The organism is candidate division WOR-3 bacterium (assembly GCA_039803925.1).
In the GTDB taxonomy this organism is placed as follows: Bacteria; Hydrothermota; Hydrothermia; order Hydrothermales; family JAJRUZ01; genus JBCNVI01.
This window is the reverse complement of record JBDRZL010000001.1, coordinates 115,344-173,014: the sequence shown is the minus strand read 5'-3', so window position 1 is coordinate 173,014 and position 57,671 is coordinate 115,344. Positions and strand designations below refer to the sequence as shown.

Genomic DNA, 57,671 nt, shown 5'->3' with positions numbered 1-57,671 from the left:
AGAATAAGAAGGGAAAAGAAAGAGAGAATTAAAAAATAACTTAAAAAGAGTTTATAAAAAATCTTTTTCATTCTTCAAATTTATAACCCATTCCTTTTATATTCTTTATAAACTTTCCTGCTTCACCAAGCTTTTTTCTCAAATTCCTTATATGAACATCAACAGTTCTTTCATAAACTAGCTTACCTCTTCTTGATATGTGCTCAAGGATTTGCTCCCTTTTTAATAAAACACCCTTTCTTTCAAGAAGAAGTTTTAAAATTTTAAATTCAGCAGGTCTTAAATTAACTTTTTTGTCGTAAACATAAACTTCAAACCTATCAATATCCATCTTTAAAATTTTACCTGCTTCTAAAATATTTTTTTCTTCCTTTTTTTCTCTATATCTTCTCAAAACAGCATTTACCCTTGCAACAAGTTCTCTTGGTGAAAAAGGTTTTGTAACATAATCATCTGCACCTATTTCAAAACCAAGAATCTTATCTTCAAGTTTTGTCCTTGCTGTAAGCATTATAACCGGAATATCCTTATAATTTTTTTCTTTTTTTAATTCCTTACATAATTCAATCCCATCATAATCAGGAAGCATTAGATCCAAAACTATCAAATCAGGTTTCTTTTCTCTTAAATGATGTAAAAAACTTAAAGCATCATAAAATCCCTTAAACTCGTATCCTGCTTTTTCAAGATGATGCTGCAAAAGTTCAATAATATCAGATTCATCATCCACCGCATAGATAAGACCTTTATTTTTCAATTATATTATAGTATATTATAAGAATGAAAAAATTCTCTATTATCACACTTGGGTGTCCGAAAAACCAAGTTGATAGTGAATATCTTGCAGGAAACCTTTTAAAAAATAATTTTGAATTAGTTCCACCCGAAAAATCTGAAGGTATAATAATAATGACCTGCTCCTTCATAAATCCTGCTGTTAAAGAAACAGAAAATACTATAAGAAAATTTATTGAACTAAAAAGAAATAAAAAAATTAAATTCCTTGCAGTGGGAGGATGCTATATACATAGATTCAAAGAAAAAATTAAAGAAAAATTCCCAGAAATTGACCTTTTATTCGGGTTTGATGATATAGAAAATTTTGAGAAAATACTCAAAAAAAATAAAGAAACAAACTATAGTTCAACAAGATTTATCTATTCTGATAAAATTCCAAGACTAATTTCTACAAGGAATTTTGCCTATTTGAAAATTTCAGAAGGTTGTGATGAATTATGTTCTTTCTGTATTATACCAAAAATAAGGGGGAAATTTCGTTCAAAGCCCGTGGAGAAAATAATTGAGGAAGCTAAATTGCTTACAGATTCAGGTTTTTACGAAATAATTTTAATTTCTCAGTCCACCGGTTTATATGGTGTTGATATTTACAAAAAGAAAATGTTAAAGGAACTTCTTAAAAATCTTTTAAAAATTAAAAAATTAAGATTACTCAGAATATTTTATCTTCATCCAGCAGATTTTGATGAAGAAATTATTAAATTAATTGTAGATAACGATAAAATGGCCCCTTATATTGATATTCCAATTCAACATATCTCAGAAAATGTATTAACTACAATGAGAAGAAGAGGAAAAAAGGAAAAGATTTTGAGTGCTTTAGAATTGATTGATAAGTATAAAAATAAGAGAAATTTAACAGTTAGAACTGAAATAATTGTTGGGTTTCCAACTGAGAGAGAGGAAGATTTTGAAGAACTTTATGAATTTTGTAAAAAGGATAATTTAATAAAAAGGTGGGCTCTTTTTAAATATCATAATGAAAAGGAAAGTTTTGCTTACGAGAATTACAAGCCTTTGGCTAATAAAATTATTGAAGAAAGGTATAAAAAAATGTTAGAGGTAATAAGAGAAAAAAATTTAATTTCTGCGAAAGAACTAATTGGAAAAGAACTTATTTTTATTCCAGAATATAAGGAGGATGGAAGAGTTTTTGGTCATACTGAGTATGATGCACCTGAAATTGATATAAAATCTTTTGTGGAAAGTGATGATTATGAAAATTTTGTTTTCAGAAAATTGAAAGTTAAAAGCATTTCTAAAAAGGGGTTTAAACTGGTTAATATTTATCCATAGAGCACACGGAAACCTTCCTTCCTGCTTCTGCTATCGAAGTTGTGTTTTAAATTCCTTAATATTTATTCGTAGAATATAGCAAGGGGTGGTATATTTTTCTTTAAAAATTCTATTGTTTTTTCCTTAACGGTTTTTGAATCAGGCATTTCAAGAGTTTTTCTTGCGAATTCTTTAACTTTTTTATATTCAAGCCACTGGAAAATTCCATATAAAAGGGGTATTGCATCAGGGTGAACAGATAGTTCATCAACTCCTAAACCCATCAAAATAATTGCTCCAAGAGGATCAGATGCCATTTCCCCGCACACAGCAACTTTTTTTCTGTAAGGATGAGCCCCCTTAACTACATGGTTTATAAGGTTCAAAACAGAGGGATGGAATTCGCTGTAAAGAGGAGCAAGAAAAGGATGTGTTCTATCAACTGCAAGTGTATACTGGGTTAAATCGTTAGTTCCAATTGAAAAGAAATCTACCTGAGATGTAAATTCTTTAACCATTAAAGCTGATGCTGGTGTTTCTATCATTATTCCTACAGGAATATAATTATCAAAGGGAACATCTTCTCTTGTAAGTTCCTTTTTTGCCTTTTCAAGAACACTTTTTGCTTCCTCAACTTCTTTTACTGTTGTTACCATTGGAAAAAGAATTCTTATATTTCCAAGATTTGATGCTTTTAAAATTGATCTCATCATCATTTTCATTATTTCCTTTTCAAAAAGGAGAAATCTGATACCCCTTAATCCAAGAAAGGGATTTTTCTCCTCAAATCCTGGTATAGCTGGTTCACCTGCTATGTCTATCAATCTGACTATAAGTGGATCAGGGAAAACCATTTTTGAACTTTTTTCAAAAACCTCTGCAAGTTTATCCTCATTATGCCATATTCCAGGGTCCCACATTAAAAGTTCAGTCCTAAAAAGACCTACTCCAAATCCTTTATTTTTTACAATTTCTTCAACTTCTTCAAGTCCTGCAGCATTTCCCATTACAGATACTCTTTTTCTTTCCTTACCCTTTCCTACCTTTGGTCCTTTTATTATCTTTTGAATTGCTTCTGTGTAAAGTAATGGTTTTCTCTCATATTCTTTTTTTGTTTCTTCATCTGGATTTATTATTACTTTCCCTGACCATCCATCAACAATTACATCATCTCCATCTTTAACCCCTTCAAGTATTCCTTTAACAGCACAGACCATTGGAATTTTTAAACTCTTTGCAACTATAACACTGTGAGAGGTATGTCCTCCGTGTTCTATGACTATTCCAATATCCGAAGTTTTAGAAATTGAAAAAACATCAAGGGGTGAAATATCATCTGATACTACAATTGTTCCTTTTTCAACATCAATAAAACTCGGCTTGCCAAGAAGTATTTCAAGGAATTTTCTAATAAGATGATTTATTTCTCTTGCCCTTTCTTTAAATACAAAACTTTCACTTTCCTCAAGTTTTGATAAAAAATTTTTCATTGATTCAATAAAACTATTCTCAGCTGAAAGTCCTTTTTCTATATTTCTTTTAACACTCTCCTCTATAACAGGGTCGTTAATTATAAGTATTTCACTTTCAATTATTTTTCTATAACTTCCTCTAAAATGTTCAAGAACAAGCTCAAGTTCCCTTGTAATTTCTTTTTTTGCTTTTTCAAATTTTAAAATTTCTTCTCTTCTACTTTTCGCCTCTCTTCGGGGAATTTTTAATAATTTGAGGTCAAATTTTTTTACTTTTCCTATTGCAAGACCTTTTGATGCCGGTATACCTTGAAAAATCTTAGACTTTAATTTAGTCTTCACCAAAACCCTCCTCAACAAGATTTACAAGTTCTTTCAGAGCCTCTTTTTCATCAGGCCCTTTACATCTGATTATAAGCTTACTACCTTTTGTTGCAGTTAAAATCAATAAGCTCATAATACTTTTTCCGTTCACTTCAATACCATCTTTTATAACATAAACCTCACAGTTATATTTTGAAGCAATTTTAACAAACTGTGTTGCCGGTCTTGCATGTATGCCAAGTGTATTTTTTACAATAACTTCTTTCTCAATCAACTTCTTGAAATCTATTCTTTAATTTCTCAAGAACTGATGGTAAAGTGGTATATTCCATTTCTTCAAGTCCAAGTCTCTGTGGCTCAAATGGACCCATTCTTCTTATATAATCAGTTATTTCTTGAGCTCTTTTTCTCGTTAAATCAAAAGCAGGGTCATCAAACATATCCTTTGGACCTATCAGTTTTCCATCTTTTACCTGAAATCCGAGTGCCACAACTCTTGGTGGACCATCAAATCTGGTACAAGAGGCATCCTTCATAGAAACAGGCATAAGAGGTCCCCAGTGAGAGCCCCTCATCCAGCCAGCTACAAGATGGGCAAGGGAAAAAGCTTCAAGAACTTCACCAACAGCAGGAAAACCACTTTGAGTTCTAACAATCATAACAGGGTCATCTTTTCCCACATATTTACCTGCAATAAGAGAAAGTCTCTGAGTTGAAGCAGTTGCAGCAATTACACCATCTTTTCTGTAAACATTTTTAATTGCATAGGTTTCAACTGCTCCAATTAAAGCTAATAGGCTATACATTTCCTCTGGACAAGCAAGTTTTACAACTTTACCCTCTTTCATATGAAGAACTTCAAATATAAACCCATCATGCAACTTTGGGTCAATTACAAGACCTGCTGTATTAAAGGGATCCGCAAAAATTTTAAACAAAGGCAAATTCCATGCACCAGGTGATGTTTTATCAGCCATAAAAACAATAATGGGCTCTGAAACTCTCTCCTCTATCTCCATCTCTGCTACTCCTGGACCCATACCTTTAACATTTCCTGAAAATGCATCAGACAAAATATCCTGCCCTGCTCCATAAAGCCCGAGTTCCTTTGCTTTCTCTGAACCTTTTTTAAAAATTTCCCAAGCAAGTTTATGTATTTCTGAATTATCAACCCCCTTATTATGAGTCATTATAAGTTCAAGGTCATCTCCTGCATGAGCAACAAAATAATCTATTATTACTCCACTCTTTTTCGCCTCCTCAAGCTCGTCCTCAGCCAAAGCCATTAAAGCTGGATGCATCCCAGAATGACCCACATACCCGCCAATATCTGCTTTTATCACACTTATTGTTACCTTCATTAAAAAAATCCTCCTTTTACTATTTACAGGAATTGAACCCTTTGAAATTTAATTAATTTTATTATATAATATTTTATAAATTTTGTCAAGTTTTTTGTTTTTTCCTGTGAGAGAGTAAAATAGGGTTCAACTCCCTTTAAAATTTTTAAATAAAAAGTGAAAAAAAGAGGAATATGTATATGGTTAACAGGTTTACCCTGTTCTGGTAAAAGTACAATAGCAAAAGGTTTATCAGAAAAACTTATTGAAAGGGGAAGGGATGTTGAAATTCTTGATGGAGATATTGTCAGAAATTTTTTGAATAAAGATCTTGGATTTACGAAGGAAGATAGGCTCGAAAATATGAGAAGAGTTTCAGTTCTCGCTGATTTACTCACAAAACATGGTGTAGATGTCATAGTAGCTCTTGTTTCACCTTATAGAGAAGGAAGAGATAAAGCAAGAAAGCTTTTGCCTTTATTTGTAGAGGTTTATGTTAAGGCAAGTCTTGAAACATGTGAAAAAAGAGATGTAAAGGGAATGTATAAATTGGCAAGGGAAGGGAAAATCAAGAATTTTACTGGTGTGGATGACCCATATGAAGAGCCCTTAAATCCTGAAATTATATGTGACACAGAGAAGGAGGAAATAGAAGAAAGTGTGAACAAAATTATTAAATTTCTTGAAGAAAGAAACTTCATAGAGGTAAAGGAATCAGAGGAAACGGGATACACAGAGGAAGAGGAAGAAGAAATTAAAAAGAGGCTTGAGGAATTAGGTTACATTTGATAGGAGAATTTGTTCTAATTTCTATTTTAAAGTTAAAAATTTTTAAAAATATATTAAAATCCTTTTCTTTCTGGAAAAGAATTTCAATACCCTTTGTGCTCGGCACTATTCTTTTTGTTTTAATATATTACATTTTGTTTAGATTCTTTAATTTTATGTCTAAAATTCCTGTTCTTGGAATAATTGTTTCACAAAAATTTCTTGACTTTACTCTTATGGGCACCTTCTTTTTCCTTACCCTTTCTAACATAGTTGGAAGTTTTTCTTTATTTTTTGAAGATGATGAACTTCCCTTTTTATACAAGTTTCCTTTAAAAAAGGAAAGTATATTTTCTTTTAAATTTTTAGAAATAATTATTTACTCTTCCTGGGTTCCTTTAATATTCCTTATTCCTTTAATTCTTTCTTATTTGAATGTATTTAAACTAAAAGGTATTAATTTATTTTTTTTATATTTGAACTTTTTACTTTATATTCTATCATCAGGTTTACTTGGTATTCTTCTTTTTTATTTATTTGTAAAACTCTCACCTTTTTTAAAAAGAGAGTTATTACCCCTTTTTTACGGAGCATTATTTTCCGTCTTCATATTCCTTTATTTTAAATTTTTAAAACCTGAGAGCTTTAAAATTTTTGACGCTAAAAGTATAGATGAAGCAATTCAGATTTTGAAAAAAGCTGGAACGATGTCTCCATATTTTTTGCCTTCTAACTGGTTTTTTTCAAGCTTTATTCTTATTAAAAATAACCTCTTAATTTTTTTACTTTTTTTAATTTTTAACTCCCTTCTATTTATCCTCCTTATTTCTTTACCATTTGATGAGATATATCATAGAAAACTAACCCTAAAAGGGGGGAAAGGTGGAAGAAAATCTAAATTAATTTTCCTTCAGAAGGAATTAAAAAGTTTTTACAGAAATTACACCCAATTATCACAATTTCTTTTTTTAATTTTGTTATTTGTTTTATATGTTATCTCTGTTAGAGGTAAAGGGATAGGTATTGATTATCCTACCTTTCATATTTTAATAATTTTCGCCAACTTTACTTTTATAATATACCTTTTAATTACAATAGCAATTAGATTTATATATCCTGCTCCTTCTCTTGAAGAAAAAGGAATAACTATTTTTTATTATTCAGGACAAAATCTTTTTAAATTTTTTTACTTCCAACTTCTTTTATACTTCTTTTTATTGATTATTTTAGGTTATACTTTATTTTTTTTAACACATTTTTCCTTAAAAGTTAGATTTTTTAAAGATTTAACTTTACTTTTTATTATTATTTTACCCTTATTTGTTTTTATTTTAACCTTTATTTCACTATCAACAGGTTATATTTTACCTCATTTTAATGAAAAAAATCCTACAAAAATTGCCTCAGGACCTGGTGGTTTTTTAACAGCGATAAGTTTAATTCTTTATCTTTTAGTTTCCATTTATATTCTCATACAAAAACCCCTCCATGGATTCTATTATGTTTTAAAAAGTAATTTCTTTTTTGAAATTTTGCTCCTTTTAATTTTATCTTTTTCCCTGTTTATGATTTTTAAAATTATTTTAGATGTAAAAATTAAAAAAATGGAGTTCTAAATTTTGGGAAGAATATTAGGAATTGATTATGGTGAAAGATTTGTGGGTTTTGCAATTTCAGATGAGAGAGAATGCATATCTTCTCCACTTTTTGAAATCGATAAAAGAAAAAAAAGTTTTAAAAAAACTATTAAAGAATTAATAGAGAAATATAAACCTTACTTAATTGTTTTTGGAGAACCCCGTTCCATAAAAGGAGAAGGTTTGAAAATTTCTGAAGAAATAAAAAAGGAAGGTGAAAAAATTGAAAGAAAATATAATATAAAGGTAGTTTACTGGGATGAATGGAATTCCTCTAAGCTTGCAAGTAAGCATAAAAAAAAGGAAATTCACTCAATATCAGCAGCCTATATATTGCAAGATTACCTAAATTTTATGTATAATAAAAAAGACATAAAGAAGGAGGGTTAAATTCCCTAATTAATCTTTAAAAGGAAATTTAAATGAAAATAACAAAACAGGAAGCTCTTGAGTATCATTCAAAAGGAAAAAAGGGAAAATTAGAAATAAAACTTACAAAACCCTGCGAAACTCAGAGGGATCTTTCTCTTGCCTATACTCCTGGTGTTGCAGAACCGTGTCTTGAAATAGAAAAAGACCCTTTACTTGCCTACGAATATACAACAAAAGGTAATCTCGTTGCAGTTATTTCTAATGGAACTGCTGTATTAGGACTCGGGAATATTGGCGCACTTGCTGGAAAACCAGTAATGGAGGGAAAATGTGTTCTTTTTAAAAGATTTGCCGATGTTGATGCAATTGATATTGAAATTGATACCGAAGATGTAGAAGAATTTATAAGAACAGTTAAACTCATTTCCCCAACTTTTGGAGGAATAAATCTTGAAGATGTAAAGGCTCCTGAATGTTTTGAAATTGAGGAAAGATTAAAAGAAGAACTTGATATACCTGTTTTTCATGATGATCAGCATGGAACCGCAATTATTTCTGGTGCTGCTCTTTTAAATGCTCTTGAACTAACTGGTAAAAAAATTGACAAAATAAAGGTTGTATTTAACGGAGCAGGTGCTTCAGCAATTGCAAGTGCCAGATTTTACTTTCTTTTAGGTGTTAAAAAGGAAAATCTAATAATGTGTGACACAAAAGGTGTTATTTACAAAGGTAGAAAAGAGGGTATGAATAAATTTAAGGAGGAATTTGCTCAAGAAACTGATAAAAGAACCCTTGCAGAAGCCCTTGAAGGAGCTGACGTTTTTGTTGGGCTTTCAATCGGGAATGTTGTTACAAAAGAAATGGTTAAAAAAATGGCAGATAAACCAATAATTTTTGCAATGGCAAATCCTATTCCAGAAATAAGTTATGAGGATGCAAGGGCTGCAAGACCTGATGCAATTGTTGCCACTGGAAGAAGTGATTATCCAAATCAGATCAATAATGTTCTTGGTTTTCCTTTTATTTTCAGAGGAGCACTTGATGTGAGAGCAAGAAAAATCAATGATGAAATGAAACTTGCTGCTGCAAAAGCCCTTGCAGAACTTGCTAAAGAAGATGTTCCTGATTCAGTTGCAAAAGCATATGGAGTAAAAAGGATTGAATTTGGAAAAGATTACATAATTCCAAAACCACTTGATCCACGAGTTTTATACTGGGAAGCACCTGCTGTTGCAAAGGCTGCAATTGAAACTGGTGTTGCAAGATTAAAAATTGACATTGAAGAATACAGGGAAAAATTAAAGGAAAAAGTAATGAAAGGTGGAAGAGTAATGCATATTATTATTCAGGAAGCAAAGAGAAAACTTATGAAAATTGCCTATGCTGAAGGAGAACATGAAAAGATAATAAGAGCCTGTAATATCGTATCAAATGATGGAATTGCTTTTCCAGTTTTACTTGGTAGAAAAGAAATAATAGAACAGAAAATAAAAAACTTAAAATTAAACTTTGAGTATGAAATAATTGACCCTGTTTTGTCTTTAAAAAGGGAAATTTATGCAGAAAAACTTTTTAAAATAAGAGAAAGAAAGGGAATTACAAAACAATGGGCATACTTTTCTCTTTCTAATCCTATTGTTTTCGGTTCTATGATGGTTCACGAGGGCGATGCCCATGGTCTTATAGCAGGGCTTACAATGGATTACGCAAATGCCTTAAAACCAATACTTCAGATTATAAAAACTGAGGAAAACACAAAAACTGTGGCTGGATTATATATTCTTTTAATTGAAAAGGAAGTATTTTTATTTGCCGATGCGACAATAAACATAAATCCTGATTCTGAAACTCTCGCAGAGATAGCTTCTCTTACTGCTAATTTTGCAAAAGACCTTGGAATAGAACCTAAGATAGCATTTTTATCTTTCTCAAACTTTGGTAGTGTAAGGGTAAAGGAAGCAGAAAAGGTAAGTGAAGCAGTTAAAATTTTCAAAAGAAAATATCCTGAAATCATTGCAGAAGGGGAAATGCAAGCTGATACTGCTCTTGTTCCTGAAATTATTGAAGAATTCTATCCTTTTTCAGAATTAAAGGAAAGGGCAAATATTTTAATTTTCCCAAATCTTGATGCTGCTAACATTTCATATAAAATACTTCAGAGACTTGGAAATGCCCAGGTTATAGGTCCAATTCTTCTTGGAACAAAAATGGCTACCTGTGTATTGCAGAAAGGTGATGATGTTCAAGATATTGTGAATATGACAGCTGTTGTTGCAAGAGATGCACAGAAGAAGTTGAAACTTTAAATGAAACCAATTAAATTAAGTGTAAATATTGATCATATTGCTACTTTAAGAGAAGCAAGAAAAGAAAAATTTCCTGATCCTCTTTTAGCAGCTATTATTGCAGAACAAGCAGGTGCAAGTGGGATAACCTGTCATATAAGATTAGATAAAAGACATATAAAGGAGGAAGATGTTGAAAAATTAAAAAAACACATTTCAGGAGAATTGAATTTGGAAATGTGTGTTGATTTTATTAATTTTGCTATAAAAGTAAAACCCCACTGGGTAACAATTGTTCCAGAAAAGGAAAGTGAAATAACTACAGAAGGTGGTCTTGATCTCAAAAAAATGAAGGATGAATTAAAAGAGCCGATCAAAAACCTTAAAAAAAATGGTATAAATGTAAGTCTTTTCATAGAGCCGGATAAAGAAATGATAAAAATTGCAAAGGATCTGGGTGTGGATGCTGTTGAACTTAACACAAATTCCTATGTAAAATCTTATGGAGAAGATAGAGAAAAAGAAATAGAGAGGCTTAAAACCAGTGCTAAATTTGCCCATTCTTTAGGTCTTAAAGTTCGAGCAGGACATGGACTTACTCGTCAGACTTTAATTCCACTTCTTGAAATTGAGGAAATTGAAGAAGTTTCTATTGGTTTTGCAATTATTGCAGATAGTGTTTTATCAGGCTTATACAATGTTGTAAAAGAATATAGGGAAATTCTTATGCGAAAAGGTATTTAATTTGAAAATTTTTTATTGTTATCTAACTTTTATATTTTTTTTATTATTTGGTTGCATTAAATTTGTAAAAATAGAAAATCCTGAAGAAAAATTTTTTTATCTTTTAAAAAAGAATCATAAAGGTAAAATTGAATTTATAAACTCAAAAGGTGATTTAGTTTTAGAAAATGATTTTTACTACAAAGGGAAATTTAAATTTGAATCCGATTCTTTAAACACTTCTCTTATCCTTTACTCACCCTTTGGTTCAGACAAAATTGAAGGAGAACTTAAAGATAACATCCTGTTATTTATAAAGATTTTCTTCTCCCCCCTTGATTATATTTCAAACATAAAATTAATTAAGGCTTTTCAGAGCAAAAAAAATTATATTTTCAAACTTGAAGGTGGAATAGAAATTGTTTTTGATGAAAATGAAAAAATAAAGGAAATTAAATTACCTGAATTAAAAATAATTATTGTATGGGAAAAGGATTTACCTTATAATATAATGATGGTAACACAGAATGCTAATATTAATATAAAAATTGACAAAATGGATATAGGTTTTAAAAATGGAAAAAATTCAGATTTTTAAAATTTTTGAAGATAAAGAAGAATACTGGAATCCAATTGAAATTGCCAAAATAGAGGATGTTGCTGTTAGGGTAGCAAAAATCCAGGGTGAATTTCCCTTTCATACACATACAGAAGGAGATGAGTTATTTATTGTATTAAAGGGTGAAATTTTTATTGATACAGAAGAAAGAACATATAATTTAAAAGAAGGGGAAGGAATTTTAGTAAAAAAAGGAATAAGACACAGATCAAGAGCTAACATTCCTTCTATAATTATGCTTGTAGAACCTAAAAGACTTGTAACTAAACCTAAAATTGATTAAGTATTTGCACTTTTTTTTAGATTTTTTAAAGTATCAAAAAAATTATTCTGAGCACACATTAAAATCCTATGAGAAGGATATAACTTTATTTTTTGATTATGCAAAAGAAAAGTATAACATTTTTGAACCAGAAAAAATTGAAACCTTTCATTTAAGAGAATATTTTGCAGATCTTTTAAAATACGGATACAGAAAAAAATCAATAGCAAGAAAAATATCTTCCTTAAAAGTTTTTTTCAGATTCTTATTAAAAGAAAAAATAATAAAAGAAAATCCTTTAAAGGGTATTCATGTCCCGAAACTGGAAAAAGAATTACCACAAACTATTCCTGAGGAAATTATAAAAAATGTTCTTGAAAAATGGGAACCTGAAGATTTTATTGATTTCAGAAATAAATTAATCATTGAATTTTTATATGGTTTGGGTATAAGAGCAAGTGAACTGATTGATATTAAAATTTCTGATGTTTCCATAGGACTTAGAGAAATAAGAATAAAAGGTAAGGGAAATAAAACAAGAATAATACCTGTTCCAGAATTACCTTTTAAGTTTCTTTTAAATTTTATGGAAATTAGAAAAAAATATGGAATAGAAAGTATATTTTTATTCACTACAAAGAAAGGGAGAAAATTGTCTTATCCCGCCTTAAGAAAAATTGTAAATGAGATTTTTATAAAAAGAGCAAATATTTCTGGAATTCATCCTCATCTTCTGAGACATGCTTTTGCAACACATCTTCTTGACCATGGTGCTGATTTAAAAAGTATTCAAGAACTTTTAGGACACTCCTCTCTTTCAACAACAGAAATTTACACAAACCTTTCCTTAAAGGAAATAAAAAGGATTTATAAAAAAACTCATCCAAGAGAAAAAATAAATGAAAATTATAGAACTTAAAGAAGTTTTCTCAACACAGGATTATATAAAAAAATATATCTCAGAAAAAAAAGAAAAAATTTTTGTCTTTGCAGAGAAACAGATAAAAGGAAAAGGAAGGGGAAATAGATTATTTTATTCACCTGTGGGGGGTCTATATTTTTCTTTTTATTTACCAGATATAGAAGATGAAAAGCATATTTTTTTAATAACATCTGTTTCAGCATTTACTTTTATAGAAGAAAAAGTTAAAGAATTTAATTTGAAACCTTATATAAGAATTCCTAATGATATTATGATAAATAAGAAAAAGGTTTGTGGTATTTTAATTGAAAAATCAGAAAATAAATTTATATGTGGAATTGGTATAAATGTTAATACAACTTTTTTTCCTTTAGATTTAAAGGAGGCAAGTTCCCTTTATCTTTTAACAGGAAAAAAATTTAACTTAGAAAACTTTAAAAAAGATATAATTGAAAAAATTGAGGAAATATCATCTCTTCCTTATGAAACTCTTTATAAAAGATATTCAGAAAATGTTATGATTAACAAAAAAGTTGAATTTTTATATAACAACCAAATTTTTAGAGGTGTATTTAAGGAAATAAAAAATGATTTTATGATAAGTGTTTCAACAAATGATAAAGTTTTAGATTTTCCGCTTTTTGAGATTTTCAATTTCAGAGAAATTGATGAATAAGGTGATATGTATTGATATAGGTAATAAGAATATTAAAATAGGAAAATTCAAAAATTTAAAAGAAAAGCCAGAAGTTTTTATAGATAGAAAGGAAAATTCTTCAAAAATAATTGAAAAATTAAAAAACAAATATGAGAACTCAAAAATTTATGGAATATCAGTTGTTCCTTTTATTAAGGAAAGGCTAATGGAAAAATTCAAAATTAAATTTTTTGAAAATAATGATTTTAAAGAAATTAAAAATCCTTACATTGATAAAGAGAAACTGGGAATTGATAGAATAGTTAATATTTATGCAGCTATAAATTTATTTAAAAAAGATGTCATTGTTATTGATTTTGGAACCGCTATAACAATAGATGTAGCATTCAAAAATGGTGACTTTAAGGGAGGATTAATAATACCATCACCAAAAACTCAGCTGGAGGTATTAAGTAAAAAAACTGCTCTTATTAAAATGGATGAAATTCATAAAGGTCTTAAAATTATAGGAAAAAGCACAGAAGAATGTGTGAGTTTTGGTATAAAAAATGTTACAGTATTTGGAATTAAAGGAATTATAGATATGATAAAAAGAAAATATAGAAAAAATTTTAAAATTATAATAACAGGTGGAGATGCTTTTATTTACAAAAAATACTTAAAAAATACTTTACAATTTCCTTATTTAACACTTTATGGGGTATACATAAAATCATTGAGATATGAAAATAATCACAAACTCTCCTCTTGAAACCTTTGAACTTGGTAGAAAAGTTGGAGAAAATATAAAAGCACCTGTATCTCTTTTAATTGAGGGTTCTCTTGGTTCCGGTAAAACAACTTTTATAAGGGGTGTGTTATCTTATTTTGGTTATGATATAGTAAGGAGTCCTTCTTTTCTTTATGTTTATGAATATAAAATTCCTGAGGGAAAAATTTATCACATTGATTTGTATAGAATTGATATTGAGGATATTGATAAAAAATTAAATTTATCAGAGATTATAGATGAAAATTCTATTTTTCTTGTTGAATGGCCTTATATAGTTAAAAATTTAAATTTTCCAAATTCTTATGAAGTAAGGATAAATGTGATTAATGATACCAAAAGAGAGTTTATAAGTGATTTTTTTAAATTTATAAAAATATGATTTATATAATTCCTTTGAATTCAATTGATATAGATTTTCTGAAAAGGGTTAAAATTTTTGTTGAAGAAGTTTATAAAGAGGAAATATTAATAGAGAAAGAAATAAAGTTTCCTGATAGCTGTTTTAATTCCTTAAGAAATCAGTATGATGCTGAATGTGTTTTAAGTAAACTGAAGTCTTACAAGAATTCTTATACTTTATATATAACTGATAATGATCTTTATGTAAAGGGTTTAAATTTTATTTTCGGATTGGCTTTACCCTGGGAAAAAAAGTCAATTGTTTCAATAAAAAGATTAAAGGAAAGTTTTTATGGTAAAAAGGAGGATTTAAATATTTTAATTTTGCGGACAGCTAAGGAAATTATACATGAAATTGGACACTTAAAAGGTTTATCTCATTGTTCTGATGAAAATTGTGTTATGTATTTTTCCAATTCTATTTATGATACAGATAGAAAAGGTTATAGGTTATGTGATAAATGTAGGAATAGATAAAAAATTAATATAGAATTTGTAAGGATAAATGAATGTGTGATATAATTAATGAATTAAGGGAGAAAATAGGAAAATGAACAGGGCAAAGGACTGGTTTGAAGATGCAAAAAATGATTTAAAACATGCTAAAAATAGTTCAAAAAATGGTGATTATTCATGGACATGTTTTGCAGCACAACAATCAGCTGAAAAGGCTGTAAAAGGTTTATATATGAAATATAATTCTATAACCTGGGGTCATTCTGTATCTGAGTTACTTTAAAATTTACCTGAAGAGATAAAACCACAGAAGGAGCTGATTGAAAAGGCAAAAAAACTTGATAAATATTATATCCCTACACAATACCCTAATGCTCATCCTTCTGGTCCTGCATTTAAGTTTTATACTGAAGAAGAAGCAAAATAAGCAATAAAAATATGTGAGGAGGTGATTGATTTCTGTGTCAGTAAAGGTCTTTCGGATAGATAGTAAAAAAATTATTGGAAAATCTTAAAGAATGGGCTAAAAAGCTCTCTAAGGATGAAAATATTTTTGCAGTTGTGCTTTTTGGTTCTCTTGCAAAAGGAGAAAAAACCCCAGCAAGCGATGCAGATATACTTATTATTTTAAAAAAATCAAATATGAAATTTCATGAAAGAATTCCTCATTTTATCCCAACAGGCATTGGAATAAGTATGGATGTATTTCCTTATACAATAGAAGAGCTCTTTTCTTTAGTTAATAATAAAAATAGAATTATAGATGAGGTAATTAAAAGTGGTATCATTTTATATAAAGTAGAGGATTTTAAAGAATTTTCTTATTTTAGCAAATGGCTTTGTAATCTAAAAGAATTGAAAAATGAAAGTGACATCCTTAACAGAAAGTGAAATGTTAAATAATGTTTTTTGAAAACCATTCTTCATTTTGTTTTTAATTTTTCTTCTCAATTGAGTGAAGACATGCTTGATTCTGATAAAATAAAAATTGTTAGATAAAAAATTTCTTAAAATATACCACAATTCTTCTAAACTCCAAAAGCACCTCTCTAATATTAAAAATCTTATCAAACCCAAAGCACTATTTTGCTTAAAATAGAATATCTTAAAAAAATTGACCTTAAAATTTTACTCTTCCACATACCAGGGATTATACCATAAGTAAACAGGATAACTATACTCCTCTGCTCCAAATCTCTCTTTAAAGAAAATAAGTGATTCTTTTTTTTCAGGAACTGCCCCAAAGGAAAAAATTTCTCTTCCTTTTTTAAACTCATATAAAATTGCGTTATGAAAAAGAAAAGGAGAGGCATTTAAATGATAACCTTCTCCTGATGTTCCCTGAATAAAAGCAAGAACCGTCTTTTCATCAGGATAAAGAACAATAAGAGCAGAAAAAAGTTTATCATCCTTAAAAACACCATAAAAATTTGATAAATTTGAATTCTTTAATTTTTTATATAAATTTTCTATAAAAGAAAAAGGTAAAGGTTTTGCTCTAATTTTTCTAAAAGTAAATAAATAAATATCATAAAAATTCTTAAGGTCTTTTTCACTCAATTCCCTGAAAATTAAATTATTCTTTTTTGCCCTTCTAATATCTTCCCTTAAAGTTTTTTTATATCCTTTAAAAATCTCATCTTCTTCTTTTCTCTGTAAAATGTAAGCTTTTTCCCATTTTGTTTTAAAAACCTTACTCTCTTTAAATAATCTGTAATAATCTGTTATAACAATTTTTAAGGTGAATTTTTTAAAATTTTTCAAAAAATTTTCAGGTTTTTCATCTTTCAAATTTTTTCCTACAAGATATGTCCCCTTCCATCCCGATTCGTAAATTCTAAATAAAAATTTTTTTGTTTCAAGTGCCCAGAATCCCTTATCCTCATCTCCAATCCATACCCAATTTTTATTCTTAAAAATATAAAAACAATCTCTCCACTCTTTTGAATCAAAAATCCCTGAAATTATGTTTTCAATTTCTGAGGTTGAGCAGCAGGAAATAATATGTTATTTAAAATAAGTCTATAACCAGGGGAATTTTTATGTTTTGATAAATCTGTTGGTGGATCACCAACAAAATGCTTAAAATCTTCAGGGTCATGCCCTCCATAATAAGTAAAAAAACCCTTTCCAAAATTTGAATAAATATATTTTGCTTCATCAGTTCCTTCCACCTCAGCAAGAACAACCACATTTGATTTTAATTTATTCTTTCTAAAACCAGTGTCCCTTCCAAGAAATTCTTTTATACAATTAACATGATTCTGAGTCAATAGTGTAGGAACAGGATCATATTTTGCTGAAAACTCAAAAAGTTTAAAACATACATCAGGTCCTCTTTTATCTGCTTCCTGTGTAACATCTATATCAGATACTTCCTCATTTAAATAACTCATATAAATTTTAAAATCCTTAAAAGCAAGTGTATTACTAAAAATCAATTTTTCATTCGCTAAAGGGTCATAACCATCACCATCATAAGGAACATCCCATATATCAAAACCGATTGAAGCAAGAGCTACATCAAGGGTAATAGGACCTGAACACATAGAAAATAGAAAACCACCATTTTCAACATACTCCTTTATTTTTATTGCTACTTTCTGTTTCATAAGAGGTCCATTTTTAAATCCATACTTTTTCGCAACTTCATTATCCTTTTCTTTCATCGTTTTATACCAAGGTGCATTACCATAGGGAACTTCAAATTTTCCATACATTCCTGCAAAATCTTCATGATGCAAATGGAGCCAGTCATATTTTTCGAGTTTACCTTCAAGTATATCATTATCCCAGATTCTCTCATAGGGAACATTTGCATATTTTAAAACAAGTTCAACAGCATCGTCCCAGGGTTCTGTGTATGGCGGTGCATAAACAGCAAGTTTAGGTGCTACTTCAAGTCTTAAAGCATTCATGTTATTTTCCTCAATAAAGGAATAAATATTTGATGCTTTTGTGCTTGAAATTATTTCGTAATAAACAGAATTCTGTAAACACTCATCCTCAACTTCCTTTGAATATTCAGCCATAAAGGACCCACCCCTATAATTTAGAAGCCAGTCAAAATTAATTCCCTTTTGTAAACTCCTGTAAACTACCCCGTAGGCTTTTAAATGGTCTGTCTGGGTTTCATCCATCGGGATAAGAAGGTATTGTGAAATTAACAAAAATTTGATAATCATTTCAAAATCCTGACATTCCTCCATCTATTACGATACAGGTTCCAGTTATATAACTTGCTTTATCCGACGCAAGAAATGAAACAAGTTCTGCAACTTCTTCAGGTTTTCCTGCTCTTTTCAAAGGTATACTTTCAAGGTATCTTTTCTTTATTTCTTCAGGTAGGTTTTCAGTCATTTTAGTTTCAATGTATCCAGGAGCAACTGCTATGACTCTTATGTTTCTTCCTCCCAGTTCTTTTGCAAGAGATTTTGTAAAACCAATAATTCCTGATTTTGTCAGAGAATAAATGCTCTGACCAGCATTACCTGTTAAACCAACAACAGAAGAAATATTTATTATCACTCCCCTTTTTTCTTTTATCATCAATTTTGAAATCTCCCTTGAAAGAATAAAAATTGACTTTAAATTTACATTAATAATTTCATTAAAATCTTCATCTTTTAATCTTAATAATAAATTATCTTTTGTTATTCCTGCATTATTAACAAGAATATCAATTCTTTCTTCTTTACTTTTTATTTCTTCTACGAATTTATCCATTTCTTCTTTTTTGGAAAGGTCACATTTAATATAGTAACCTTCTTTAATATTTTCAAAAACTTCTTTTAATTTATCTTCATTTCTACCCACTCCTATAACTTTTGCACCATATTTTGAAAAAGAAATTGCTATACTTTTTCCTATTCCATCACTTGCACCTGTAACAATTGCAATTTTATTTTCAAGCATTTTTTAACCTCCCTTTAATGATTCCCATAAGAGGGTTATTAAAAAATTCAAAAATGAAAGGGGTAACAAAATTTTCCACCCAATTTCAAGAGCATCGGTAAATCTAAATCTTGGAAGGGAAGCTCTTACCCATATGAAGAAGAAAACAAAGGGAATTACCTTTAAAATAAATCCAATAAAAGAAGGTAAAAAGAAAAATTTCCATCCCCCCAGATAAAAGGTAACTATAAGAGATGAAACAAGGAGTATATGAAGGTACTCACCGAGAAAGAAAAAAGCAAATTTAAGCGAACTGTATTCTGTATGAAATCCTCCTGTTAATTCTGATTCTGCCTCTGGAATATCAAAAGGAAGTCTCTTTGTTTCCATAAAACCAGTAATTATAAAAATTAAAAAACCTATAAACTGAGGAAAAATAAAGGGAATTTTTTGAGCCTCAACAATTTCTCTTAAAGATAAGCTTCCAGCCTGATAAGCAACACTCAAAATAGTAATTAAAAGTGCTGTTTCAAAAGAAAAAAGCATAAGAGCTCCTCTAATTCCTCCAATAACAGAGTATTTACTGGCTGAAGAATAACCACCAAATACAACACCATAAAGTCCTATTGAGGATAAAATTACTATAAGTAAAAGGGAAAGATTTATATCAGGAAAAGGACCTGAAGGAGAAAGGGGAATTAGAAAAAATGGAGCAATAGCAAAAGTGGCTGTTAAAATTGGTGCTAAAAAATATAGGAACTTAGAAGTGACTTTTGAAGGGGTTATATCTTCTTTAAAAAATAATTTTATTGCATCTGCAAGGGGTTGCAATATTCCTTTCGGTCCTGCTCTATTTGGACCTATTCTATCCTGAAAATAAGCAAGTAACTTTCTTTCAAAATATGTAAGATATGCAGCAATTCCTGTTAAAACAATAAGGTATAAAGTTCCTTTTAAAATAATATCAATCATTTTGTTCTTAAAGCCTTTTTTTCAACCCATGCTCCACCAATTAGAACTATTAAAACCAGAAAAGTCGTAATAAGAGCCATAATAAAATAACCAAGACCTATAGAAAGCCCAATAGCTCCCATCACCCATATATCTGAAGCTGTTGTTAAACCTCTTATTTTATCTTCATCCCTGAAAATTGCTCCTGCTCCTATAAAACCTATACCTGAAACAACCTGAGCCGCAACTCTTGAAGGATCAACAGTTCCACTTTGTGAATTTACAAGAATTGAAACAAGAGCATAAACGGTTGAACCAAGTCCAACTAAAATATGCGTTCTTAAACCTGCAAGTTTACCCGATAATTCTCTTTCAAGACCTATAATACCTGAAAGAATAAAAGAAACAAAAAGCCTCATCAAAATCTCATTTTCTTTCATGTAAAAATTATAATTTTCAAAAGCTTAAATATTCAAGACAATTTATTCCTTCACGAGTTTTTTTAATTTTTCCCAGTAAAGTGGTAACTCATACAGTATATTCATAGCCTTTAAGACAAGTTTGTGTTCTCTTGCAAAATAACCTGAATAAATTTTATCATCAGGAATATCCTTACTCACACCTGTTTGTGCTGTCAGAATAACTCTATCACCTATTTTTACATGGTCTTTTATACCAACCTGACCTGCTATCAAACAATCTTTCCCAATTTCAGAACTTCCTGCTATACCTGTCTGTGAGGCAATTATTGTCCTTTCATTAATTTTTACATTGTGAGCAATCTGACAGAGGTTATCAATTTTGACCTCCTTCCCTATATAAGTTTCTCCCATTACAGCCCTGTCAACACAAACATTTGCACCTATTTCTACATCATCATCTATATGAACAAAGCCAATTTGAGGAATTTTTAAAATTTTTTCTCCTATTTTTTCATAACCAAAACCATCTGAACCAAGAACTGTTCCTGAATGGATAATACATCTTTTTCCTATTTTCACATTTTTTTCTATTGAAACAAAAGGATAAATAATCGTGTTTTCATCAATAAAAGAATTTTTTCCAACATAAACAAAGGCTAAAAGTTTGGCCCCCCTTTTTATTTTTACATTTTTTTCAATAACACAATATGGACCAATATAAACATCCCTTTCAATCTCAGCATCTTTTGAAATGATTGATGTTTCATGAATAAGAAATCTTTCTTCTTCTTTTTCCTCAAATAAACTTAAAAGTTTAATAAGCTTTTCCTTGGGATTATCAACAATTATTGCTGATTTAAATTTAAGGTTCTTAAGGAAATCCTCCTTTGTCACAACAGCATAAAATTTTTTCCCTTCGTATTTTTTCTCATAGACTACGGAAATATAGTCCTCCTTATTACTTTCAGGGGGTAAAACTCCTTTTATATCTAATTCTGGATCACCTAAAATTTTACCATTTAAAATTTCTGCTATATCTTTTATTTTCATCTAAATAAATAAAGAAAAAAGGGTTTGAACCTTATTTTAAACTTTTTAATTTATAAATAATCTCAAGTGCTTCTTTGGGAGAAATCTCATCAGGATTTATTTTTTCAATAAATTCCCTTAAAGTATCGGGTTTTTCAAAAAGTTCAAGCTGTTTTTTATTAAATTTAAGTATCTTTCTTTTACTTTCTAAATTCTGTAAAATTTCCCTTGCTCTTTCCACCACATGTTTAGGTATTCCAGCAAGTTTTGCAACATAAATTCCGTAGCTTCTATCCATTGAACCTTCAAGTATTTTTCTCAAAAAAATAACCTCACCTTTCCATTCTTTTACTTGGGTATATAAATTTTTAATTTCAGTATAATTCTCTGCGAGTGTTGTGAGCTCATGATAATGAGTGGCAAAAAGTGTTCTTGCCTTAATTCTCTTTATTATATCCTCAGAAACAGCCCAGGCAATACTGAGTCCATCATAGGTTGAAGTCCCCCTTCCAATCTCGTCAAGTAAAATTAAACTTTTCTCTGTAGCATTATTTAAAATCTGGGCTACTTCAAGCATTTCAGCATAAAATGTTGAGATACCTCTTGCCACATCATCTGATGCTCCAATCCGTGTAAAAATTCTATCAACAAGACCAATCCTTGCTTCCTCAGCAGGTATAAAGGACCCTGCATGAGCAAGTATAACACATAAAGCAACCTGTCTTATAAAGGTCGATTTGCCACCCATATTTGGTCCTGTTATTAAAACAAAAAATTTATCAGGTGTGATAACTATGTCATTAGGAACAAATTCAGATACTGTATGCTCAACAACAGGATGCCTTGAATTTTTTAATATAATTTCTTTTTCATGGGTTATTTCAGGTTTTTTGTAATTGAATTTTATTGCAACTTCTGAGAAACAGAGCAAAAGGTCAAGCAAAGCAATATTCTCAGAAATATCAAGTATTTTATCCTTTTCATCTTTAATTTTTTTTAAAAGCTCTTCATAAAGATAATTTTCAATTTCTTTTATTCTTTCCTCTGCTGAAAGTATTTTTACTTCAAGATTCTTTAACTCCTCTGTAACAAATCTTTCTGCCTGGGTCAAGGTTTGTTTTCTGATATAGTCTGATGGAACACGGTCTAAATAGGATTTTGTTACTTCTATAAAAAAACCCATTACCTGATTGTATTTAACCTTGAGATTAGGAATACCTGTTCTTTCTTTCTCTCTTTCTTCTATTTCTTTTAATTTTTTTGCTGAGTTATTTTTTAATTCTAAAAGTTCATCCAGTTCTTCTGAAATACCCCCTCTGATACAATTACCTTCACCGGGATTTGAAGGATTATCTTTTAAATAGGTTTGAATGAGATTTGCTAAATTACTTAAATCGTGTAAATTATCATATATTTCAAGTAATAATTTACTCGTGCAGGTTGAAAGAGCTTCTTTAAGTTTTGCTAATTCAAAAAAATTGTTTGAAAGTTTATAAACCTCTGATGGGGGTGCTTTAAGTTTTACAATTCTTGATAGAACTCTTTCAAAATCTATAAAATCTGATAAAATTTCAGAGATTGTTTTTCTTAAAAAAGGTTTTTCAACAAGTTCTTTAACAGCTTCATATCTTTTTTCAATTTTTTCTTTATTTTGTAAGGGAAAGAGAAGACTTTTTTTTAAAAGTCTTGCTCCCATTCCTGTTTTTGTAAAATTGATTACTTCAAATAAGGATTTACTTTCAGGGTGAATTTTATCTACTATTTCAAGATTTTTAATTGTAATGGAATCAAGAATTAGAAAATCTCCTCTTTCAAGAACCTTAAGTCTTAAATGCTCCAGCCCTGATTTTTTTTTAATAACAAGATAATCAAGTAAATGAGAAAGGCTAATTAAGCTATTGTCCTTTTTTAAACCAAAACCTTCTACACTATTTACTCCAAAAAAATTTTTTACTCTTTCTTCAGCAGTATCAATACTATAAAGATTTTTATCAAAGGTAGTTGTTATAAAACCATTTAATTCAAAATCTTGAGGAACAAGAACTTCTTTGGGTTTTAAACTGTAAATGAAATTATAAAAATCATCCTTTTCCAAGAGACCTGCCCTAAGCTCACCTGTAGTGATATCAGCATAAGCGACTCCGAAGAACTTATCATAGGGATATAAAGATAATATAAAAATATTTTGGTCTGGTGAAAGCAAAGAGGGTAAAGTAACAGTTCCAGGTGTTAAAACTTCAACAACTTCTCTTAACATAAGTTCCTTTCCTTCTTCAACCTGCTCACAAATAGCGACACTGTAGCCTTTTTTTAATAATTCCTTTATATAACTTTCAGCAGCCTTAACAGGAACTCCTGCAAGTGGAACTCTTAAATTTTTACCAAAAGGTTTAGAAGTTAATGTTATTGAAAGTTCCTTTGCAGCTATTTTCGCATCCTCATAAAATAGCTCATAAAAATCTCCCATTCTGAAAAAAAGAAGTTCTTTAGAATACTCCTTTTTGATTTTATGATATTGCTTTAAAAGAGGAGTTAATTCCATTAAATTTTTATTTTAAGAACAAGTTTCCTTGTTTTCCCACAGTTTTCACAACGAAATCTATATTCTGTGTACTCCTTTTTACAACTTGTACATATAAATGGAATCTGTTTTAAATCTCTTTCTATTTTTCCTGTAAGTTTTTTTATTTCCTCTTCATAGTTAAGTTCTACTGCCTGTATTAAAAGAATAAGATTTAAAAAAATTTCATCCTTTTCTGAACTTAAATTTTTTATAATACCTTTTGCCTCTTCATAATTACCTTTTTGAATCAAAAGTGGAACAAGGAAGGCTTTAAGATATAAACTTTCACTTTTCTTAAGATAATCAAATAGTTCTTCCATCTTTCCTTCTTCATAAAACTTTTCTTTAAGTTTAACAAGCTTTCTGTATACAAGATAAGGAAATATATCTGCTATTTTCTCATAATACTCAAGTTTTCTTATCAAGTTTTCTTCAACTTCTGCAAGAAAATAATTGGCTTCCGGTATATGCTCATTAAGTTTTAAAGCCTCTCTTACAAATTTTTTTGCTTTTCTTAAATTCCCCCTTTTTAAAAGATCTTCAGCTGCATATAAATAATAAAGAGCCATTTTTTCATCAGAATATACTTTATTTGAGATAAAAATCTCCTTTTTAAGTTCACAGGCTGAATCCCAGTCACCTGAAAATTCATAAGCTCTTAAGAGAGCATTCCTTACCTCTTCATCTTCACCTTTAAAATAATTATCTGCTTTTAAAAGATGATTTATTGCTTCTTTAAATTGATAAAGATTCAGGTAATCAAGCCCGATGGATTTGTCAAGTTTTGCTCTTTGAAGTTCTGTAAGGTCTTTTTTTATATCAAGACTTAAATGTATTCTCAAAGCTTTTGCATAAAATCCATTCTCTCTATAGTAATCACCAAGCTTTAAATACTCTTCAAAATCTAACTCTTTTCCCTTTTTAAATCTTTTGATTAATTTTTCAAGGGTAAAATTTTTTCTAAAAAACAGAAATCTCATTTTTATTCCTCTTCAGAAAAATTTTCTCTTTTTTCAGATTCTTCTGGGCTTACTTCTTTATAACCTGTTTCTTCAGCGATCATTCTCCTCAAATCATTTATTTCCTTTTTTAAATTACTTATTTCAATATTCTTTCTAAAAAGTCGCCATCTGAATTTTATCTCCTGGTAAATTGCAAGAAGAATAACAAAAATAGAACCAGCAAGAAAGGAAAAGAAAATTACCCAGAAGAGGGGAATATCATTAAAGGAATACTTTAAAAGGTATAAATTAACTCTCTCCTCAGCATTTTGCAAAAAAATGAAAAGGAGAAAAAAAAAGATAAAAAGCCCAAAAATTAATCGGATAGTAGTCATATTTTATTATAAGAAAAAATTTTTATCAAAACCAAAAGGCAAAAGTTCCTTTAATTTATAAGCTTTTATTTTTTTATTTACTTTTAATATTATTTTCATTTCAGGAGAGAATTCATTCATAACTTGTAGACAAGCTCCACAGGGAAAAACTTCCTTATCTGCACATATTGCTATAAAATCAAATTCCCTTATTCCATCATTTACAGCTTTAAAAATGGCGATTCTTTCAGCACATACAGTTAAACCAAAGGAAGAATTTTCAACATTTGAACCCGTATATATTTTCCCCTTTTTAGTTTTCAAAACCGCACCAACCTTGAAATTTGAATAAGGAGCATAAGCTTTTTTCCTTACATTACAAGCCAATTTATAAAGTTTAAAGATTTCCTCTTGAATTTTTTTCATAATTAATATTATAATAAAAAACTCGGGCCGTTAGCTCAGCAGGCAGAGCACTGGATTTTTAATCCAGGGGTCCCGGGTTCGAATCCCGGACGGCCCATAATTTATTTTAAAAATGCAAAAGGAAAATTTAAGGGATTATACTATAGAAGATATTTTAAAAAGAGAAGCAAACAAGTTTAAAGGTATTGTTATTGTTATGAAAGAAACAAGAAAAATACTAAAAGAACTTTTTGGAACAGGTATAGATTCACCTGGAAAAAAATCAATTATTGATGCTCTAAAACAATATGAAAAGGGTGAGATTGAGATAAGAAAGGGAGCGATTTGAAAATAATATTAGGTATAACCGGAAGTATTGCAGCTTTTAAATCAATAGAACTTGGAAGACTTTTATTAAAAAAAGGACACAGAGTAATCCCAGTTTTAACAAAAAGTGCACTTAATTTTGTCACCCCCCTATCCCTTACTTCTCTTTTAAAGGAAAAAGTTTATTATGATATGTTTGAACTTGAAGAAAATGAAATTCCCTTACATATAAAATTGTCAAGGGAATGTGATTTAATCGCTGTTATTCCTGCTTCTTTTAATTTCATATCAAAAGTTTCTCTTGGTCTCGCCGATGACCTTTTATCCCTTTTATTTCATTCTGCAATTGTGCCTAAGGTAGTTGCTCCCTGTATGCATCCCACTCTTTATGAAAATGAAATTCTTCAAAAACATATTTTAAATCTTTTAAATATGGGAGTTTATGTTATTGAACCCATTGAAGGCCAGATGTCAGACTTAACCGAAGGAAAAGGAAGACTCAAAGAACCAGAAGAGCTGTTAGAAGAAATCGAAAAAGTTATTGAAATTAAAAATAAACTAAAGGGTAAAAAAATTTTATTAACCTTTGGAAGAACAGAAGAAGAAATAGACGATGTGAGGGTTATTACAAATAAATCTTCTGGTAAAATGGGTTTTTCCCTTTATAAAGTTTTAAAAATAAAAGGAGCAAAATTAAAAGTTATAGCAGGTAAAACAGATTTTGAAGTTCCATCAGATTTTATAAAGGCAAATAGTACTATAGATTTCTTAAAAATACTCACGGAAGAACTTAAAAAAGAAAGTTATGATGCCCTTATAATGTGTGCTGCTTTATCTGATTTTAAACCCAAAGAAAAATTTAAAGGTAAAATAAAGAAAAATATAGAAAAATTGAATTTGGAACTTGAGAAAAATGTGGATGTTTTAAGAGAAATTTCAAAGTTAAAAAATAAAACAAAATTTATCGGTTTTGCACTTGAAGAAAAGCCTGATATTGAAGTTGCTTACAATAAACTGAAAGAAAAGAATCTTGATTTAATAATTTTAAATACAATTCAAACCATTTCCTCGGATTTTATTGATCTTAAAATTATAACAAAAGACAAGAAGGTATTTGATTTTGGAAATATTCCAAAAGTTAAAGGAGCTTTTGAAATTGTTAAAAAAATTTCAGAGATTATTTAAATGAAAATAAGTGCTTATGATATTTTTTTCTATTTAAAAGAATTAATTGGTGAAAAAGAAATAATACTCGAAAAAGATAATCTGAAAGTAGAGGAAGTCTTAAAAAGATTGGAAAAAAGGGTTTCTAAATGTAAAAGATGTCCCTTACATAAAACAAGAACTAATACAGTTTTTGGAGATGGAAATCCTTTTACAGGATTTGTTTTTGTTGGAGAAGCACCGGGTCAGGAAGAGGATAAAAAGGGTATTCCCTTTGTTGGAAAAGCTGGTAAAAAATTAAATGAAATAATGAAAAAAGCAGGAATAAGAAGAGAAGGAGTTTATATAATGAATACAATAAAGTGTAGGCCACCAATGAACAGAGATCCTGAAGAAAATGAGTTAAAAATGTGTTTTCCCTTTTTAGAAAAACAGATTGAAATAATAAAGCCAAGGGTGATAGTGGCACTGGGAAGATATGCCTCCTATGTATTAACAGGTAAAAAAATCTCAGTAAAAAAAGAAAGAGGTCTTGTATATGATTATAAAAACATTAAAGTTGTGATAACTCTTCACCCTTCAAGAATTTTAAAAAATCCAGAAGAAGAAGAACTTCTTTTAAGAGACCTTATTTTGGCAAAAAATATTTATATGAATGGATACCCTTAATATACTTTTTATAGGTGATATTGTAGGTAAGGCAGGAAGAATTGCATTAAAAAAATTTGTCCCTCTTATAAAAAAAAATTTCAAAATCAAATTTGTTATTGCAAATATTGAAAATGCTGCCCATGGAAATGGAATTACAGAAAAGATTTATAATGAGATAGTAAATTGTGGAGTAGATTGCCTTACAAGTGGCAATCATATATGGGATAGAAAAGAGGTTTTGAGATGGATAGATATAAAGGAAAATATTTTAAGACCGCTCAATTATCCTGATACAGTCCCAGGAAGAGGGTTTGCAAAATTCAACATATACGGAATTGAACTTTATGTGGTAAATTTAATGGGAAGAGTTTTTATGAATCCCCTTGATTGTCCTTTCAGAAAACTTGATGAAGTTTTAAAAAAAATTAAATTACCCATTATAGTGGATTTTCATGCTGAAGCAACCTCTGAAAAACTTGCCTTTGGACTTTATGCAGATGGAAGGGTGAGTGCTGTTATAGGAACACATACCCATATTCAAACTTCTGATAATGTTATTTTACCAAAGGGAACAGGATATATAACCGATGTTGGTATGACAGGAAGTTTTGATTCTATAATTGGCGGGGAAAAAGAACCAATTATAGAGAGGTTTTTGACAGGTATCCCCTATGCCTTTGAGCCTGCCAAATTAAATGAAGGTCTTGATGCTTGTTTAATTGAAATAAGAAGGGATAATTTTATGTGCCATAGAATAAATAGAATTCAGATAAGAAAAATAAACAATGAGTTTTTACTCAAAATTGAATCTTCGGATTATAATTATAATGTTATAAAATTAAGGGAGGGATAAAATGAAGGAAATAAAATATGAAAAAATTGTAGAAGAAGTCAAAAATATGTGCATAAAGGCAACCAATGAACTTAAACCAGATGTGGTAGAAGCATTAAAAAAAGCCTATGAAAAAGAAGAATCCGATTTCGGTAAAGAAATATTATTCCAGATATTAAAAAATATTGAAGTAGCAAAAGAGGATTCAAAACCCCTATGTCAGGACACAGGTTTTGCAGTTTTATTTGTAGAAATCGGTGAAGATGTTAAAATTGAAGGAGGTTCGCTAAAAGATGCTCTTATTGAAGGTATAAGGAGAGGTTATACTGAGGGTTATTTAAGAAAATCAATTGTTGAAGACCCTTTAAGAAGAAAAAATACAGGAGACAATACTCCCCCTGTTATTCATTTTGATATTGTTAAAGGAGATAAACTAAGAATAGTCCTTGAACCAAAAGGTGGTGGAAGTGAAAATATGAGTGCCTTTAAAATGCTTCTTCCTGGAGAAGGAAAAGAAGGTATAAAAAAATTTGTAATTGAAACAGTAAAAAAAGCTGGCTCAAATCCATGTCCCCCTATTGTTGTAGGCGTTGGTATAGGAGGAACCTTTGAGTATTGCGCTTTTCTTGCTAAAAAAGCTACCATAAGGCCACTTGGCCAAAGGCATCCTGATCCCTTTTATGCACAATTTGAAGAAGAATTGCTTGAAGAGATTAATAAACTGGGAATAGGACCTATGGGACTCGGAGGCAGAATAACAGCCCTTGATGTTCATATTGAAACTTATCCGTGCCACATTACTTCTTTACCAGTAGCAGTAAATATACAATGCCATTCAGACAGAAGAGAGGAAGTTATTCTTTAGTATAAATATAAATACTTAAGTTTTTAACATATTGAAAGCATTCTCTCTATACTCTTTCGTGCCTTCTCCACAATTTCTTCCGGAACAATAACTTCATATATTTCCTCTTCAAGACTCTTTAATAATTTATCAACTGTAATTTTTTTCATATATTCACAAATTGCATTCTCACTTACAGGATAAAAACTTTTATTGGGCAATGATTTTCTTAAAGGGTGCAAAATTCCTATTTCTGTTGCAACAACAAACTCTTGAGAATTAGAATTTTTTGCATATTTTATCATTCCACTTGTTGATAAAATTTCACCTCTTATTGTTCCGTCTTGAACAAGAAACATACAAGAAGTTGAACATCCACATTCGGGATGTATTAAAAGTTCTGCATTTTTGTGTTCAGAATGGGCTTTTTTTATATCCTCAAGCCTAATTGCAGCATGAACATGACATTCTCCAGGCCATATATGAATATTTTTTCTTTTAGTTTTTGATTGAACATAAAAACCAAGAAACATATCAGGTAAAAAGAGGATTTCTTTATCCTCTGGAATTGCCTCTATAACTTTTACTGCATTACTTGAAGTACATATATAATCGCACTCTGCCTTAACTTCCGCAGAAGTGTTTATATAACCAACAACCACAGCATCTTTATGTTTTTCCTTCCATTTTTTTAATTCTTCAAGTGTTATACTATTAACAAGTGAACAACCTGCCTCTAAATCCGGAATAAGAACCTTTTTGTCAGGATTCAAAATTTTGGCTGTTTCTGCCATAAAAAGAACACCACAGAAAACTATTAAGGGTTTATCAGCTTCCTTTGCCCTTTGAGAAAGTCCTAAAGAATCTCCAACAAAGTCTGCAATATCCTGAATTTCAGGAATTTGATAATTATGAGCAAGAATCAAAGCATTCTTTTTCTCCTTTAACTCAAGTATCTTTTCAATTTTTTCCTTTGTTTCTTTATCCAATTAGAACCTCCTCTGCTTCAAGAGAAAAATCAAAACTTTTAACAGAATGGGTTAAAAAACCACATGAAACTGCATCTATTCCAAGATTTTTATATTTTTTAATATTTTTAAAATTTATATTACCGCTTGCTTCGAAAAAGGTTTTATTATCTTTTAATTTAAGGGCTTCTTTTATCTCCTTAATTTTCATATTATCAAGGATGATGTATTTTATTCCGTATTGAAGGGCGAGTTTTAATTCTTTTATATTTTCTACTTCTAAAATTGTATTTTTTTCAAGTTTTTTTTCTTTTACAATTTCTAAAATTTCTTTTAAGCCTTTTAATTTTTTATGATTATCCTTTATCATAATTCCATCTGAAAGGGTCATTCTGTGATTTTTACCTCCTCCAACATAAACTGCATATTTTTGAAGTTTTCTTAAAAGAGGAATTGTTTTTCTTGTATCCCTGATTATTAAATCTCCCCCTATCTTTTTTAAATTATAAACCTGGGTTGAAATTCCTGAAAGATGAGAAATAAAATTCAAAGCAACCCTTTCTCCTTTTAATATTGATTTTATTTCTCCCTCTAACTTAGCAACTTTCTCCATATTTTTTATAAACTCTCCATCATTTTTGAACCATTCAATTTTAATATTTTTATTTAAAACTTTAAAAACAAGATTAAAAATTTCTGTGCCACAGAATATTCCTTTATTTTTTGAGATCAAATAGAATCTTGCCTTTTCATTATTTTTAAAAATTAATTCACTTGTAATATCTCTTTTTCCTATATCCTCCTTTAATGCATTTTTTACAATTTTTAAAAGTTCTTCTCTTCCAATAAAATTATAAATTTTCTTCATAATTTTACTTTTTCTTCAATTTTCAGAATTTTTCTTAAAAATTTACCTGTGTAAGATTCCTCACACATTGCGACTTTTTCGGGTGGACCTTCTACTATAATGTAGCCGCCTTTATCCCCTCCTTCTGGTCCAAGGTCAATTATCCAGTCAGCTGATTTTATGACATCAAGTTGGTGTTCAATTACAATTACAGTGTTGCCTTTATTGACAAGTAGCTTTAAAACATTGAGAAGTTTTTTTATATCATCAAGATGAAGACCGGTTGTTGGTTCATCAAGAATGTAAAGAGTTTTTCCAGTAGCTACTTTTGATAATTCTTTTGCAAGTTTTATTCTCTGAGCTTCCCCTCCTGAAAGAGTTGTTGCAGGTTGTCCTAATTTAATATAGGAAAGCCCGACATTCATTAAAAGTTCCAGTTTTCTTTTGACCTGGGGAATATTTTCAAAAAATTCGTAAGCTTCTTTAACAGACATATTAAGGACTTCTGCTATATTTTTCCCTTTATACCTTATTTCAAGAGTTTCTCTACTATATCTTTTCCCTTTACAAACTTCACAGGGAACATGGACACTGGGTAAAAAAAGCATGTCAATAATATTGTAACCCTGACCCTCGCAGGCTTCGCACCTTCCACCTTTAACATTAAAAGAAAATCTACCTGGTTTATATCCCCTCATTTTACTTTCAGGAAGAGAGGCAAAAAGTTCTCTTATTGGTGTAAAGAGACCTGTATAGGTTGCTGGATTTGATCTTGGAGTCCTACCTATGGGTGATTGATCAATGTTTATAACCTTATCAATGTTTCTTATTCCTTTTATTGAATCATAGGGTGCAGGAATTTCAGGTGAGTTATAGAGCATTCTTCTAAGTGCCTTATAAAGAGTTTCAATAATAAGCGTACTTTTTCCTGAACCTGATACCCCAGTTATACATACAAAAAGTCCAAGAGGTATCTTTAAAGTGATATTTTTTAAATTAAATCCCCTTGCCCCTTCAAGAATGAGCCACCTATCGCTTGGTTCTCTTCTTTTTTCAGGAATTTCTATCTTTAACTCTCCCTTTAAATATTTTCCAGTTATTGAATTAGGAGAATTCATTACATCTTCAACTCTACCTTGGGCAACTACATAACCCCCATCCTCACCTGCTCCAGGACCAAGATCAATTATATGGTCAGCAAGTTTTATAGTGAGTTCGTCATGTTCTACAACTAAAACTGTATTACCTAAATCCCTTAACTTTAAAAGAGTATTTATAAGTTTTTCATTATCCCTTGGATGAAGACCTATAGAAGGTTCATCAAGAACATATAAAACACCTGTTAAACCACTTCCTATCTGTGTAGCAAGTCTTACCCTCTGCTCTTCTCCTCCTGATAGACTCTCCATAGTTCTGTCGAGTGTAAGGTAATAAAGTCCAACATCATCAAGAAAACATAATCTTGCATATATTTCCTTTATTATCCTTTCTGCAATCAACCTTTCTCTTTCACTTAAATCTAAATTCTCAAAAAATTCCTTTGCACTTTTTACATCAATTTTAGTTAAATCGTAAATATTCTTATCCTTAATTTTTACAGAGAGGGCACTTTTATTCAACCTTGCTCCCTTACATTCAGGGCATGTTTTTTTTACAATATATTTTTCAATTTCCTCTAAAACATAATCAGATTCTGTTTCTTCAAATTTCCTTAAAAGAAAGGGAATTATGCCTTCAAAATCATAGTAATCTTCATCACCAAAAAGAACTCTTTTCTTAAAATCTTCTGGTAAATCTTTCCATGGTTTATCAAGAGAAGTTCTAAATCTTCTGGCAAGATTAGAAAGTTTATAATAAAGGGAACCATAAGGTTCACCTATTGGTCTTATCGCGCCTTCAAGTATTGAAATATAGGGATTTATTATAAGTTCAGGATCAATTTCGCTTTTAAAACCTAATCCGTGACACTCCTTACAGGCACCATAAGGTGAATTAAAAGAAAATAGTCTTGGTTCAAGTTCCGGAAGAGAATAATCACATTTAGGACATTTGAGGGACTCTGAAAATATTTCTTCTTTATCATCATCTAAATAATATACAATTACCCTTCCTTCACCGTATTTGAAAGCATTCTCTATGGATTCTGCAATTCTTGATCTTGCATCTTCTTTAATAATTAATCTGTCAATAATAAGTTCAATGTTATGTTTTTTGTTTTTATCAAGTTCTGGAACTTCGTTTAATTCGTATATAGAACCATTTACCCTGACCCTTGACCAACCCTGTTTTCTTAATCTTTCAAACAAATTTTTATACTCACCTTTTCTTCCCTTGACAAGAGGACTAAGTATAATTACCTTATGATTTTTTCTTTTTAATATAACATCAACTATTTCATCAACTGTGCTTTTAGAGAGTTTTATTCCACATTCAGGGCAATAAGGAACTCCTATCCTTGCAAATAAAAGTCTCAGATAATCGTATATTTCTGTAACTGTGGCTACAGTTGATCTTGGATTTTTTTGAACCTTTCTCTGTTCTATTGCAATGGCTGGTGAAAGACCTTCTATGAAATCTACATCTGGTTTTTCAATCTTACCTATAAACTGTCTTGCATAAGAGGATAAGGATTCAAGGTATCTTCTCTGACCTTCCGCATACAATGTATCAAAGGCAAGGGAGGATTTTCCGGATCCTGAAATCCCTGTAATTACAACAAATTTATTTTTTGGAATAAACACATTAATGTTTTTTAGATTATGTTCCCGAGCACCGTAAACCTTTATATATTCACTTTTCATTAAGAAAATATTATAACTTTTATTTTAAAAAAATTCACTACATAAGTTATAATTCCATTTTTAAAATGTTTAAAACACTAAAAAAATTATATAACTGGGTATTAAGCTGGGCAGATAAAAAAAGTGGCCCTACTGCTTTGTGCTTCTTTTCAACAACAGAAGCCATATTTTTCCCTGTTCCACCAGATCCTCTCCTTATGGCTTTGTGCCTTGGAAACAGGACAAAAGCCCTTTTCTTTGCCTTTTTATGTTCAATTTGCTCTGTCGCAGGTGGTTTGATTGGTTATTATATCGGATATGGATTATGGGAATTAACGAAAAATTTCTTTTTTTCTTACATTTTTTCAGCTCATACTTTTGAACGGGTTAGCATTCTATATAATAATAACTCCTTTCTTGCAATTTTTACAGCTGGTTTTACACCAATACCTTATAAGGTTTTTACAGTTTCAGCAGGTGTATTTAAAATAAACATCTTTATATTTTTTTTAGCATCAATTTTATCAAGGAGTTTAAGATTCTTCACTGTTGCAATACTTTTAAAAATTTATGGTGAAGGGATAAAAAATTTTATTAACAAATACTTCAATTTACTCTCTATAATTTTTATCTTACTTTTAATAGGTGGTTTTATACTTTTAAAAAATATATAAATTTTTTAATTAAAGTATAATAAAATCAATTCTTGAAGTTTCATAACCTGTTCTTTTAAAGTATCCTTCCATGTAAATGACTTTCCCCTTTGGTATTCTTAAATTTTCTCTCAAATCATTTATCAGTGTTTCGAATCTTTTTCTTGTTAGTTCAGGATTCTGACCATAAACTATAACTTCTACCTTCACCTTAGCCTTTTCTTTAATGATACTTCTCACTTCTTCCAAAAGATTATAATTTTTTATTTTATTTGAATTTTTTTCAAAAACTTCATTTCCGTCAATTGATATTATCCAGTTCACACCATCCTGCCAGAGAATTCCTGAAAGTTTAATGGATTTTTCAGGTGTTTTTACAATATTTCCTGCCTCATCCTGAACCTCAGCAGTATAGAAATATAAAAGACTCACATCTAAAATTTCCCCTTTTCCATTTCTACCATCCCATTTAATTTTTGAAGGAGGTTCATCCTCTCCTGAATATACTCTAAAGATGTTTCCTTTTGCATCAAGTATAGTAAGTTTCCAGGTTTTAACATCTCTTCCATAAAAGGGATAAAATATTCCAACTTCTCCCTGAACTATACTTTGGAGCCATGGTTTTCTCAACTCTTCTGAAGCAAGAGAAGGAAGAGGAGATTTTATTATCCCTTTTCCAAATCTATTATCAAAGATATAACCTTTATTTTCGAATGGTTCATATGCTGCATCAAAAAGGTCAAAGGTCAGGTTCCATATGGGTTTTCTCTCCTTGATTTTACCTTTGAACTTACCTTTTATTTCCACTTCCTCCTGGGATGTTTGAGTTCCCTGACCATAAATATTTAAAGAAATTATTAAAAATAAAAGTTTAAAAATTCTTTTCATATTCTTTTATTCAAGAACAAACTTAAAAGTTATATAACCTGATTGAATAACTTTTTCTTGTAATGCTTCAAATTTCCAAGAGAGAACCGCTTCTTTAACAATATTATCCCAGTTTGGGTAACCACTCGTGCCTATAACAAGAACATTCTTTCTAACTGTTCCATCAGGTTCTACTTCAACCTTTAAGGTAATAACAGCCTGAACACCTCTTTCAGCTGCCCAGGAGGGATACTGGGGTATAATTTTATTCATAATTTTCCTACCAGCTATTGAGCCTGAAATTTCAACTTCTATCTTTTTTTCTTTTTTCTTTGTTTCAGGTCTTAAAGAAAAAGAAGGAGAGGTCACTGGTTGAGGTGGAGGAGGTTCCTCTGCTTTAACTTTAAGCTCTATCCTTCCACTTCCATAAGCTCCACCACTTCCTCCACCAGGACCCCATGGGGCAGCTCCACCTGTGCCTAGTCCAGCTTCAGCAACCTGTTTTGATATATCAATAGTTGGCTTATAGGCAGGTCTTTTCAATATTTCTGATGTTGCTACACCCTGACCTACAACTATTTCAGAACCAATTCCTGTTTCCTCTGCTTGAAGAGACTTTAAATCTATTTTTGCCTGAGGTCCTATTTCCTCTGTTACGGACTTTATCTCTATGTTTTTCAAAGGAACAATTGGACCAGGTTCTATTGACAATTTTCTTGAAATTTCAATTTTAGGTGCTTCAATTCTTTGTTTTATATTTATATTTGGAAGCGGAGGTGGTTTTTCTATTGTATGTTGAATTGCTGCAAATAAATTGGGTTTATGCCTAACTTCTGGGCCAGGTTTCTTTTCCTCCTTTTGAACTTCCTTTTTCTCTGCTTCTTTCTCTTTTGTTTCTTCTATTAAAGTAACAGAAAGGGAAGTTCTTTCGGTATATATCTCCTGTCTTAAAAGTAGAAGTAAAAATATGATTATATGTATTATTATTGAGATTATAAAACCTACATGATCTGAATATCTTGGGGTTTTATAAATATACCTATATGCTTTTGTAGTTGATACTTTCATTTTTTCTTCCTTGTTCCAAATGCAATCTTATTAAATCCTTCTTTATCCTCTAAGGTAAGCTCAGCATTCAATTTTTTAATCTCTGATAAAACTTTCATAACTATTCCATGAGGAGTTCCTTTATCTGCTCTTATAAGTAAAAGTTTATATGGATCTTTTTCCGCCTCTTCTTTTAAAATACTTATATAATTATCCCATAATACTATTTTACCGTTAATAGCAATTTTTTCACCTCTTTCATCTATATCAAGAGTAACTACATCTGCACCTCTTGGTTCAACAGTTTCAACATCAGGTAATATCACCCTGAAAGGAGCTTGTTTTATAGCGAGGTATGTAGTTGCAATCATAAGGGTAAGTAAAAGTGTAAAGGAAATATCACACAAAGGTGTAACATTAATTTTGGCAAATTCATTATTATTCATTTCATCTTACCCTTTTTAATAAAGCAACTTCCCTTGCTCCTTTTTGTTTTGCAAGATCAATAATTTCTACTACTTTTCCGTGTTCTACCTGTGAATCAGCACTCACAAGAACAAGTCCAGTTGCACTTCTTATAAGTAAATAGGGAAGTAAAGAATCAAGTTTATTAAAATTCACCGGCTCTTCATTCAATAGAATGTTTCCATCAGCTGAAAGATGAATATTTACTTTAAACTCTGTCATAGTCTGTTCCTGAACATTGGGAGCTTTTTTCACTTTTGGTGAAGAAACAGTAAGCCATGTCTGAAATATTGTAACCGCTCCTGTTATAAAAATTAAAACTAAAATTAAAGCGATATTTATTGCAGGTGTTAAATCTATTTCAAAATCACTTTCTTTTAAAAACCCCTTTTTTCTTTTCATTAAACTTTTTCCCTTTGTTCTTTAACATAGATCATAAAATTCATAATTTCTTCAGCAGAAACTTCAATTCTTGCCATAAGATGGTCAATTTTGTTCCTAAAATAATTATACATTATAGCACACGGGACTGCAATAATAATACCAAGAGCTGTGGTCAAAAGAGCAACAGCAACACCTTCCATCATAGCTTCAGGTCCTACTGTTGCCCCCATCTTAGCTACTGAATAGAATGCCTGTATTATCCCAACCACTGTCCCGAGAAGACCAAGGAGTGGAGCAATATAACTTATTGTTCCAAGAATATTTAGTTTTTTTGAAAGTTCAAGTCTTGTAAGCATCAAAGCGCTTTCCAAGATTGATTCGAGAACCTCTTTGGGATATTGAATATTCTCTGCAAGAAGATTAACTACCTTTGCGAATGGTCTATTAATAGCCGAACTGAAAGCTTTCAATTCCTCAAACCTTCCTTTTTCTATAAGTATTTTAGTTCTATCAATAAATTTCTGTTCCTCTTTTTCTGAAAGCCTGCTGTATGCAAGTAATCTATCAATTATTGCCCATAATGCAATTAGTGAGGCAATTTCTAAAACTAACATAAAGGGGTTTAAAGCTAATTTTAATATAGGTTGTCCGAGTATCATTTTAAAATAAATTTTTTCTTATAGAGAATTGAACTCATTGTTTCTTCAAAAGATTTGCTCTTGATAGAGCATCCTCTTTTATAGCTGGGTCACTTGTTACCTTCGCTATTGCTTCATAAATTTGCGCAGCATTTCTTGAATCACCCTTAATCTGGTATAGACTTGCCAAAGTATATAAACCTTTTATTCTATAAATATCATCTATATCCCCGAATTTTAAAAGTGATAAATAATAACTTATGGCTTTATCAATCTGGCCAAGTTTATTATAAGCCTCTCCTAAAAGATAATAATATCTTGATGCATATTCTTCAGTCGGAGAACTCTCTTCAAGAGTTTTAATAGCTTCTCTCAGCTTACCGAGATTGAGTAAAACTTCACCTTTTAAAATAATACCTTCCTTTGCAGCAGGAGAAGAAGAATAGTTTCTAATCAGTTTATCAAGAACTTCATTTGCCTTTACATAATTTTCTTCCTGAATCAAACCCTGGGCTTCAACTTTTAACATTGTCGGAACCTCTTCATGTTCAGGAAAATACTGGACAAATCTCTCAGCTTCTTCTGCCATTGCTTTAAAGTTATTTAATGAACCGTAAGAAGCAATAACAATTTTTTGAGCCTCTGCCGCATTAATAGATGATGGAAACAATAGTATAACCCTCTTTGCTTTTTCAATCGCATCCTCGTATTTTTTATTATTGTAAAGTGTAACTGCTTCATTATAAAGTCTCTGAGCAAGAAGTTCACTTTCCGGAAATTCCTTTGCATAATCCTCAATTCTTTCAGGCTCCTTTTCAGATTTAAAATAATAAACCTGTTCTAAAAGTGATTTAGCATCTTTTACCAGAGAATCATCCGGGAAAACTGAAAGAAACTTTTTTAATATATCTCTTGCATTATCATAATCCTTCATCGTGTAATAGGTTGAAGCAAGCCTTAAATAACCTTCTCTCACAAGATCATTTTCAGGATACTGTTCAAGTAGAATTCTGAAATAAGATACAGCTTTTTCAAGTTCACCTGCTCTAAAATAAGTATCACCAAGCCAGTAGGCAGCATATCCAGCATATTTTGTACCCGGATACTCTGAAAGAACTGCCTCCCATTCCTGAACTGCATTTCCATAAAGATTTGCTTTTGCAAAAGCATCACCAGCATAGAATAAAGCCGCTGGTGCAAGGAAAGATGAAGGATAAAACCTGACAACATCTTTAAAAGTAAACGCCGCACTTTTAAACCTATCTCCTCTCTGTGATTCATCCTGCAACAGAGCACAAGAATTATAAATTGCCACTCCTTTACCAAAAAGGGAAGAAGTAAGTGCAAGTGTATCTTTTTGATATGAAGATATAACAACATCAAATTTTTGAATTGCTGCATCATATCTTTCACTTTCCAGATAACACCAGCCAAGACCATTAAAAACCTCTGCCATAATATCAGGGTCTCCACTCTCAATTAATTCTTCATAGTATTTTGTAGCCTTCTCAAGGTCTTTTTCTTCATAGTAAGCTTCAGCAAGCATCAATTTTAGCCTTGCAATCCATTTCTCAGCGTAGCTATTATTTATTCCATCAAGTTTATAAATATCACTTTTTAAAAATTCTTCTCCTCTAACTATTGCTTCTTTTGTTTCTCTTGAATCAATCATACATTTTAATAAAAGAACATATGCAGCAGGCAAAATGTATGACTTTGGATAATATTTAATCAAATTTTCAAGCTGAAACTGGGCCTCAAGTATCCTTTTATCCCTGTATAAAATACTTGCTGTAAGATAATCTCCTATACCAGAAAATTCACCTGTCATATAAGTGTTTGAAAGTTGTTTAAAAGTTATTAAGGCTTGTTCCTTATTACCTGTCAATAAATATGTTTTTCCAAGTTCCATATGAGCAAGTGGGGCTGAACCAACTTGTGGGAAATCAAAAGCTGCTTTTAAAAGATACTTAATTGCCTTTTCATAGTCCCCCATTTCCCTTAAAACAATTCCTCCCATCAAATAGGAGTGTGCAACAAGAATTTCATCAGGGTGACCAAGAAGGGAATTTAAATATGTAAGAGCTTGTGCTTTATTCCCCAAATGAAGTAGGCAAACGCCTATTTTATATTTTGCATAGTCAACAAGGGGGGAAGTACCAAAAGATTCAATAAATTTTTGGTAAAGGTTTAAAGCACCTGTGAAATCATTATTTATAAACATTGCTTCTCCTGAAACATACGCAGCATATTCTGCAAGTGGAGTAAAAGGATATAAAATCTGAATTTTCTTAAATTCTTTAAGAGCATCTACCGGTCTTCCCAATCTTGCAAGTGTCATTCCCTTATAGAAAATTCCCACTCCACTTATTGCATTCTTTAATTTTTCATAAGAACTTTCATAAATTTCTTGAGTAAAATAATAAATACCCTGACCTTCATTAACTCTTATATCTGACACATAAGAAGGAAAATCTTTTATCTTTTCAATCAGATAAAATTTTGCTTTATCATAATGGCCTAAAGCAAGGTGAATAATTCCAAGTGCATATAAAACCTCTGGATAAATATAGGTTTTAAAGGATTCTTCCTCCAATTTTTCAAATATACTAAGGGATTTTTGATAATCTCCAAGATTGAAATAACATTCACCAATCCTGTAAAAAATTTCTCTTCTCATCTCTTTTCCTAAATTTGTTTTCAGGACCTTTTCATACATCTGGATAGCATCCTGGTATAAACCTTCATGAAAAAGTGTTTCTGCATCTTCAATCAGCTTAATTTCCTGAGGAGAAAATAAAATACCTATAAAAAATAGTTTTAAGATTGTATTAATCATTTTTGTTCAATTTCTTCTTTTTCTTCTGGAACCTTACCCTTTTCTCTATAAAAAATTTCACCTTTTGGACCCAGGGTTTTTACCTCCGCAAGAAATCCTGAATCAGTTAAGACGCTTCCGTCCTTTTGAACAACTCTAAATTCATAATAATAGGATCCATCACTTACAAGAATTCCAAGGTCATCTCTTCCATCCCATAAAAGTTCCTTAGCAGGTTCTCCAAAGTCCTTATAAATTCTCTTTATTTCTCCTTTAGAATCTTTAATAACAAATTGCCATTTTTCAATTTCATGCTTTGTTTGTGTAAAAAGGTCTATTCTTAAAATATTGTTCTCTCTTGACCTCGGCGAAAATACCCTAACATTAGGAGAAACCTCAACTCTAAAGCCAGCAAATTGAAACCATAGGGTTATAAAACCTGTCAAGGGAAATAAACCATTACTCTCATACTGATAAGCACCACCAAAATCAATTCCTATTTTCTTACCGGGTAATTTAAGGAAAACACCTGAACCTGCTGTGAAATTATACTTCGAAATTCCTATTCTTAAAGAAAATAAGTCAATCGGGTAATATTCTATCCCAAAAGAATAAAAGTTCTCATTCCAGCCAGTAATAGAGAAAAAGTCTAAAAGCAAATTCAATTTCCCTTCAAATAGATTTGATGATAATCCAGCTCTTAAAGTTAATGGAATTTCCTCGGATTCCTCAATAAGTTTGTAAGGAACATTTACTGCATTAACAAGAGATAGACCTATTTTATAAATATTTTCAGGAAGAATTATAAATCCAAAATCAAAGGAATGACCCATTGAAGCATACCTTGAAATAGTTTTATAAAGTAATTTATACGACAATCCCATATCAAGATATTTTGAAAATTCCCTTGCATAGGAAAAATAAAGTGCAGATTCAAAATCGTTAAAATTTCCTCCAAATCTTCCATCTGGATCCACAATTTGTGTTTTACCTGAATTGATAAATAATATAGCAAAACCAAAACTTCCAATTTTCAAAGTTGGTCTAACATAGGATAACCAGCCATACTGTCCACCAAGTGGTAAAGGGCTCTGTGAAAATTGAATTTCCTGGGGATTTGATTCAGCAATTCCTGCAGGATTGTAATAAATTGAAGCAGGATCTCCTGTGAGTGCTGTATATGATGAACCAAGTGAAAAAATTCTTGCTGTTGGAGCATGAAGCATAAAGGAACCCGGGACTCCCCAGGTTCCGAAAATAATCAAATTTAAAAAATTTATAATCACCATATCACAGAAATTGTTTTTCTTTTTTTATAAACAGTCCTTGCACCTTTTACTGCATTGAGAATTAAAACATAAGCACCACTTGCAACCTTTTTACCTGATTCATTTTTTCCATCCCAGGTTATAACATGTTTGCCGGATGTAAGTGTCAAAAGTTTAAATTTTCTCACCGGGTGACCAAATAAATCATAAATAAAAACTTCAACATCTGATGGTTCCGGAAGGTAAAACTCTATTTTAAGCTGTTCATATTTTACCCCCCCATACTCAACATTACCAAAAGGGTTAGGATACACTATAAAAGTATCACCCATGGATACAAAACTATTAACATATATGGGTTCTGAGTAAAAGGGTGCTGTTCCAATCTCATCAGTCACTTTTATCTTTATTACCTCATTTGAAGCCTGTGTGCAATATCTAAGATAAATATCCACAATACCCTGATTTAACTGAATTTGTGAATCAGAAAGAAAACCTGAGGCTCGCTGGTTCAAATTCGTAGAAAAAACAGGAGTTAAAAAAATCTTATGATTTGAGTTTGTTTGACTACCTGAAGCATCATAATATCTTACAATAAATCTAAAAAGTTGAGTACAGGAAAGAATTGTATCAGGGTCAACCGTTATATTATAAAAGCTTCCTCTTATATCAAGTAATTCTTCCCTACTTTGTATGCTGTTTCCACTATCATTCAAATAGCAAGAATAAAGACCAGAAGTAGAAATATTCATAGTAAAGGTGTCTCTTCCATCATTTAAATTAATAATATTAGGAGTAACAGAGCTACCCTGTGGAAGTGGTGTTTCAAACTCTAAGGTAACCTGAAGATTATTTCCAACAACCCTATTGTAATAATAATCACAAGCAAGTGCTTCAAGCCAAAAATTTGAACCAGAGGGGTGAGGTTTAAGTTTCTGAATCTTCCCAGAATTTGAATTTCCCGGATCAAATTGTTCACTTATCCTTATACCTGATGAATCCCAATTTTCCAGTATCAGAAGTTTTGAATAATTACCTGCCTGAACATGAAAATAAGGAGAATTTGTGTTAAATCTAACAGTATCTCCTCTAAAATTGGGATTGCTTGGAACCCCCATTAATATTCTTTTATCAGAGGGAGTAAACTGGTAAGGCATTGTTGCTCTCCTGAAAACTGCGGAAAAAGTTTTTGAAGTTTCACCCGGTAAGAAAGAAATTGTATTTGAAATAGTTGCATGAGGGTCATCTGTATAAAGGTTTACATTTAAAGTATCTGAATATGAACTTTCATTATAATATATATCTGTAAGTTTTATAGTGAAATTTACATTCTGACCAACTTGAAAAATTGGTAAATTAATTGAACCTCTCCCCTTATTCAAACTGTCTCCCGGAAGATGACTTTGGGTATTGAATAATAATAAAATTCTGTTTGGGGGTTTTGGATTAGCCAGAAAAGAATTACTATAAGCATTACCTGGTATACCTGCTACATAAACTGAATCTCTACCTGCTTTAAAAATTCTATGTTGACCTTGATAGACTCCTCCTATTATATTTCCAGTATTTGGCGAAATTAAATTGTTACTATTTGCAATAAAAAAGGAAATAGGACCGTCCTGATCAGCTGTCACTGAAATAGTCACAATATCACCAACTGTAAAATTAGAAGGAGTAATTACAAAATTTGTTATTGTAGCATTAAGAAAAAAACTCAGAAAAAAATTTAAAAAAAATTTTTTTTTCATCTTTCTAAATATTTATATGTTCTGAAAGCCATAAGAGTCTGTGTCTCTTCTATTCCCTGAATTTTTTGAATTTCTTCTGCAAGTATATCACCGAGTCTTTCATAGCTATCAGTCTCAACAATTGCAAGAATATCAAAAGGACCTGTAACCATAAAAATCTCCCTTACTTCATTTATATTATAAAGCTTTTGAGCAACAGAAGGAACTTTTCCAGGTTGAACTTTTATTAAAACAAAAGCATAATGCTTATTTGGCATTTAAAAACTCCTCCCTTTTTTGTTGGATTTGAACCATTTTTATTTCTTCAGGTTTAAAATTTCCTAAATCAGTAATTATGTATTTTATTAAATTAGGAGGAGTTAAATCAAAAGAATAATAAAGAATTTTATAATCTTTGGGGACCCATTTTGTTTTTCCCCATCCTCTAACTTCTTCCCCACTTCTTGTCTCAATTGGAATATTTTGCATGCCTCTTAATTTAAAATCTATGGTAGATACTGGAGCTGCAACATAAAAAGGAACACCATATTCCTTTGCTGAAATAGCAAGTGAAAGAGTTCCTATTTTATTTGCAACATACCCATCTTCTGTTATTCTATCAGCACCAACTATAACTGCATCAATCTCACTCTTTAACATCAGAAAAGATGCCATGCTGTCAATTATAATTGTAAAAGGAATTTTAGATTTATGTAGTTCATAAGAAGTTAATCTTGCTCCTTGGAAATAAGGTCTTGTTTCAGTCACATAAACATGTTCAATATTTTTCCGTGATTTATATATAACACCTAAAGCAGTTCCAATACCTCCTGTAGCAAGTTTTCCTGTATTACAATGCGTTAGAATTCTCTTATATTTATTACTCTTAAATATCTTATATCCGTTTTCACCTATTTTCTCACATCTTTCCTTTTCTTCCTCAAAAATTCTTTCAACTTCTTTTAAAAGTTCTTTATATCCTGCACCTTTTTTAATTAATTCTTCTAAAATAGAAAGTATAAAATTCAAATTATAGGCTGTTTTTCTTAAAGAAAGAAGTTCATCTTTCATTTTATAAAAACTATCAATTTTAAAATTCCTCCTGAGTCCAAGTAAAATTCCATAAGCACCTGCAATACTAATTAAAGGAGCACCTCTTAAAATCATTTCTTTAATTGCTTTTTTAACATCAGAATAACTTCTTGCCTCAAAATAAGTCTCCTTTTGAGGAAGCTTTCTTTGGTCAAGTATTAAAAGAGAATTATTTTTAAAAATTAAGGGATCTGGAATATTTCTCATTTTTTGATTTTAAGAAAAATTTTTTCATAAAATCTACCTATGATTTTATTATTTTTCATCGCTCAAATTACATCAGAAACACAGAAAATAATATATTATGAAGTTCCCTCAAAATTTATCCCTTATATTTCAAGTTCAAAGGCTTATATGGTTCCTGAAAACTATAAAATAAGAAAAGGAGATATCCTCCATATAATTTTTTTTGGGACCTATAATCAAGTTTATATTCAGCAGGTTACTAATACAGGTGAAATCTGGATAATTACAACACCAACATCATTGAAATTTTCATCTTCACCCCTTACAGAACCCCTTACAGAAGTAAGTGGCCCCAACCTCGGTTTCTTTAAAGTTGACGGTAAAACTTTAAAGGAAATTGAAGAAGAAATAAATAAAAAAATAAAAGAAAAGTTTGAAGGAACCATAGCAAAAGTCTATCTTGCTGAAATTGCACCAATTGAAATTCATTTAGTAGGAGAAAAAGGTAAAAGAGGAGTTTATCATTTTGAAAGTTTAAAAAGAGTTTCAGAATTTTTAAAAGAAGCAGGTATTAATGATGAAGTTAAACTTGTTCTTTTAAAAAGAAATAGTAAAATTGATACACTTCAAATGGAAAAATACTTTAAAACAGGTGATCTCTCTCAAAACCCTTATTTAGAAGATGGGGACATAATAATACTATGGGATTCAAAATAATATTTGAAACTTTTTTAAAATGGAGAAAAGTTTTTTATATATTCTTTATACTTTCAACACTAACTGTTTTAATTGTCTCCTTCTTTATACCAAGAAAATATATTATAAGTACTACTTTAATGCCCTACCAGATTGAAGCAAAGGGTCAAACTTTACCTTCTGAATATTTAAGATTACTTGAAAACATACCTATTAGTTTCGGAACCTTTATAACTCCTTCAGATATCCTTGCTTCTCTTGCCAAAAAAGAAGAAGTTATAGTTCCAATGATCATAAAACTAAAACTTATTGATACTTTTAAGGCAAAAGATATAGAAGAGGCAGTTAAAAAGTTTAATAATCATTACGAAGTTAAAGTGGCTGAAGATGGAATGGTAAATATTACTTTTGTTTATAAACATCCTGAAACAGGAGTTAAAGTTTTAAATGAAATATTAAATAATCTTGAAAATTTTGTAAAAAAAATTCACAACCAGTTTTATGAAAAAAGAGAAAATTTGTTAAGGGAGAGATTTAAGGCTATTGAAAGCGAATTAAAAGCAATTGAGGATACATTAAAAACAATAAAATTGAAATATAAGGTACATAATATTGAAGAGGAATTCAAAGGTATCTTTCCAAAATACGCAGAACTGAAAAAGATGGAAATTGAAGCAGAAATTGATTATAAAACAATTCTCTCGGTAATAAAGGACACAAATAATGTGGAAGTTAAAAGAGCTAAAAAGAATTACTATGAACTTAAAAAAGAAATAGAAAATATAGAAAAAGGAGAAATTAATAGAGGATTTGGAGCTGGATTCGGACTTTCACTCAAAACAGTACCAGAAGTAAGTGTTAAATTAATGAAACTTTGGAGAAAAGATGAAGCTCTTTCAAGAGTATATCAGAATCTTTTGAATGAACTTGAAAACACAAAAATTGAAGCCTCGAAGGATATTCCATTTTTCAGCATAGTCTCAAAGCCAGGGTATTCAAAGTATAACAGAAAACCAAAAAGAATTATAGTTTTACTTGGAGGGTTATTTTTGTCTTTATTTTTTGGTATCCTACTTATATATTTCCTTGAATTTTCTGATAGAATAAGAAATGATGAAAGATTAAAATTCATAGGAGAATTTTTTGATACAATAGCTTCAGACCTCAAAATTAGAAAATAGATTTAAAAACGGAATTCCAATTCTAAACCACTTTGTAAACTACCTTTTTCATCTTTTTCTGTATAAATTGAAAGAGTAGGTAAAATAAAATATTTTATAAGATAAAGATTCCTCGAAGGATTATAAAGTGCTTGAGAGTATTTAAGATATACCTTTTCACTAACATATGTTCCAACAGTAAATACAGGATCACCTTTTAAAAGACCTGTTATTAAGAGTTCTTTAATTTTTAACCTTTTCCTAATTTCCGTAGAAACTGTCCCTTCAATAATGGTTGAGCCAATTAATTCTGAACCAAAGGTAAGCATCTTAAATAACTCAGTTTCAGTATAAATTGGAGGATCAGATCTTAAAGAAAATTCAGGTGCAGATAATTTACCTTTTGTTATTACTATAATTTTTACTTTCTCTCTATTTATAGGATTAAAATAATAGGTTTCAGCCTCAATAAAAAGCTCTGGATCAAACTTATCCTCACCTTTCAATTCCACATAAGAATTTCCCCTTATATCAAAAATTCTTCCCAAATAAAAAATATTTCCCCTTTTGACATCAAACCTTCCTTTAAAAACTTTCCTCGTAAAATCAGGAGATAAAATAGAAAGATTACCTCTCAATTCAGCATTTAAATATTCACTTGTTATAAAAATGTTTTCTCCCTTTAGGTTTAAATTTATACTCGTTTTAGAAAATCTATTTAAAGCCTCTTCTTCAAAATATGGATAAATAAAAGCTTTATTTATCAAAAGATCACCCTCTATATAAAGACCTCTCTGATCCTCTTTATAAACTATCTCACCATTTACATCAGCCTCTATATTTGGTATGGGATAAATATCAACTTCTTTTAAGCTCACCTTACCACTAACACTAAAACCGTTTCCATCAAGACCAAGTTTTCCTATACCACTTCCTCTTAATCTCCCATTTCCACTTAATCCAGTAAAATCATAAAGAAAAGTATCATTTCTGAAAACAAGGTAAATATGAATATTGGTAAAATTCAAAGCAACTGGATAAAATACACCAGAAACATTTTCACAATTTACCTCAGCAATATAATCAAATTTATTATTTTTTATATTTCCTTTAAAATTAAAATCATAATCACCCCTTTCAAGATTAAATAAGTCTTTTACAAAAATATTAAAGTCATTAATACTAAAGTCATTTCCATATATTTCAAAATTGTAATTTCCTTTATGATAATCCAAATTCAACTTACCAGTTTTTTTATTACTTATGAAATACCCATTGCCTTTGATTGAATCTTTACTACTTATAAAAGAAAAATTAAAGGTATCTATGTTTAAAAATTTATAAAATAAATTCTTAACATTTATTTTACCATCTACTAAAACAAAAAAATTATCTTCTATTTTAAATCTAACTTGAGAGCTTAATTCTCCTTTCAAATCCAGAAAAGGAATATAGGACAAATCACCCCCCTTAAGATTAAAATAAAAAAGTTCATTTTCCTTTTTTATTTTTGAAAACCCATTTAAAAATTTTAGCGAATCAAATGAAATATCAATAGAAGGACTCAAAGATAAATATCCATTACTTAATTTAATCTTTTCCCTTTTGTCCTTTTTAATAAAAAATCCCTCTTCTTCAATACTACCTAAAAAAGGAAAAATTCCCTTTAAAATAAAATTTATACTGTCAAAATCAGAAAAAAGTAGTCCTAATAAATCTAAAGACATTTTAACACCTTTAAAATTTAACTCTTTGGAATAAAAATTAACACTATTAATTCCCTCATTTCTTGAACAAGTAAAATTAAGAGTATCTATTAGAAAATCTTTAATCAAAATATCTTTAAAAATTCCCTGTGCTATAATATCAAAATCTTTTTCTTTTATTTTAAGTATTCCTGTTGCTTTTAAATCAAAATTATCAATAAAATTCAAGAAATTTAACTTATTCAATATTTCTTGAGAAATTTTCTCAATTTTAAAGGTTATATCTCCATCCCCCTTTTTTCCATAACTCTCTAAAAAATCTGACCTTATATCAAAAGAATCTGGGTCAAAGTAAAAATTTTTATATATACTTCCTCTGTAAAAAATTTTATTAAATTTAAAATCCCTGTAAATAAAATCAGTTAATAAAATATCCCCAGAAAAAGTTTCCCTTTTAATATCAATAAAAAAATCACTTTTAATGCTCGATTTAATACCATCAAAAACAAAAGAACCCTGTAAGAAACCCTTAAGAGTATTATCCTTAAACTTAAAATTTGTGGTTATATTTAAAATATCCGACATAATATCCATTTTTTTAATTTCTATAACATTTCCATCAAAGCTTCCCTCTATGTTAGCATTTTTTACAAAATAATTTTTTATCTTAGAATCATTTAGTACTATCAAAAAATCTCTTTCCTTTAGATCCGCCTTTAAATTGAAGTCAAAAAGTTCGCTTCTAAAGTTTTTTGTAAAAATTCTAACATATTTTCCTTTTCCTAAAATGCTTAGTTCGCATGTAAGGTTATAAATAGTGGGAGAAGTAAAAAAAGTTTTAAACTGGTATTCCCTTCCTTGTATATTTAATGAAAATTTAAAATTTTCTAAGAAATATTCACGGTTTCTATAAGTCAATTTAATTTTTCTAATTAAAGCATTATCAATAAATAAAATTAAAGTTCCTATCCTTTCTTTCTCCTCTTTTTTCTCTAATTTTAACTTTTTATTTACAAAACTTATTAGGGAATCAAGGTTAAATTCTACATACTCAACATCAAGCGATCCTGCATTTTTAAAAAAAACAAGTGCAAAAAGATTGAAATCAAGATTAAATCTTTCAATTTGAAACCACCTTGTTTTTAAATTTTTAAAAGAAAAACCAGAAAGATTTATAAATGATTCCTCTATTTCAACATTTTCCATTAAAAATTCTTCCAATCTCTTTTCTATATCCTTTTTAGTTTTCCATATTGCAAAGTTATAAGAAATATAGATTAAAATCCAGATAAAGATTAAAACCGGAAAAAATATCAAAAACCTTTTGACTTTCATTTCAATTTTATATTATAAATAAAAATGAGAAATTTTGAAAAAGCTTTAACTTTTGATGATGTTTTAATATTACCAGGCAAAAGTAATGTTTTGCCCCATGAAGTTGATCTAAAAACAAAATTTTCAAGAAATGTAGAGCTTAATCTTCCCTTTGTATCAGCTGCTATGGATACAGTGACTGAATCTCAAATGGCAATTGCAATGGCACAAGAGGGTGGAATAGGAATAATTCACAGAAATATTAGCTCTGATGAGCAGAAAGAAGAAGTAATAAGAGTCAAAAGGTATGAAAGCTGGTTTATAAAGGAACCAATAACTCTTCCACCAGAAGAAAAAGTTGAAAAGGCAAAAGAAGTAATGGAAAAATATAATATATCGGGTATTCCCATAGTTAAAAAAGACAAAACTCTCGTTGGGATAGTAACAAAAAGAGATTTAAGGTATATAGAAAATTCAAAAATTGCTATTGAAAAAATTATGAAAAAGAATGTAATAACTGGCAGAGAGGGTATTACAGTAGAAGAAGCACATAAAATTCTTATAGAAAATAAAATTGAAAAATTGCCAGTCGTTGATAATAATGGGAAACTTAAGGGATTAATTACTCTTAAAGACTTATCAAAAAAAATTGAGCATCCTAATGCGAATATTGATGATAAGGGAAGATTAAGAGTTGGAGCTGCAATTGGCACAGGGGATGATTGGGAAGAAAGGTTTTATAAATTGTTAGAGGCTGAAGTTGATGTGATTGTTATTGATACCGCACATGCCCATTCAAAAAGAGTTATTGATGTAGCAAACCTAATAAAAAAGAAACATCCAGAAGTAGAACTTGTTGTTGGAAATGTAGCAACTCCAGAAGCAACAGAAGATCTTGCCAAAATAGATGTAGACGGAATTAAAGTAGGTATTGGACCTGGATCAATATGTACAACAAGAGTTATTGCTGGTATTGGAGTTCCACAACTTACAGCTATAATGGAGTGTTTCAAAGTTTCTAAAAAATATAAAATACCTATAATAGCTGATGGAGGTATTCGTTACTCAGGAGATATTGTAAAAGCCCTTGCAGCTGGTGCAGATTGTGTAATGATGGGAAACCTTCTTGCAGGAACTGAGGAAAGCCCGGGTGAAATTATAATACATGAGGGAAAAAGATATAAAACATATAGAGCAATGGGTTCAATCTCTGCTATGAAAAAAGGTTCAAGGGATAGATATTTCCAGGATAAGGCTATAAAGTTTGTTCCTGAAGGAGTTGAAGGAATGGTTCCATATAGGGGCTCTGTCCGAGATGTCCTTTTTCAGCTTGCAGGTGGAGTTAGAGCTGGAATGGGTTACATTGGAGCCAAAAATATTAAAGAATTAAGAAGAAAATCAAAGTTTGTAATAATAAGTCCCTTTGGATTAAAAGAAAGTCATCCACATGATATTATAATAACAAAAGAAGCACCAAATTACGAACCTCCTAAATATCTCTGATCTTTCTCTGTGCTACTGTAAAAAATAAGGAATCTTTAAAATTATCTATAATATATTTTAGAAAATTTTTGGCTTCTTCTTTTTTCCCTTTTTGAAGTGAAATTTTATAACCCTCAAAATATAAACTTGCAATTAAATTTTCATCAAGAAGAGTATCTTTTATTTCAAAAAATTCTGCATTTTTAACTTTATTTTTTAAATTAAAATAATTTTTCCATTTTTCACCTATATTTTCCTTTATTTCAAAATCAAAATTGTTTTCTATTTTTTCATTTATCTTTATAATCATTTTGATATCTTCTTTTTTTTCAAATTTCAAAAGGTAATATATGAATAAAGCTTTATAAATATCATCATCATCAGGATACCTGAGGATAGCTTTTGAAAGCAAAGAATCTGCCTTTTCTTTTCTATCTAAATAGATACTGATTTTAGACCTTATAAGTAAAATATCAAAATAATTAAAATTTTTTAAAATTGAATCAGAAATTTCATAATTACCAAGATAATAATTAATTTTACCTATCTCAAGTTTTTCCTCTTTTATCTTTGAAAGATTATTTACTAAAACTGATTCAGCCTTTGCTTTTTTTTCTGAAAAAATAAAATAATATAAATCTGATAAAATCTTTAATTTTTCATCATTACATTTTTCCTTTAAATTATAAGCCTTTCTATAATCACCTATTTTTAAATAAAAGTTTAATTTATCACAATTATTTAAATTTTTTTCTAAAAAATTTTTAAAATTTATAGGATCTTTTTTATATAAAAAAACTATTAAAGAATCCCTTTTTTCTTTTTTTCCTATCAAACTGTAAATTTCAATCACATAATCAAACTTTTTTCTCCTTGAAAATTCTTGTAAAAAAATAGGAAAGAGTTCTTTTATTCCATACTCCTTTGTTTCCCTAAATATTCTCTCTATGGATTTTTCATCCAAAACTCCCAAATAATCAAGAAAAATATCCATAAATCCTGATTTATTCTTAATATTCAAAAATTCTTTCCAGAAATCTTCATAATTTTTTAATTTTAAAAGCACAGAAAGATATTCTCTTTCATATAACATTAAAGTGTTAAAAATTTTCCTTGATTTTTCAATTAAAAATTTAAGATCTATTGGTTCACCATATCTTTCCAAGGTTTTTATAACAGAGTATACAATAGATGGATCTTTAAAATATTTAAAAAGAGTATCAGAAAAATTATTGAATTCTTTTGATTTTTTTTGAGAGGAAAGGGATATAAGAAGGTCTGATAAATAAAGTAAATTTCTCTTATTCCCTTTAAACATTTTATAAGAAATCTCCTCAAGTTTGAAAAAATTTTTATTATTTAAATAGGATTCCCTGAGGTTAAGATATTCCCTTTGTGAAATCTGAAAGAATATTAACGAAATAAAAAGGAGAGCCACTCAAATAAGAGAAAGTGTATTCTTCCTATAAGAAGTGAAACACGAGCCATTACTGTGTATCCAAATGATGCTCCAAAAGCAATCATTATAAAGGTAATCCCTATTTTAGCTAAAATACCGAGTGGACCTTTATGCTCTTTTGAGAAAAAGAAATAAATAAGGGTTGTAACAGTTGCAATAATTATTATTATGTTATTAAAGCTACTAAAAAGATCTCCCGTGTATAGCGGAAGTAAAGTGCCTTGGATTTGTGGAATAACATAACCTTGTAAAGAACCTGTTATTCCGAGACCAGCAGCCATACCAACAAGAAAAGCTATTGACCATCTTGAAAGCCATGCTGAAGGTGGAATAAATCTTAAAAGCATAAATATTGAAAGTGTAATTGGTATAAATAGAATCCATTGCTCTGGACCAAAATGTAAAAACATTTTAAAAAATCCATACTCTTTAAAAAGTGGTTTAAAAGGTGTAAGTATTTTAGGCTCTACATCAAAAAACCATAAATATAAAAACCAGAAAGCTGCTGCTGAGCCCACATAAATATGTTCGGCCAATTTATAGAAGGGATTATCTTTATACAAAAAGGAAAAAATAGCAAGAGTTAAACCAGCAGCTATCCACATAAAAATTAAATCAATCATTTTAGTCTCCTTAAAGCAAAATATCCTATGTTTCCTAAAAGAATAAGTGCAATAATAATAATATGAATTACTGTCTGTGCGGTCATACCAGCATAGGCAAATCCCTTCTTATTAACAAGAATCTCATAATCAGCAGCCCCCCTTAACCCCCCTATTAAACCAACAATCTGACCAGCCTGATAATAAGGATACATATCAGGAGCTACAACTGCTGTTGATGTAAGAATTATCTTTAAACCAAACCTTGCTTGTCCAAACTGAACCCAGTAATCTCCTGTTGCTCCTGCTTCAAAACCTATAAGTAAAGCTATATCATTGTAATTATGAATGTTTTTCATTAATGGTATTGAATCAAGAGGTTTCCCCCTGTAATCAGAATTAAAAACCCCTCTTATCTCTTTTCCCATATTTAGAATAACTGCCGCAACTCCTGGTCTATAACCAAGAAAAACATAATCTTCTCCATATTTTTTATGCATTTCCCTTGCAACTTTTTCCAAGGCAATCTGACCAAGAGGAAGTCCAAGAGGCCAATGCCCAAGCATTATTACTTTAAAATTATTTCTAAAAAGATGGGTTAAAACCACTTCAAGAAGAGGTTGGAGTTCTGGCATACTTGCTGCATCATAATCTATGGATATCATAACAGCAGAACCTTCAGGTAATTTCTCAATAAAATCGTAAGCATTTTTAACTTCCTGAAGAGGCTCAAATTTAAATCCTTTTCGTGTAAGTAAGGGAATTGTAACACTGATAAAGACAATTAAGTATATAATTCTTCTATCAATCCTGGCTAATTTTTCAAAAAAATTTTTCATTTTAGATAAGTCCTTTCAATTCCAAGAATTATCCTTATAGACATCGCTATTGCTCCAAGTGATATTCCAATAAAAATACCTCTTTTAGCACCAAGCTGGGGAATATTCATAACCCAATCTGCTATAAAAGGCAGATACTTTTTAAGTAATATAGATAAAGGGAAAATTACTCCTAAGGATAAAATTGAAAGAACAAAAAATAAAGCTTTTTCGTAAGGGTTAACTCTTTGAATTCCTTCAAGAGCAAATATCAAGGCTATTAAAATTAAGGTTATTCCAATAAAATAAGGAATTGTCTCTTCACCCTTTGGAACTCTTCCAAGCATAACAAGACCTGCTGAAATAAGTAAAAGTGTTGCATTAAACGTTCTTGCTCTAAAGGCTCTATATGCTGCTGAGGCTATAAAAAACGCAAGTAAGGCAAACATTGTAGCACCGAGTGGAACAAAAATGTATGTATAAAAGTATCTCAAAAAAGTAGAAGTAGGAGCAAAAGGGTTCCCATGTTTTATTCCTGAATATATACCCCATATAAGGACTGTAACAAAACTAAGAATAAGAATTACTGAATAAGGAGCATCTTTTTCCTTTCTCTTTATTTTTCGGTAGTGGTATAAAAGCAAAGAATCAACACCGAGAATTAGGGTAAAACCTGAAACAATAATATACCAATCATTAAATCTTTCCTGAAGACTACCAAAGGGTTCATGGGGTATAAAAAGAGCTATTACAAGTAAAAGTCCTGATATAAAGGTAATTATTAAAGGTATTTCTTTTTTCATTCTATAAAATTGTAAAAAATTCTTTTAAAAAATGTAAAAAGGGGTTTTTAACAAAAAAAGCCAGAGTTTCAAGAGAAACACCAGCTAAAATAACAATAATTAGGAGAACCTTAACCCAATCTTCTCCCTTTATGGTAGCAAGGGATAAGGGTTCCTTTTCAAGATATGCACTCGCTGCATACATTTCTTCACCAATTAGAGTATAATCAGTGGCTGCAACAAAAAATGGAAGCTGTGTAACTGCAGTTGTTCCTGAAATCTGAATAGCACCAATTGAGTTACCCGTTTCTGCCAAAATTAAAGATTCAGCATAGAAATATCCTTGAAGAAATACTGCTCCAGGTTTTTCTCTAAGCATTATTCCATCAACACCAGCAGCGTAACCAAATTGTTCATAAGAAAGGAAAAAAACATTTCCTTCTTTATAAAGGTCAGGTCTTCCTGCCTCTAAATATCCCTCCTTAACTGTCTCTTGAGCAGCAACAAAAACAACAGGATCAAAACAAGGAACAATCAAATCAGTTTCATATTCTGCTGCCTTTTTCGCAACTCTTTTTAATATAGAAAGTCCTGCTATAGTTGGTATTTCAGCAATTGTTCCAAGACCAAGAGAAAAAAGCAAAGGTTTACCAAGTTCTGTTGATCTTCCCACTGCTTCATCAATAGCATCTAAACCGGCTATTTTTCTTATATAAAGGTGTTCTCCTTTTTTAGCTTTTTCAATGTAAAATAAAAGCAAGCTGACAATAATAATCAAAAGTATTAAGGCACTTGCTCTTTTTTTATGAAACCACTGGGCAGATGGGATTGCTATATTGGAATAATCACTATCTATAAATTCTCCACCCTTAACAGCTCTTACAAAATATCTGTAACTAATACCATTCTTTAAACCTTGATCAGTAAAAGAATTTTCACCTTTTTTTAATATAGAGACAGTTTCAGGCAAAGCCCAGGTTCCTTCTTTTTGATATTGTCTAAAAAGAATATAAAAATCTATCAAGGAATCATCAGGAGAAAGATTCCATTCAACTGAAATTCTTCCACCAGCATCATTTGGAACATCATATGCCTTTATCTCTGAAGGGGGTAAAAGGGAGAAAATAAAAAAAATTTTTAACATCAGTTTATTATAATAAAATAATCTTGAAAAAATCAAATTAATGAAGTAATTATATTTATGAGAAAATTACCTTTAATTCCTCTGCGGGAAGTTGTGCTTTTTCCTAACTCTATATATCCACTTGTTTTAGGAAGAGAGTTTTCTAAAAATGCACTTGAAGAAGCTTTAAAAATAAAGGAAAAAGAACTCATTTTTTTAGCACAGAAGGACCCCTCTGTTAATGATCCTGAAATAAAGGATTTATATACTGTTGGAACCTTAGGAAGAGTTTTAACTGAATTTAAATCACCGGAAGGAAATTACAGAATTGTTGTAGAAGGTATTGAAAGGGTAAAAATTTTAAACATTATTTTCAATGGAAAGTTTTATGAAGCAGAGTTTGAAATTTATGAGAGGAATTTAATTGAAAATGAAAGAGCTTACCAGCTGGCAAGAATTATAACAGAAAATTTCAGAACCCTTACAGGTTTTTTACCTGGATTTCCAGAGGACCTTCTTGCTCATTTATTTTCAAAAAGAAAACCAATAGAAATTGCAGATTTTGTTTCAACACATCTCCCTGTTAAAGCAGAAGTTAAACAGGAACTTCTTGAAATTGATAATTTACTTAAATATCTTGAAGAATTAAATAAAAAAATTATTGAAGAGATTGAGTTCAGAAAATTAAAAATTGAAATAGAAGAAAAAACAAGAGAAGAATTACAGAAGAGTCAGAAACAAGTATTTCTTCATGAGCAAATGAAGCAAATTCAAAAGGAACTCGGATATAGAGAAGGAGATGAAATTCAAATATTAAAAGAAAAGATTGAAAAATCAGGTATGCCAGAGGATGTAAAAGAGCATGCCCTTAAAGAGCTCAGAAAACTTGAAATAACACCTTCTATTTCACCTGAAGCAGCTGTTATAAGAACCTATCTTGACTGGTTGATTTCAATGCCATGGAACAAAAGAACAAAAGATACCCTTGATTTGAAAAAAGCAAAGAAAATTCTTGATGAAGACCACTATGGTCTTTTTGAACCAAAAAATAGAATTTTAGAATACCTATCAATTTTAAAATTAAAGGGAAAAATTACAGGACAGATTCTTTGTTTTGTTGGACCCCCAGGTTCAGGTAAAACATCTCTTGCAAAATCAATAGCTAAAGCTCTTGGAAGAAAATTTGTAAGGATGTCCCTTGGAGGAATAAGGGATGAAGCTGAAATAAGGGGACATAGAAGAACCTATGTAGGAGCTCTTCCTGGAAGAATAATTCAGGGCATAAAAAAAGCAGGCTCAAAAAATCCAGT

58 protein-coding genes, 1 tRNA gene and 1 pseudogene (2 of these 60 cut by a window edge) are annotated in these 57,671 nt (G+C 30.1%); 26 read left to right on the top strand and 34 right to left on the bottom strand.

The features are described 5' to 3' along the window. A protein-coding gene (locus ABIN17_00840) for an ATP-binding protein (GenBank protein ID MEO0283606.1) crosses the window boundary here: on the bottom strand, positions 1-71 show its beginning. The gene continues 1,651 nt to the left of window position 1, outside the view; the window shows 71 of its 1,722 coding nt (coding positions 1-71); the start codon lies at positions 69-71; the stop codon falls past the left edge of the window. Further along, positions 68-757: a response regulator transcription factor gene (locus ABIN17_00835; protein ID MEO0283605.1), complete on the bottom strand. Its 690-nt coding sequence runs from the start codon at positions 755-757 to the stop codon at positions 68-70. The genes ABIN17_00840 and ABIN17_00835 overlap by 4 nt, the downstream gene beginning before the upstream one ends. Positions 758-780: 23 nt before the next feature. On the opposite strand from ABIN17_00835, the gene rimO reads away from it, so the two are divergent. Continuing rightward, positions 781-2,094, top strand: coding sequence for a 30S ribosomal protein S12 methylthiotransferase RimO (gene rimO, locus ABIN17_00830; protein ID MEO0283604.1), 1,314 nt, complete (start codon positions 781-783; stop codon positions 2,092-2,094). A 62-nt stretch (positions 2,095-2,156) separates the two neighbouring features. Here rimO and ptsP read toward each other — a convergent pair whose 3' ends face one another. From ptsP to fbp, 3 genes are read right to left on the bottom strand one after another with little or no spacing between them, the layout of a single operon-like run. Next, positions 2,157-3,887: a phosphoenolpyruvate--protein phosphotransferase gene (gene ptsP, locus ABIN17_00825; GenBank protein ID MEO0283603.1), complete on the bottom strand. Its 1,731-nt coding sequence runs from the start codon at positions 3,885-3,887 to the stop codon at positions 2,157-2,159. Further along, positions 3,877-4,143, bottom strand: a complete 267-nt coding sequence (locus tag ABIN17_00820) for an HPr family phosphocarrier protein (protein ID MEO0283602.1) — start codon at positions 4,141-4,143, stop codon at positions 3,877-3,879. Before ABIN17_00820 ends, ptsP begins: the two co-directional genes overlap by 11 nt. Beyond that, entirely contained in the window at positions 4,136-5,230 is a 1,095-nt protein-coding gene (fbp, locus tag ABIN17_00815; protein MEO0283601.1) for a fructose-1,6-bisphosphate aldolase/phosphatase, read from the bottom strand. The genes ABIN17_00820 and fbp overlap by 8 nt, the downstream gene beginning before the upstream one ends. A 156-nt stretch (positions 5,231-5,386) precedes the next feature. Between fbp and cysC the strand changes: the two genes are divergently transcribed. From cysC to ABIN17_00745, 14 genes and pseudogenes are all read left to right on the top strand, one after another. After that, positions 5,387-5,998: an adenylyl-sulfate kinase gene (gene cysC, locus ABIN17_00810; GenBank protein ID MEO0283600.1), complete on the top strand. Its 612-nt coding sequence runs from the start codon at positions 5,387-5,389 to the stop codon at positions 5,996-5,998. Further along, positions 5,995-7,593: a hypothetical protein gene (locus tag ABIN17_00805; protein ID MEO0283599.1), complete on the top strand. Its 1,599-nt coding sequence runs from the start codon at positions 5,995-5,997 to the stop codon at positions 7,591-7,593. Before cysC ends, ABIN17_00805 begins: the two co-directional genes overlap by 4 nt. Positions 7,594-7,596: 3 nt before the next feature. After that, positions 7,597-8,004, top strand: a complete 408-nt coding sequence (gene ruvX / locus ABIN17_00800) for a Holliday junction resolvase RuvX (GenBank protein ID MEO0283598.1) — start codon at positions 7,597-7,599, stop codon at positions 8,002-8,004. Between the two features lie 32 nt (positions 8,005-8,036). Beyond that, positions 8,037-10,292 carry an NADP-dependent malic enzyme gene (locus tag ABIN17_00795; GenBank protein MEO0283597.1) on the top strand — a complete coding sequence of 752 codons (2,256 nt, stop codon included), beginning with the start codon at positions 8,037-8,039 and terminating at the stop codon, positions 10,290-10,292. Next, positions 10,293-11,015, top strand: a complete 723-nt coding sequence (locus ABIN17_00790; protein ID MEO0283596.1) for a pyridoxine 5'-phosphate synthase — start codon at positions 10,293-10,295, stop codon at positions 11,013-11,015. 1 nt (position 11,016) lies between these two features. Further along, positions 11,017-11,592: a hypothetical protein gene (locus ABIN17_00785; GenBank protein ID MEO0283595.1), complete on the top strand. Its 576-nt coding sequence runs from the start codon at positions 11,017-11,019 to the stop codon at positions 11,590-11,592. Further along, positions 11,570-11,896 (top strand): cupin domain-containing protein, encoded by a 327-nt coding sequence (locus ABIN17_00780; protein MEO0283594.1) that lies wholly within the window; start codon positions 11,570-11,572, stop codon positions 11,894-11,896. The genes ABIN17_00785 and ABIN17_00780 overlap by 23 nt, the downstream gene beginning before the upstream one ends. Before the next feature lie 4 nt (positions 11,897-11,900). Further along, entirely contained in the window at positions 11,901-12,794 is an 894-nt protein-coding gene (locus ABIN17_00775) for a tyrosine-type recombinase/integrase (protein ID MEO0283593.1), read from the top strand. Beyond that, positions 12,775-13,473, top strand: coding sequence for a biotin--[acetyl-CoA-carboxylase] ligase (locus ABIN17_00770; GenBank protein ID MEO0283592.1), 699 nt, complete (start codon positions 12,775-12,777; stop codon positions 13,471-13,473). Before ABIN17_00775 ends, ABIN17_00770 begins: the two co-directional genes overlap by 20 nt. Next, on the top strand, positions 13,466-14,206 hold the full coding sequence (locus ABIN17_00765) for a type III pantothenate kinase (GenBank protein ID MEO0283591.1): 741 nt from the start codon (positions 13,466-13,468) through the stop codon (positions 14,204-14,206). Before ABIN17_00770 ends, ABIN17_00765 begins: the two co-directional genes overlap by 8 nt. Next, on the top strand, positions 14,178-14,606 hold the full coding sequence (gene tsaE / locus ABIN17_00760; protein MEO0283590.1) for a tRNA (adenosine(37)-N6)-threonylcarbamoyltransferase complex ATPase subunit type 1 TsaE: 429 nt from the start codon (positions 14,178-14,180) through the stop codon (positions 14,604-14,606). Before ABIN17_00765 ends, tsaE begins: the two co-directional genes overlap by 29 nt. Before the next feature lie 14 nt (positions 14,607-14,620). Beyond that, the gene (locus tag ABIN17_00755) at positions 14,621-15,103 is read left to right on the top strand and encodes an archaemetzincin family Zn-dependent metalloprotease (protein MEO0283589.1); all 483 of its coding nucleotides are present in this window, start codon (positions 14,621-14,623) and stop codon (positions 15,101-15,103) included. Between the two features lie 73 nt (positions 15,104-15,176). Then, a pseudogene (locus ABIN17_00750) lies at positions 15,177-15,509 on the top strand (HEPN domain-containing protein). Positions 15,510-15,583: 74 nt separating this feature from the next. Next, positions 15,584-15,973, top strand: coding sequence for a nucleotidyltransferase domain-containing protein (locus ABIN17_00745; GenBank protein ID MEO0283588.1), 390 nt, complete (start codon positions 15,584-15,586; stop codon positions 15,971-15,973). 237 nt (positions 15,974-16,210) lie between these two features. On the opposite strand, the gene ABIN17_00740 is transcribed toward ABIN17_00745, so the two are convergent. From ABIN17_00740 to cdd, 10 genes are all read right to left on the bottom strand, one after another. Next, positions 16,211-16,873 carry a hypothetical protein gene (locus ABIN17_00740; protein ID MEO0283587.1) on the bottom strand — a complete coding sequence of 221 codons (663 nt, stop codon included), beginning with the start codon at positions 16,871-16,873 and terminating at the stop codon, positions 16,211-16,213. 173 nt (positions 16,874-17,046) lie between these two features. Beyond that, the gene (locus ABIN17_00735) at positions 17,047-18,291 is read right to left on the bottom strand and encodes an asparagine synthetase B (protein ID MEO0283586.1); all 1,245 of its coding nucleotides are present in this window, start codon (positions 18,289-18,291) and stop codon (positions 17,047-17,049) included. Then, entirely contained in the window at positions 18,269-18,997 is a 729-nt protein-coding gene (gene fabG / locus ABIN17_00730; GenBank protein ID MEO0283585.1) for a 3-oxoacyl-[acyl-carrier-protein] reductase, read from the bottom strand. Before fabG ends, ABIN17_00735 begins: the two co-directional genes overlap by 23 nt. A gap of 3 nt (positions 18,998-19,000) precedes the next feature. Continuing rightward, a complete protein-coding gene (gene nuoH / locus ABIN17_00725; protein MEO0283584.1) occupies positions 19,001-19,948 on the bottom strand; it encodes an NADH-quinone oxidoreductase subunit NuoH in 948 nt (315 codons plus the stop codon). Beyond that, positions 19,945-20,367: an MgtC/SapB family protein gene (locus tag ABIN17_00720; GenBank protein MEO0283583.1), complete on the bottom strand. Its 423-nt coding sequence runs from the start codon at positions 20,365-20,367 to the stop codon at positions 19,945-19,947. Before ABIN17_00720 ends, nuoH begins: the two co-directional genes overlap by 4 nt. Before the next feature lie 42 nt (positions 20,368-20,409). Then, positions 20,410-21,399 carry a UDP-3-O-(3-hydroxymyristoyl)glucosamine N-acyltransferase gene (gene lpxD / locus ABIN17_00715; protein ID MEO0283582.1) on the bottom strand — a complete coding sequence of 330 codons (990 nt, stop codon included), beginning with the start codon at positions 21,397-21,399 and terminating at the stop codon, positions 20,410-20,412. A 31-nt stretch (positions 21,400-21,430) separates the two neighbouring features. Next, positions 21,431-23,920 (bottom strand): DNA mismatch repair protein MutS, encoded by a 2,490-nt coding sequence (gene mutS / locus ABIN17_00710; GenBank protein MEO0283581.1) that lies wholly within the window; start codon positions 23,918-23,920, stop codon positions 21,431-21,433. Continuing rightward, positions 23,920-24,921, bottom strand: coding sequence for a hypothetical protein (locus ABIN17_00705; protein ID MEO0283580.1), 1,002 nt, complete (start codon positions 24,919-24,921; stop codon positions 23,920-23,922). Before ABIN17_00705 ends, mutS begins: the two co-directional genes overlap by 1 nt. 2 nt (positions 24,922-24,923) lie before the next feature. Further along, positions 24,924-25,217, bottom strand: coding sequence for a LapA family protein (locus ABIN17_00700; GenBank protein ID MEO0283579.1), 294 nt, complete (start codon positions 25,215-25,217; stop codon positions 24,924-24,926). A 66-nt stretch (positions 25,218-25,283) separates the two neighbouring features. Further along, positions 25,284-25,682 (bottom strand): cytidine deaminase, encoded by a 399-nt coding sequence (gene cdd, locus ABIN17_00695; GenBank protein MEO0283578.1) that lies wholly within the window; start codon positions 25,680-25,682, stop codon positions 25,284-25,286. A 24-nt stretch (positions 25,683-25,706) separates the two neighbouring features. Here cdd and ABIN17_00690 point away from each other — a divergent pair. The 6 genes from ABIN17_00690 to ABIN17_00665 all read left to right on the top strand — a co-directional run bounded on the left by ABIN17_00690 (position 25,707) and on the right by ABIN17_00665 (position 29,500). After that, a tRNA-Lys gene (locus ABIN17_00690) sits at positions 25,707-25,779 on the top strand. Positions 25,780-25,794: 15 nt separating this feature from the next. Then, positions 25,795-26,010, top strand: a complete 216-nt coding sequence (locus ABIN17_00685; GenBank protein ID MEO0283577.1) for a hypothetical protein — start codon at positions 25,795-25,797, stop codon at positions 26,008-26,010. Then, positions 26,007-27,173 (top strand): bifunctional phosphopantothenoylcysteine decarboxylase/phosphopantothenate--cysteine ligase CoaBC, encoded by a 1,167-nt coding sequence (gene coaBC, locus ABIN17_00680; GenBank protein ID MEO0283576.1) that lies wholly within the window; start codon positions 26,007-26,009, stop codon positions 27,171-27,173. The genes ABIN17_00685 and coaBC overlap by 4 nt, the downstream gene beginning before the upstream one ends. Beyond that, the gene (locus ABIN17_00675; protein MEO0283575.1) at positions 27,174-27,821 is read left to right on the top strand and encodes a uracil-DNA glycosylase; all 648 of its coding nucleotides are present in this window, start codon (positions 27,174-27,176) and stop codon (positions 27,819-27,821) included. Then, positions 27,808-28,656, top strand: coding sequence for a TIGR00282 family metallophosphoesterase (locus tag ABIN17_00670; GenBank protein MEO0283574.1), 849 nt, complete (start codon positions 27,808-27,810; stop codon positions 28,654-28,656). Before ABIN17_00675 ends, ABIN17_00670 begins: the two co-directional genes overlap by 14 nt. A gap of 1 nt (position 28,657) precedes the next feature. Continuing rightward, positions 28,658-29,500, top strand: a complete 843-nt coding sequence (locus ABIN17_00665) for a fumarate hydratase (GenBank protein ID MEO0283573.1) — start codon at positions 28,658-28,660, stop codon at positions 29,498-29,500. Positions 29,501-29,523: 23 nt separating this feature from the next. Here the strand turns inward: ABIN17_00665 and nadA are convergent, their stop codons facing one another. The 3 genes from nadA to uvrA are packed head-to-tail and all read right to left on the bottom strand — an operon-like array spanning position 29,524 to position 34,095. After that, complete coding sequence (gene nadA, locus ABIN17_00660; protein ID MEO0283572.1) at positions 29,524-30,468, bottom strand: quinolinate synthase NadA; 945 nt, start codon at positions 30,466-30,468, stop codon at positions 29,524-29,526. Then, positions 30,461-31,315 (bottom strand): carboxylating nicotinate-nucleotide diphosphorylase, encoded by an 855-nt coding sequence (nadC, locus tag ABIN17_00655; protein MEO0283571.1) that lies wholly within the window; start codon positions 31,313-31,315, stop codon positions 30,461-30,463. The genes nadA and nadC overlap by 8 nt, the downstream gene beginning before the upstream one ends. Then, entirely contained in the window at positions 31,312-34,095 is a 2,784-nt protein-coding gene (gene uvrA / locus ABIN17_00650; GenBank protein MEO0283570.1) for an excinuclease ABC subunit UvrA, read from the bottom strand. Before uvrA ends, nadC begins: the two co-directional genes overlap by 4 nt. Before the next feature lie 65 nt (positions 34,096-34,160). On the opposite strand from uvrA, the gene ABIN17_00645 reads away from it, so the two are divergent. Beyond that, positions 34,161-34,748, top strand: coding sequence for a VTT domain-containing protein (locus tag ABIN17_00645; protein ID MEO0283569.1), 588 nt, complete (start codon positions 34,161-34,163; stop codon positions 34,746-34,748). 9 nt (positions 34,749-34,757) lie between these two features. Here the strand turns inward: ABIN17_00645 and ABIN17_00640 are convergent, their stop codons facing one another. From ABIN17_00640 to mtnA, 10 genes are all read right to left on the bottom strand, one after another. Further along, positions 34,758-35,615, bottom strand: coding sequence for a hypothetical protein (locus tag ABIN17_00640; protein MEO0283568.1), 858 nt, complete (start codon positions 35,613-35,615; stop codon positions 34,758-34,760). Between the two features lie 6 nt (positions 35,616-35,621). Further along, a complete protein-coding gene (locus ABIN17_00635; protein ID MEO0283567.1) occupies positions 35,622-36,662 on the bottom strand; it encodes an energy transducer TonB in 1,041 nt (346 codons plus the stop codon). After that, positions 36,659-37,087 carry a biopolymer transporter ExbD gene (locus ABIN17_00630; GenBank protein MEO0283566.1) on the bottom strand — a complete coding sequence of 143 codons (429 nt, stop codon included), beginning with the start codon at positions 37,085-37,087 and terminating at the stop codon, positions 36,659-36,661. The genes ABIN17_00635 and ABIN17_00630 overlap by 4 nt, the downstream gene beginning before the upstream one ends. A 1-nt stretch (position 37,088) precedes the next feature. After that, on the bottom strand, positions 37,089-37,508 hold the full coding sequence (locus ABIN17_00625) for a biopolymer transporter ExbD (GenBank protein ID MEO0283565.1): 420 nt from the start codon (positions 37,506-37,508) through the stop codon (positions 37,089-37,091). Next, a complete protein-coding gene (locus tag ABIN17_00620) occupies positions 37,508-38,104 on the bottom strand; it encodes a MotA/TolQ/ExbB proton channel family protein (protein MEO0283564.1) in 597 nt (198 codons plus the stop codon). Before ABIN17_00620 ends, ABIN17_00625 begins: the two co-directional genes overlap by 1 nt. Before the next feature lie 79 nt (positions 38,105-38,183). Beyond that, positions 38,184-40,967, bottom strand: coding sequence for a tetratricopeptide repeat protein (locus ABIN17_00615; GenBank protein ID MEO0283563.1), 2,784 nt, complete (start codon positions 40,965-40,967; stop codon positions 38,184-38,186). Beyond that, positions 40,964-42,235, bottom strand: coding sequence for a hypothetical protein (locus ABIN17_00610; protein ID MEO0283562.1), 1,272 nt, complete (start codon positions 42,233-42,235; stop codon positions 40,964-40,966). Before ABIN17_00610 ends, ABIN17_00615 begins: the two co-directional genes overlap by 4 nt. Next, the gene (locus ABIN17_00605; GenBank protein MEO0283561.1) at positions 42,229-43,962 is read right to left on the bottom strand and encodes a FlgD immunoglobulin-like domain containing protein; all 1,734 of its coding nucleotides are present in this window, start codon (positions 43,960-43,962) and stop codon (positions 42,229-42,231) included. Before ABIN17_00605 ends, ABIN17_00610 begins: the two co-directional genes overlap by 7 nt. Then, positions 43,959-44,219 (bottom strand): Lrp/AsnC ligand binding domain-containing protein, encoded by a 261-nt coding sequence (locus ABIN17_00600; GenBank protein MEO0283560.1) that lies wholly within the window; start codon positions 44,217-44,219, stop codon positions 43,959-43,961. The genes ABIN17_00605 and ABIN17_00600 overlap by 4 nt, the downstream gene beginning before the upstream one ends. Then, a complete protein-coding gene (gene mtnA / locus ABIN17_00595) occupies positions 44,209-45,240 on the bottom strand; it encodes an S-methyl-5-thioribose-1-phosphate isomerase (protein ID MEO0283559.1) in 1,032 nt (343 codons plus the stop codon). The genes ABIN17_00600 and mtnA overlap by 11 nt, the downstream gene beginning before the upstream one ends. Before the next feature lie 39 nt (positions 45,241-45,279). Here mtnA and ABIN17_00590 point away from each other — a divergent pair, with 39 nt between their 5' ends. Both ABIN17_00590 and ABIN17_00585 read left to right on the top strand, forming a co-directional pair. Then, positions 45,280-45,936 carry a hypothetical protein gene (locus ABIN17_00590; GenBank protein MEO0283558.1) on the top strand — a complete coding sequence of 219 codons (657 nt, stop codon included), beginning with the start codon at positions 45,280-45,282 and terminating at the stop codon, positions 45,934-45,936. Further along, a complete protein-coding gene (locus ABIN17_00585; protein ID MEO0283557.1) occupies positions 45,921-47,096 on the top strand; it encodes a hypothetical protein in 1,176 nt (391 codons plus the stop codon). The genes ABIN17_00590 and ABIN17_00585 overlap by 16 nt, the downstream gene beginning before the upstream one ends. A 2-nt stretch (positions 47,097-47,098) precedes the next feature. Here ABIN17_00585 and ABIN17_00580 read toward each other — a convergent pair whose 3' ends face one another. Further along, positions 47,099-50,116 carry a translocation/assembly module TamB domain-containing protein gene (locus ABIN17_00580; GenBank protein ID MEO0283556.1) on the bottom strand — a complete coding sequence of 1,006 codons (3,018 nt, stop codon included), beginning with the start codon at positions 50,114-50,116 and terminating at the stop codon, positions 47,099-47,101. Between the two features lie 24 nt (positions 50,117-50,140). On the opposite strand from ABIN17_00580, the gene guaB reads away from it, so the two are divergent. Further along, positions 50,141-51,598 (top strand): IMP dehydrogenase, encoded by a 1,458-nt coding sequence (gene guaB / locus ABIN17_00575; protein MEO0283555.1) that lies wholly within the window; start codon positions 50,141-50,143, stop codon positions 51,596-51,598. Here the strand turns inward: guaB and ABIN17_00570 are convergent. The 5 genes from ABIN17_00570 to ABIN17_00550 all read right to left on the bottom strand — a co-directional run bounded on the left by ABIN17_00570 (position 51,585) and on the right by ABIN17_00550 (position 56,382). Then, complete coding sequence (locus tag ABIN17_00570; protein MEO0283554.1) at positions 51,585-52,895, bottom strand: hypothetical protein; 1,311 nt, start codon at positions 52,893-52,895, stop codon at positions 51,585-51,587. The two genes, guaB and ABIN17_00570, sit on opposite strands and share 14 nt — an antisense overlap. A gap of 95 nt (positions 52,896-52,990) precedes the next feature. Next, on the bottom strand, positions 52,991-53,659 hold the full coding sequence (locus tag ABIN17_00565) for a hypothetical protein (protein ID MEO0283553.1): 669 nt from the start codon (positions 53,657-53,659) through the stop codon (positions 52,991-52,993). Continuing rightward, positions 53,656-54,477 carry a hypothetical protein gene (locus ABIN17_00560; GenBank protein ID MEO0283552.1) on the bottom strand — a complete coding sequence of 274 codons (822 nt, stop codon included), beginning with the start codon at positions 54,475-54,477 and terminating at the stop codon, positions 53,656-53,658. Before ABIN17_00560 ends, ABIN17_00565 begins: the two co-directional genes overlap by 4 nt. After that, on the bottom strand, positions 54,474-55,259 hold the full coding sequence (locus tag ABIN17_00555; GenBank protein ID MEO0283551.1) for a hypothetical protein: 786 nt from the start codon (positions 55,257-55,259) through the stop codon (positions 54,474-54,476). Before ABIN17_00555 ends, ABIN17_00560 begins: the two co-directional genes overlap by 4 nt. 1 nt (position 55,260) lies before the next feature. Further along, positions 55,261-56,382 (bottom strand): fibronectin type III domain-containing protein, encoded by a 1,122-nt coding sequence (locus ABIN17_00550; GenBank protein ID MEO0283550.1) that lies wholly within the window; start codon positions 56,380-56,382, stop codon positions 55,261-55,263. A gap of 57 nt (positions 56,383-56,439) precedes the next feature. Here ABIN17_00550 and lon point away from each other — a divergent pair, with 57 nt between their 5' ends. Continuing rightward, positions 56,440-57,671: the 5' portion of an endopeptidase La gene (gene lon / locus ABIN17_00545; protein MEO0283549.1), read on the top strand. 1,120 nt of this gene lie beyond the right edge of the window; only the first 1,232 of its 2,352 coding nucleotides appear in the window; the start codon lies at positions 56,440-56,442; the stop codon falls past the right edge of the window.

Bases quoted from the DNA above. Each gene is read 5' to 3' on its own strand.
- rimO (MEO0283604.1), top strand. From the start codon at position 781: ATGAAAAAATTCTCTATTATCACACTTGGGTGTCCGAAAAACCAAGTT.
- fbp (MEO0283601.1), bottom strand. From the start codon at position 5,230: ATGAAGGTAACAATAAGTGTGATAAAAGCAGATATTGGCGGGTATGTG.
- ABIN17_00795 (MEO0283597.1), top strand. From the start codon at position 8,037: ATGAAAATAACAAAACAGGAAGCTCTTGAGTATCATTCAAAAGGAAAA.
- ABIN17_00790 (MEO0283596.1), top strand. From the start codon at position 10,293: ATGAAACCAATTAAATTAAGTGTAAATATTGATCATATTGCTACTTTA.
- ABIN17_00780 (MEO0283594.1), top strand. From the start codon at position 11,570: ATGGAAAAAATTCAGATTTTTAAAATTTTTGAAGATAAAGAAGAATAC.
- ABIN17_00770 (MEO0283592.1), top strand. From the start codon at position 12,775: ATGAAAATTATAGAACTTAAAGAAGTTTTCTCAACACAGGATTATATA.
- ABIN17_00765 (MEO0283591.1), top strand. From the start codon at position 13,466: ATGAATAAGGTGATATGTATTGATATAGGTAATAAGAATATTAAAATA.
- tsaE (MEO0283590.1), top strand. From the start codon at position 14,178: ATGAAAATAATCACAAACTCTCCTCTTGAAACCTTTGAACTTGGTAGA.
- ABIN17_00735 (MEO0283586.1), bottom strand. From the start codon at position 18,291: ATGGAGGAATGTCAGGATTTTGAAATGATTATCAAATTTTTGTTAATT.
- fabG (MEO0283585.1), bottom strand. From the start codon at position 18,997: ATGCTTGAAAATAAAATTGCAATTGTTACAGGTGCAAGTGATGGAATA.
- nuoH (MEO0283584.1), bottom strand. From the start codon at position 19,948: ATGATTGATATTATTTTAAAAGGAACTTTATACCTTATTGTTTTAACA.
- ABIN17_00720 (MEO0283583.1), bottom strand. From the start codon at position 20,367: ATGAAAGAAAATGAGATTTTGATGAGGCTTTTTGTTTCTTTTATTCTT.
- lpxD (MEO0283582.1), bottom strand. From the start codon at position 21,399: ATGAAAATAAAAGATATAGCAGAAATTTTAAATGGTAAAATTTTAGGT.
- mutS (MEO0283581.1), bottom strand. From the start codon at position 23,920: ATGGAATTAACTCCTCTTTTAAAGCAATATCATAAAATCAAAAAGGAG.
- ABIN17_00705 (MEO0283580.1), bottom strand. From the start codon at position 24,921: ATGAGATTTCTGTTTTTTAGAAAAAATTTTACCCTTGAAAAATTAATC.
- cdd (MEO0283578.1), bottom strand. From the start codon at position 25,682: ATGAAAAAAATTCAAGAGGAAATCTTTAAACTTTATAAATTGGCTTGT.
- ABIN17_00685 (MEO0283577.1), top strand. From the start codon at position 25,795: ATGCAAAAGGAAAATTTAAGGGATTATACTATAGAAGATATTTTAAAA.
- ABIN17_00675 (MEO0283575.1), top strand. From the start codon at position 27,174: ATGAAAATAAGTGCTTATGATATTTTTTTCTATTTAAAAGAATTAATT.
- ABIN17_00670 (MEO0283574.1), top strand. From the start codon at position 27,808: ATGGATACCCTTAATATACTTTTTATAGGTGATATTGTAGGTAAGGCA.
- ABIN17_00665 (MEO0283573.1), top strand. From the start codon at position 28,658: ATGAAGGAAATAAAATATGAAAAAATTGTAGAAGAAGTCAAAAATATG.
- nadC (MEO0283571.1), bottom strand. From the start codon at position 31,315: ATGAAGAAAATTTATAATTTTATTGGAAGAGAAGAACTTTTAAAAATT.
- uvrA (MEO0283570.1), bottom strand. From the start codon at position 34,095: ATGAAAAGTGAATATATAAAGGTTTACGGTGCTCGGGAACATAATCTA.
- ABIN17_00645 (MEO0283569.1), top strand. From the start codon at position 34,161: ATGTTTAAAACACTAAAAAAATTATATAACTGGGTATTAAGCTGGGCA.
- ABIN17_00640 (MEO0283568.1), bottom strand. From the start codon at position 35,615: ATGAAAAGAATTTTTAAACTTTTATTTTTAATAATTTCTTTAAATATT.
- ABIN17_00635 (MEO0283567.1), bottom strand. From the start codon at position 36,662: ATGAAAGTATCAACTACAAAAGCATATAGGTATATTTATAAAACCCCA.
- ABIN17_00630 (MEO0283566.1), bottom strand. From the start codon at position 37,087: ATGAATAATAATGAATTTGCCAAAATTAATGTTACACCTTTGTGTGAT.
- ABIN17_00625 (MEO0283565.1), bottom strand. From the start codon at position 37,508: ATGAAAAGAAAAAAGGGGTTTTTAAAAGAAAGTGATTTTGAAATAGAT.
- ABIN17_00620 (MEO0283564.1), bottom strand. From the start codon at position 38,104: ATGTTAGTTTTAGAAATTGCCTCACTAATTGCATTATGGGCAATAATT.
- ABIN17_00615 (MEO0283563.1), bottom strand. From the start codon at position 40,967: ATGATTAATACAATCTTAAAACTATTTTTTATAGGTATTTTATTTTCT.
- ABIN17_00610 (MEO0283562.1), bottom strand. From the start codon at position 42,235: ATGGTGATTATAAATTTTTTAAATTTGATTATTTTCGGAACCTGGGGA.
- ABIN17_00605 (MEO0283561.1), bottom strand. From the start codon at position 43,962: ATGAAAAAAAAATTTTTTTTAAATTTTTTTCTGAGTTTTTTTCTTAAT.
- ABIN17_00600 (MEO0283560.1), bottom strand. From the start codon at position 44,219: ATGCCAAATAAGCATTATGCTTTTGTTTTAATAAAAGTTCAACCTGGA.
- mtnA (MEO0283559.1), bottom strand. From the start codon at position 45,240: ATGAGAAATATTCCAGATCCCTTAATTTTTAAAAATAATTCTCTTTTA.
- ABIN17_00590 (MEO0283558.1), top strand. From the start codon at position 45,280: ATGATTTTATTATTTTTCATCGCTCAAATTACATCAGAAACACAGAAA.
- ABIN17_00585 (MEO0283557.1), top strand. From the start codon at position 45,921: ATGGGATTCAAAATAATATTTGAAACTTTTTTAAAATGGAGAAAAGTT.
- ABIN17_00580 (MEO0283556.1), bottom strand. From the start codon at position 50,116: ATGAAAGTCAAAAGGTTTTTGATATTTTTTCCGGTTTTAATCTTTATC.
- guaB (MEO0283555.1), top strand. From the start codon at position 50,141: ATGAGAAATTTTGAAAAAGCTTTAACTTTTGATGATGTTTTAATATTA.
- ABIN17_00570 (MEO0283554.1), bottom strand. From the start codon at position 52,895: ATGTTTAAAGGGAATAAGAGAAATTTACTTTATTTATCAGACCTTCTT.
- ABIN17_00565 (MEO0283553.1), bottom strand. From the start codon at position 53,659: ATGATTGATTTAATTTTTATGTGGATAGCTGCTGGTTTAACTCTTGCT.
- ABIN17_00560 (MEO0283552.1), bottom strand. From the start codon at position 54,477: ATGAAAAATTTTTTTGAAAAATTAGCCAGGATTGATAGAAGAATTATA.
- ABIN17_00555 (MEO0283551.1), bottom strand. From the start codon at position 55,259: ATGAAAAAAGAAATACCTTTAATAATTACCTTTATATCAGGACTTTTA.
- ABIN17_00550 (MEO0283550.1), bottom strand. From the start codon at position 56,382: ATGTTAAAAATTTTTTTTATTTTCTCCCTTTTACCCCCTTCAGAGATA.